We start from the raw sequence: 57,379 nt of genomic DNA on the forward strand, positions 1-57,379 counted from the left end.
CGGGATATTCTCGTTGGTCACCAGCGAGTTGTACAGCAAGGGCGAGGACTTGTCCAATTCCTTGGTGATGATGAACGGCTTGTGCATGCGCTTGCCGGTGGGCAGGCCCGAGGCCGCGTCCCGGGGCGAAACGATCTCATGGGATACGGCGATCACCATGATCTTGCCTTCGCGGCCCTTCTGGGTCACCGAGCCCTTGATCTCGCCTTGCTTTTGGCCCTTCAGTTTGAGGTATGCATTCAACGCCATGATAGTACTCCTTCTAAGGTTGAGAAGATTTCACGTATGCGGAAATATACATCCGATTCATACATCAATAATTTAATCCCCTGGCGTTTCCGCGTCTGTGAGGAGGCTCACACGGAGGGGTGGAGTGTGATAAATGATCCCTTAGGGTGGGATGGTGCGCATTGCTGTTTCGCTGAGGTGGGTCACGGGCGGTGCGGGGCTGCGGGGGGGCTCAGACATGGCTCGCCGATAGACCTGTATTATGGCCCGCGGGCCTCGCGACTCGTCCGCATATCGTCCTTTCGCGGTCCGGCACCGGGCATGCGGACTATCTATGCGAGCATCGATTCGCGTTGCCCGCGGGCCTGCCGCCATGATTCGCCGCCCCGCAGCCCCGCACCGCCCGTCCTCCGCCGCGGGCCAGCGTTCGCACCCGACACACTAATCAGGAACATTCCGCCCATCCGCGTTCGCTGCGCGCTAAAGACCCTCGCCTTATCGACCCACAAACCCGACACGCCGTTCGCCAACAGGAAAGGTCCGCCATGGCTTCGGAACGAAGCAAGGCTTTTCCTTAGGGGGCCCCTTCCTTGGGGGGGCCAGACGGGTGGGTCCGTAGGGGAAGCCGGGCGTATAACGAGCGGAGCAGTCCTGGAAATGCGATCGATAACATTGTCGAACGCCCGCGTTTTCGCTAGCGGATCAACCCCTGGATACGCGGGCAGCCGCATTTCCAGGACGCCTACGACACGGTCCTACGGGGAGCGAAGTGCGCGCCCGGATTCCCCTCCGGCCCCGCCCTTAAGACCACCAACAAAAAAGGCGCCCCCGAAGAGGGCGCCTTGCAATCAATTCCGAACTTTAGACTACTTGCCCTTCGGCATCTGCGAAACCATCTGAAGGTTCACGTCGATGCCTTCCACCTGGAAGTGGGGGCTCACCGCCATGGTGACGCGATAGAAGCCGGGGTTGTCCGCGATTTCGGCGACTGTCACGTTGGCGGCGCTCAACGGGCGCTGCGCGGCCACCGACGGGCTCGGGTTCTTCATCTCGGTGACCAGGTTCTTCAGCCAATTGTTCAGCTCGTCCTGCAGCACCTGGGCGTTCTTGGTCGCGCCGATGTTCTCGCGTTGGATCACCTTCAGGTAATGGGCCAAGCGCGAGCTGAGGAAGATGTACGGCAGCCGGGAGTTGATCCGGCTGTTGGCGGTCACGTTGGGATCATCGTAGAGCTGGGGCTTCTGCGACGAGTTGGCCGAGAAGAAGCAAGCGTAATTACGGTTCTTGTAGAAGGAAAGCGGGATGAAGCCCTGATTGGCGAATTCGAATTCGCGGGTTTCCGGGATGAGGATCTCTGTGGGGATCTTCATCTGGTTGCCCTTGCCCACATCGTAAAGATGGATGGGTAGGTCTTCCAGCTTACCGCCCGCTTCCGGCCCGCGGATGTTCACGCACCAGCCGTTGTCGGCGAAGGCGCGGGACAGATTGGCCGCCAAGGCGAACGTCGCATTGCCCCACAGGTACTTGTCATGCTGATCGCCGGTGACCTTTTCCTTGTAAACGAACTCCTTGACCGGGACGGTATCCGGGCCATAGGGGAGACGGAGCAGGAAGCGGGGCAGCACGAGGCCGACGTAGCGGGAGTCTTCCGATTCGCGGAAGGCCTTCCACTTCAGGTATTCGGCGCGTTCCATGTAATTGGAAAGGTCTTCGATGGCCGGCAATTCGCTCGCGTTCTTGCGATTGAAGAATTGCGCGCCGACCGAACCGATGAACGGGCAATGCGCCGAGGCCGAAATCTTGGACACGTTCTGCAACAGGGAAACGTCCTGCGGCTTGGACGTGAACTCGTAATTGGAAACGATGGCGCCCACGGGCTCGCCGCCGGGGGTGTCGTATTCCTGGGTATAGATATGCTTGTAGAGCCCGGTCTGGATGGTCTCGGGGGAATCCTCGAAGTCTTCCAGCAAGGCCTGCTTGGACGCGTCCAGGATTTCGATCTTGATGTTCTTGCGGAAGTCGGTCCGATCGACCAGGAACTTCAGGCCCTTCCACGCCGACTCCAGCTTCTGGTACTCGGGATGGTGCAGGATGGCGTCCAGCTGGGCGGAGATCTTTTCGTCGATGGCGGCGATCTGATGATCGAGTACGGTCTTATCGATCTTCTCGACGGTGGTGCTGCTGTCGGAAATCGCCCCGATGAATACGCGCAGAGCGGCGGTAATGCGCTTGTTGGCTTCCACTTCGGCGATGTCCGCCTCTTCCCGGAATTGGAGCAGGTCGACGGGCTTATCGGGCGCCGCCTTGATGTCCATGTATTCCAGGATCTCGTTGACTAGGCTTTTCTTATCTTCGGCCATGTATCTCTCCTGTTACCCGTTGTCCTGGACTTTTATTCCGCGGCCTTGGCGCCGTTGTCGTCCATGGGGACGATCTTGTCGAGCTCGGCCACCAGGCTGTCCATGGCGGTCTTGTCCTGCATGATGCCTTCCAGCTTCTTGCGGAATTCCTTGTTATCCATCAGGTTGGACTTCAGGTCCTTGACCAGGTTGCGGGCGGCCAGGAGCTTGGAGAGCTGCGGCACCTGCTTCACGATCTCGAGAGGGCTGAAATCCTTGATGTTCTTGAATTTCAGATCCACCTTCAGATCGCCGCCGCCGGGATTGATCTTGTTCTCGACGCTCATGTTGAGGCCGAGATCCATGGACTCCATCACCTGGTTGAAGTTGTCCTTATTGATGTTGATCTTCTCTTTATCGACGATGCGGCCCGTATCCCCCTTTTGGGAGAAGTCGCCGAGCACGAGCATCTTGAAGGGGAGCTCGACCTTTTTTTGGGCGCCTCCCTTGTCGATATCCAGTTTGATGTTGACCCGCGCTGGGGGGATTTCGTTTTGGAAGCTGCCGGCCATGATCCAACTCCTGGTTTTTTGGGGCGTAGAGCGTAAACGGCTCGAAACAAGAAACTTACTTGAGATCGGCGCTAATGGCTAGGACGGGGTCCAATTTAGATATTTGGGCGTGAACCTCAACGGCCTTTTCCCAGTAGATATGTTTCATCCCCTCGTCGGCGGCGGCCATCAGGGCCAGGAACACCTTCTGGGACAAATGGTAGGTAGAGACGCATAATTCGGGGTCCCATTCGGCCAGGGAATGCGCCGCGATGGACGATTTCAGGTCCTCCAGGAGCGAGCGCGCGACGTGAGGCTTGTTGCCCTTATAGAGCAATTCCGCCATTATCAACTTGCGATCGAAGTTGTTCTTTTCGCTGGAATCATTGGCCAGGCCGGTCCGGAGCACATGCAGGGCCGCCTCCAGCTTGCCTTCGCCCAGCAGGATGGAAGCCTGTTTCTGCTCTTCGCCCACGTCGCCCTTTTTCTTGATGGGGGCCGGTCCAGCGCCGCCGCCGCCGCCCAAAAGGGAAAGCACGTCCGACTGGATCCATTCCTGGGTCATGGGGTCGGCGAAGGGGGTACCGTCTTCGAAGGACAGGTTCGGGAGGGTCGGTAGGCGCGACAGGAGCAGGGCCAGCTCGGTACGGATGGCTTTGGAGCAGGCGGAGTACTCGGGCCCCAAGCCGGCCATGGCCGTGCAGATGAACCGCTGCAGGTCGAACCAGAATCCCATCCCGTCCCCGGAAAAGGCGTCCTCGCCGCCCTTGGCCAAGTCGGCCCAGGCTTGGGCATCGAACATGCCACGATAAGCCTCCAGGACATGCGGATATGGGGCGGGGAAGTGGGTGCGCCCGCCGGTATTGGGAATCGCCTCCTGCCAGGGGGCCCATTTCAGCATGCGGATGATCCGATAGGCGAATGCATCCGTTTTGGAATTCTCCAGCAGCCAGTAGGCGCCATTCTGGATCGACATGTAGGCATCATCCGTGGACGCGATAGGCCCTTGGGCCGGCCCTGACTGGGCCGCCGCGGCGGAGGAGTCGGCAGTCGAGGCGGTTTCGACCGGTTTGGGCTTATGCTTCTCCGCCATCTCTTTCACCAGCTTGATGAAGCCGCCGAAGGAAGGGGGATTCTCCGTGAACTTCTGATCGCAAAAGGCGAGCAGCTCGCCGAGCTTGTCGCTGGCGGTTTGCAGGGTTTCGTAAGTGGCGCCACCGTTCAGGGCGGCGAGCAGATTGACGTTGCGTTCCCCGTTCAGCCACTTGAGGGCGTTGGCCCGCGCGGTGGGGCGCTTGGGATGGATATCGTCCCAATGTTCCATGACCAGGCGGCAATAGCCCGTCACCGCTTCGCCGAAGCTGTCCAGGCCATCATTCATGGCCGTGGCCAGCGCCAGGTAGCCCAGCGCGCGCATGTCCTTGGATTTCTTGGTGAGGAAGCGTTTGGAGGCTTCCTCCATGATCGCGTAATTGTTTTCCGTGCTCTTATCGGCTTCGTTGCGCGCGGCTTCGAAGTCGGGATCGTAGCTTCCGTCCTCGCCGCAGAACGAGGCGTCGGAGATGGGGGCGAGCAGTTCGTCGAGCAGTGCCATGTGGCTTGGGCCTCTCGGTTAGGAATCGGAATGAAAAATGCAAAATGCGGGACGAGAACGCGGATGCGCGCGAAGATCGCGACCGCGTCATTCCATGCTCACCCTGCCATCCCCCCCGATCAGGCTCGGCGCCAGATCGAATTTGTAGAAGTCCGGCGTAGTGAACGGATTCTCGCGATCCGGGATATTGCCTTCCATGGTCACGTCCACGTCGTACTTGCCGGCGACGTTGAAGCGCCATTTGGCTGTGAGCCCGCCCGGACGGGGAGCGAAGGCGCGCGCGCCGTCGAGTAAGCGGTTGAAACCCCAGGCCCCGTCCACCCGGCGGCCCTCCGAGCCCCCGTTCACGTTGTCGACCAGGATCTCGGCGCCCTTGTAACTGTTCTCGTTAGGCCAACGGAAGGTGAAACGCGCCTGCCCTTCGCCGGGTTTCACGGCGATCTTATCCTCGCCCAGCCGGAAGGTGACCTTGGCGGTATTGCGCGATTCGGCCAGGGTGACGTTCAGGTTGTAAATGCGCAGGCCCGCGTCCGAATAAAGCCGGCGCTGGACCGAGTAGGCTTTGCTGATGCCTTCCAGCGCTCCCGGCGCGAAGCCTATGCGGATCCCGTTCCAATGCCTGGGGCTGATGGTTTCCTCTTCCACCTTCACGAAGGGCGCGAGCTTGCCGGAATAGAATTGGGTGAAGGGGCCCTTGTCCGGGGCGAAGAAGGCTTTCAGGTCCTCGAGATTGGCTTCGTTGCCGCCGGATTTGACCAGGGGATAGCGCCCCTTGAGGTTGGCTTCGTAGAAGGAAACCACCTTGGACTTGTAGGCGGCTTCGAGTTGGCTGCCCGCGGCATTGGCCAGATAGCCGGCCACGTCGCGCACCGGATTTTCCAAAAGGGGCGTCAGCCAGGTTTGGCTTTCGTAGCGCGCGGTGATGCCCTTGGCTGCGTTCCAACAGTTGTTCATGGGGCTTTCGGCCTTGCCGGCGAAGAGGGCCTGGGCCGCGTCCATCACCTCGCCGCCGTTGTCCCCGGCCTGCGCGAGCTTACCCAACACTTCCGAAAGCCCGCGGGCCGCCGTGAAATAGTCTTGCAGCAATCCGCCGCCCGAGGGGCCCCCGTTCAGCTCTTCCACGAACTTGAATTGCTCCTTCAGCCGTCGCTTGTCCGCATCGCGCGCTTCCAAAGCCATGGACAGGAGTTGGCCGGCCTTCCCCAGTTTCTTTTCCACCGCCCCGGTGCCGGCCGGGGGAGGGGCAAGAAGATTGGTCTCTACCAGCAAGCGGGAAAGCACGGCGGGCAGTCCCTGGGTGGCGGAAGCGAATCCGCTCAACTTGCCGGAAGCCTGGCCCGGTTCGCCGGGCAGGCGTACCGACAGGCTTTGCAAGAGGTGCATCCACTCGGCGGCGTACTCCTGGTAATACTTGTCCACCAAGGCGCGGTACAACTGCTTCTGATCCTGCATCTCGGGCGGCAAGGCGGCCACCGCGCCTTCGCCCAGCACCCAATCGCGTTGATGGGGCTCGGCCGCTCCCTGGGCCAAGCGGTCCATGGCGTCATCGTCGAAGGCGGCCTTGGTGTAGAACGCGCGCACCTTGGCATTGCTCTTCAGGGCCGCATCGGGCGGAACGCCCATCTCGGTCAATCCCAGATCGCGCGCGGGATCCTCGGATGCGACGATGGATGCGTAGAGCCCTTCGATGCTGGGGGTGCCCAACAAGCTTTGCCGCGCGGTTTGCACCAGGGGCGCGTCGCTCTTGGCCAAAGGCGGGGTTTGCTGGCGCATGAACCTGTCGGCATATTGCGCGGCATGATCTTCCAGGCCCGACTCCAGGTTGCCGGGAAGGTTTTCCGCGCCGAATTTGTTGGCGGCTTCCTGGGCCCACAGCGGGGACAACAGCTCGGACAATTCCGCGGCTTTAATCTCCTTCAAATGGGATTGGCCTTCGGTGGTGAGCAAAAGATAGAGCTTCAGGTTTTCCCGCAGATGCGCATGCTGGGAGGGGTTATCGTATTTCGATCCCATTTCCAGGGAAGCTCCCAGCGCCCGCAGCCCGTCGAGGGCGATCATCCGGTTGAGTTCGATGGTATGCGCCGTGGACGCGAGTTCGAGGGCCTCCGAAGAATGGCGGAAGCCCGGCGGCAAATGCCCGCCGCCATCGGCCCTTATCTCCTTAATCTTCGCCAGCAGGGCCCCGAGCACATCGTACTCGGCCCGGAAATCCGTTTGCGACCGCCATTGCAACCGTCCGGCCTCGGAGACGCTTTTGGCGACGCTGGACAGGTAGGCGCGGCTGCCGAAGAATCCGATCAATCCATAAACGAGGATGGCCAGGCCCGCGACGGCCATGATGGAAGAAGCGATGAGGGATTGCCGCGAAAGGCTTCCCAGGCGGTAGCCGGGGATCTGCGCCAGCGACTTGTCGTTCTTGAGCACCCCGCCGAAGAGGAGGAAGGTGAACATGGACCGGGGCCGGCTCAAGGAATCGGGCGACTTGGAGGCGGCGGGCCCGCGCAGCTTGGCCTTATGATCCAGGAAATGGGCGGCTTCGCCGCCGGCATCCGCGAAGGGATCGTTGGCTTTCGCGAAATCGGAGGCTTGGCTGGGCATCACGCTGGTGAGGAAGAAGCCGCGGAAGGCGGCGCGTTCGCGCCGCATGGTGTCCTTGAACAACTGTTCGACGAAGACGGCGATGCGCTCCTGGGCCGCGCCGAACTCGTTGGGGAAAAGGAAGATTTGCTTGCGCCGCGAAGGATCGGGCGCCTGCGAAAGGCGCTGGGGCGTGCGCGCCTGCAACGATTCCCAGATCTTCTTGTATTCGCGCTCGAAGCGTTGGCGCGCCGGCGCCAGGTTGCCGCGCAAGGCGAAGGTGGCGCCGAAAACCTGGTGGTTCTCGGGCTCCTGCATGTTCTCGAAATACTCCCGGAAGCCCGGGATGATGTCGGTATGCGTGAAAACCAGGTAGATGGGGAGTTCCAGGCGTAGCGTGCCCATGGCCAAGGCGATCCGCTCGCGGTAACGCGCGGCGAGTTCCCCGACCCCGGGCCCGCCGTCCAGCAATTCCCGCAGGCTCACCACCAATAGCAAGCCGTCGAGCGCGGTGCGTTTGCCTTCCTTGGAAAGCTGCGCCAGCCAATATTGGAATTCGTCGTCGCCCTCTTCGCCGGTGGCGTAGCGATTCGGGGCCTCCAGGAAAATGCCCTGGTTGCTGAACCACCACTGCGAGAAATGCTGGGTCTGCTTGGCGAGTTCCGCCGACGAAGGGAAGCGCCGCGGGAAATGGATGCCCGCATGCTCCAGCAGGCTGGTCTTACCCGAGCCCGGGCCGCCGAGCACGAGATAGAACCGGAAGACGTCGAGCGGATCCTGGCCCATCTTGGCCTTGCCCTTACCCGATTGCTTCAGGATGTCGAGGGCGGAACGGGTCTCGGCCTTGAGCGGTTCCAGCCAGGTTTTGGCCGCGGCCTCGGCTTCGAAGGGATTTGCGGTCGTCTGCTCTTGCCCCTTGAGTGCTTTCTTAAGCCGTAGGATGGCGAGGATCAGGGCCGTCAGCCCCGCCAGCAGCAACGGGAGCGCCGTCCACATCAGGCGCAGGCCGATGCCCTTGGCCCCGAAGACCGGCAGCAGGAAGAACAGGATCAAGGCGATCAGGAATCCCGCGACCAGGATCCAGAAGGCGGCGGACTTGAAGATCTTCATGGCGCGGGGACCTTGCTTTGCAGCCGCTCAATCGTCTCGCGGGCCGGATCGAGCGCCCCGTCGCTGGCGAACATGAGCACTCCGTACAACAACGCGGATACGACCAGGAAGATCGAAGTGGCGATGACCAGTCCCCGCCCGCTCCGTTCTTGTCCCTTCACACCGGGATGGACGTAGGCCGAAGGGGAAACGGCCTTGGGCGGTTCGCCCTTGATGCCTTCGATCCGCTTCAGCAGGTTGCGGACCACGTTGGGCAAGACCTCCGGTCCCGAAAGGCGGTAACGTCCCTGGAACCCCAGGGCCAGGCAGAGGTAGTACACCTCGATGATCTCGAGGTTGCGCTGCATATCGGGCAGCAAGGCTTCCAGGCGCTTGAAGAAATTCTCGCCCGCCAGGCTGTCGTTGAAATAGGTCACCGCCAGAGGATCGGCGATCCAGGTCTCCCGGCAATTATTCTCGGTATTGACGATGGTTTCGTCGATGAAGGCGGCCAAGGCGTAGCGGGCCTGCTCCGCCGCTTCGGGGGCTTTACGGTAGGTCAGGGCGGAGCGTTCGAAATCCTTGAAGTACGAGTTCAGCAAACGCCGCATCTGCTCGGGCTGGCCCAGGTTGGCCGTCTCCCGGATCTTGACGCCGAGAAGGAGAACGTCGGTCGCCAGGATGGCCAGGCTCGGGGCTTCCTTGTCCCCGCCCGCCGACCCGAACAAGGTTTGGCCCGCGCTGGCCCCGCCTTGGCCGAACAAGGTTTGCACGGCGCCATCGGCCCAATCCATGCCGCCCCCCTGGCCGTACGCCGTGCGCATGGCGGGCTGGAGGGGTTGTTGCAGGACGCGTTTCTGTCCGGGTTGCATCATTGATTCCCTGCGGTCGATGAGGATTCAGGCGACGCTGAAGCTGCGCGGGCCGCTCCGCTTAGGCCGTAACCCGGTCGTGTTTCATTCCGTCGTCGCTATCAATTCCAGCTTGGTCGAAGGCAGATCCGAAGGCATATGGATCGCCAGCGCTTTCGTCTGCATGACTTGATCCCAGAGTTCCCCGCCTTGCTGCAAGCGGAAATACTTGAATCCGGCCTTGGCGGGAATCGAGGACGGGGCCGCGGCTTCCGGCACCAGCGGGACGCCGGGAAGGGCGGCATTGACCATCATTTCCAAACGGCCCACGGGCGCGAGCTTGGCCTTACGCTGAACGGTGGTGATGATTTCCACCTCCGAGGCCTGGGCCGATACTCCCAGGTAGAATTGCTTGAGGGTGTTGAAGTCCGCATCGCGCATGTTCGCGGAATATTGGATCGGGCTCGTCTTCGTGAGCGGGAAAACGCGGTAGCCCGTAGGCACGGTCACGCCCAACAGGGTTTCGAGTAATTGGAAAAGCGGGCGGAAACAGGCCTGCAAATCGCCATGCACGTATTTCGGCATGTCCGTCGCCTTGGCATCCTGGCCGAAGCTCACCAAGCTCCCCGCGAAGGAAATCAGGCGGCGGAACAAGGCTTCGGGATGGGCGAAGGGATGGTTATGGAAATGGATGATCTCGGGCAGGGAACCGTTGATGGCAGCCAGCAGGAGGTAATTGGTGAGCGCCTCGGCGTTGAATTGGGCGATGCCCGTGCTCTTTTGCGCGCGCTGCCCCATCAGGTAATTGCTCTTCTGGATACAGCTTTCCATCAGCCTCTTCAGCTGGCCGGTAAGCCCATGGGCCGCCGCGATGCGCACCGCGGTGGGAAAGAACAGATCGCTGGGCAGAACGCGTCCTTGCGCATCCCGCACCAGTTCGGCGATCTTCAAGGTCTGGAAACCGGTGGCCGATTCCCCGTCGAAAAGGAGACGCAGGTTCAGCCGTCCGAAAACGAGTTCCTTCGGATTTCCCCCGGAATTGCCGTCCGGGATTTCCCGGGGTTGCCCTTGGAAGCGGGCGGGCTTTCCCTCGGCGCCGAAGGCGAGATTGGCGTTGCCGGCAGCGTAAGCGGGCACGGCCAGATGTACGCCCAGGTTTTCCCGGGAGGCGGGGAAGAAGGATTCGAATTGCCGCTGATCGGGCAAGGGATCGGTACGAGGGGCGGAAAAGTGGGTGCCGTCGGGGAAGATGCCGGAACAATCCTTCACCGAAAGGAATCCGTTGTCGAGGGAATCGCGTTCGATCTCGAGGGACGCCAGTCCGTAATAGAATGGCGAAAGGAATTGCAAGCGGGCGTGGATGGACCCATCCGCGAGGAGATCGGCTTGTTGCAAGTGTTGCGGGGAGAGGACCATGCCTTCCAGCCAGATGACCTTATCGCTCATGGAGATCCTTCGGCGGGGTGTGGGCTTGCATTTCCAGCCGGAAAATCTAGCATATAAATGCTTTTTCCGAATCCCGTTCCGCGAGGGGGAGAGCCCCTAACAAGTTAGGGGCTCTATATGAGGATGGTTCGCATGGGAAGATTCACGCTGCGCCTCTTGGGCCCCTGTATGCTGGCCGTTATGGCCGCCCATGCAACCGGGTTCCTGTCTTTGGAATCCAGCCCGAACGGCGCCGAAGTCTGGTACACCGGGCCCGACGATCCCGATAAGAAATATCTCGGGGATACGCCCTTGGAGAGGCGAGAGCTCCCGGTCGGCAAATACAACCTCTGGCTCATCCTATCCAGCCACGATACCTTGGCCGTCCCGGACGTCTACATCGCCGAAGGGCAAACCACCCAGATGACGCGGGAGATCCCCACGCATTACGGGTACCTCGAAGTGAATACCGATCCCGACAGCGCGGACATCTGGCTGGACGGGGTTCGCATCGGGCCTTCGCCTTACGTCAATAACCTGGTGCTACCCGGGAAGTACGATCTCAAGGCCATCCCCCGGGAGGCCCATATGAAAACGTCGATCCGGTCCATCGCCGTCGGCAAAGGCGATTCCATCCGGCTCTCGATCCAGGCTCCCTACCGGGACAAATCCTATTTGCAGGAAAACCTTTCGCTGCCGCCCTGGCGGGTACAGGCCGAAGCCGGAATCGAGTTCCGTTCCTGGACCGGAAATTACCCGGACGATGGTACGCGCGTGGCGTTTTCGACGGACTCCATCGCCGACCTACCCACCCAGTGGGACTTCCCCGTGAACGCGCGTTTGGGCCTGCCTCATGATCTGGAAGTGCATATCCTCCTGCCTTTCGCGGCCAGCGACAACCCGCGGTTGGATCGGGACACCATCGCGAATTTCAAGAACAACATGCGGCTCGGCCTGAAGTATACCTACCGGCCTTTGAACCTGGGGCTAGACGCCTCGTACGGATTCGGCTTCAAGAATAATAAGGAAGCATTGGATCATGATTACCTGGCCCTCACCGCCATCGGCGAAGGCTCAAAGGGCAAGATCTACGGGCAGGCCCAGGCCGGGATCGAATTCCACTTCGCCTCCAAGCAGGACAACAAATTCGATCCGGGGGACGTCATCCTGGCGCATGCCCAGGTGGGCTACCTTCTCGATCCTTTCACCCCTTACCTCGGCTTGGCGGCGAGGTATCATTTCGACGATACCGAAGGAGGGAAATCCTTAAAAGACGCCGGCTACCAACTGGTTCCCGAGCCCGGATTCATTCTGGATTTCGCGGATAAGGTCTCGCTCCAATTCGGAGTGCCCTTCACCCTCGTAGGGAAGAACGCCCAGTCTTATTGGGGCCTTCATCTTTCCTTAAGCGCAGGACTCCAAATCTATTAGAGTCCCCTTCCCAAGCCGCCGGATTCCGGTGGATGCAAATGAAAAGGGCGGGCCTTGCGGCCCGCCCTTCGATTTTCCATTAGTCCCGGATTAAAGGGCCTTGGTCTCTTCCTTCACTTCTTCATCTTTCACGTCGAAGCGGGGCTTCTTCTTGAGCTGATTGCGACGGCCATGCTGGATGTCCGAATCCTCGCGGGTGAAGAGCGCGTCTTCAGCCGACGGATTGGGGGCCAACGCATCGACATGGGCTTCCTTCGCCGCCGGGATCTCGTGATCCACGGTGGAAGGCAAGGGGCGACGGGGGGCCAAAACGGAAGGGGCCGGAGCGGCATTCACGACCGGGGCCGATTCGCCCTGGGCCGAAGAATTCGGAACGCTCGGCGCTGCCGAAGCTTCGCGTTCGCCACCGAAGCCTTCGCGGCCCCGTTCGCGTCCACCTTCGCGGGAAGGCGCGCCTTCACGGCCATTGAAACGATCGCCGCGATCATGACGTTCCGGCCGTCCGCCGCGCTCGCGGTCGCGCCCGCCGAAACGGTCGCCGCGGTCGCCGCGATCATTGCGGGGTCCGCGATCCGTGCGCTCGCCGCCTTCGCGACGGGCTTCGCCTTCGGGGCGATCGCCGCGCGGTGCGCGATCGCGGGGGTTGATTTCACGGGGTTCGCGGCTGCGGTCGCCTTCCATCGCGGGGCGGGGACCACGGTTTTGAGGAGCGCCGTTTACCGCATTGCGGGGAGGGACGCTGGCCCGGGCTTCTTCGGCTTCGTCAACCTTGACGGGCTTGAGCTTGAGTTGCGGAGACATCTTCTTGACGACGGGTTGTTCAAGGAGGTAGGTAAGGGTGCGGACTTTAGAGAGGACGTAGATGCAGAGACCGATGCTGACGGCTGATAGGCCTGCCAGGGTCAAAAACTGTACAGTTTCCATGGATGATGTATTCTTTCTTCTTTCATAAAGAGGATGACCAGGTGCGGTTGATCGAAATCAATCCGTAAGCACGGATGGAATCTTGTTCTATCCGCCTCACCTGAGTTTTATTATACCCTTTCCTAACGGTGGAGGAACTGTCCTCGACCCGGACGGGGTGGTACTTTTACTGGGTTTTAGGGCTTTTCTGCACGGACGCGGCGCCCGTGGAGAGGGTGTGTTCCAGTTCTTCGGCTTTATTTAAAACCAAAAGCAACCTGCTTGCCTGCCTGCTTAAGCTGTTCACGCGGCCGATCAGGGACAAGACCAAGGCCAGGAATATCAAGAACCCCAAACTCAATAATAGGTTCAGAAGTACCACGGAAAGAAGGTAACAAAAGGAAACCTCGGATTCAATCGAAAGTATACTGCACGTCTTGACACCTAATTATTTGTGCAGTATCTTCTATTTGAAATCCTGATTGGGAGGTCCGCGTGGAAACCGAAGTGAAAAAGGATCGAAAAGCCTTAACGCCGCGTCAGCGTGAGGTTTTCGAATTCATCAAGGAGCGGATCGGCCAAAGCAACCGTCCTCCCACCTTGCGGGAAATCGGGCAACGCTTCGAGATTTCTTCCACCAACGGGGTGCGTAGCATTCTGGCGGCCTTGGTCAAAAAGGGTTTCATCGCCCGGTCCCCCAAGCTTTCCCGCGGCATCGATCTCCCCCAAGGCCTACGGGAGCCGAGGATTCCGGGCGACTTCGCCAGCGACGAAGCCAAGGTTTTCGAAGTGCCCATCGTCGGGCGGGTAGCCGCCGGCGCTCCGATCCTCGCCGTAGAGAATTTGGAAGGGACGGTGGTAGTCGATCGGGATTTCCTCATGCGCCAACAGAACGTATTCGCTTTGCGCGTCCATGGGGACAGCATGAAGGATGCGGGAATCCATCACGGCGATCTCGTTTTCGCCCGCCAACAGAACAGCGCCGAGCGCGGCCAAATCGTGGTCGCCCTGATCGGCGAGGAAACCACGGTGAAATATTATTTCCCGGAGTCCGGCCGCGTACGGCTGGAGCCTGCTAACGAAGCCTTCGGGCCCATCATCGTGGATAATTCCATGCCCGACTTCTCCATTCTGGGCAGAATCATCGGCGTCATGCGTCGATATCATTAAGAGCAAGTCAGCCCGGGACCCTGGTTTCCAAGGGAAATTCCCGGTACATTTAGAGGCAATGCAACGTCTTTCCCTCTCCTTGGCTTTCGCCCTGGCGCTTGTCGCCTGCTCATCCACCAAGGTGGATGAGGGTTTCTACGGTCCCAAGCACCGCCAATATTCCATCGCCGTGGACAAACAAGGCCGCAAGGATGGCGCCGAGACCTGGTGGTATCCCGACGGGAAGATGAAATATTCGGGGTTTAATCGGGAAGGATTCCGTGAAGGCAAATTCACGGCATGGTACCCGCAGGGCGAAATCTGGTACGAGGGATTTGAATATCGCGGTAAGCCCGAAAGTACCCTGACCTATTGGTATCCCAATGGGAAAATCAAAAGCCAGGCCTTGTTCCGGGACGGCATCCAACTCGAACGCAAGGACTATGACGAGGATGGGCGACCCCTGGGGGGCCCGGCCGGACTGGCCAAAGCCGAACCCGAGCCTGCGGGGGATGAGGTGCAAGCGTCCGGCGACAATCTCCGGAAGACCTCGCTACGGATGTGGGCCATGCGCGTGCGGCAAACCGTGGAAGGATACTGGGTATTACCGAAGCAATTCGAAAAGGAACGGCCTTATCGCGCGGTGGCCAAGATCAAGGTCGGGCGGGACGGGAAGATCCTCGGGGTGGCTTGGAGCGAAAAAAGCCCTTCCAGCGCGTTCAACACCCTGGCCCAACTTACCTTCAAGCGCATCAAGCGCCTGCCGGCATTCCCGCCTCAGATCCGGGATGAATCCCTCGAAGTGCAGTACGAGTTCATCTCTTTGGGAAAGCCCTCGCCGCGGAAACGCCTGGAGGCCCGCGATGATGGCGGCGACGCACCGCAACCCGGAGGCGATGCGCGGTCGCCCGCGGACCGCGTTTCACCCTGACGAGGGTTCCGTATCCGCGGAACGCGTCCCACCGTGATGAGGGCCCTCGGCGCGAAGGTCCCCCGCCAAAGCGGTGATGGCTTTCTCGATCTCCTTCCTCACGCCCGGATCAACTTCTTCCGGTAGCAAGGCTTTCAAGGGTTCCGCCATGGACGTATCACCCAGGTTACGGGCGGCGGCGGCCAGGTTGCGCAGCAAGGAGCGGCGGCCCGCGCGGGTAAGCGGGGATCCCCGGAAGCGGGATTGAAAGCCTCCGCCTTTGCGCAGAAGCGCGGACCAGGCCGGACCGTCGGCGGGGAATGTTTCCGGGAGGGAAGCCTCCGGCGGCGCCAAGTGCTTGCGGTTCCAGGGGCAAACTTCCTGGCAAACGTCGCAGCCGAATATCCAGCCACCGAAATCACGGCTTAACCCATCCGGCAATTCGCCCTTGTCCTCGATGGTCCAATAGGAAATGCACTTGTTGGCATCCAGCTTGCCCGGCGCCACGAAGGCACCCGTCGGGCAGGCCTCCAGGCAACGGGTACAGCCGCCGCAGAAGTCCTCGACCGGGGCCGATGCCGGCAAGCCGACGTCCACGAAGAAGCCCGCGAGATGGAAGGCCGACCCGGCCTGGCGATTGAGGGTGCAGCAATTCTTGGCGCGCCAGCCCAAGCCGGCTTCGGACGCCAGATCCCGCTCGAAGACCGGGGCCGTGTCGATGAAGCCGTAGAAGCGCGTCCCGGACGTGGCGGGTTCGGCGCGCAGATGGGCCTCGGCGGCCGCGAGGATGGCGCGCGCGACCTGATGATAATCGGGACCTTGCGCGTAGGCGGCCACGCGATAGCCCTTCGCTTGCGGGGAGAGGGGCCGGGCATAGGGGATGGCGAAGACCACCGCGGATTCGGCCCAGGCATGGAAGGCTTTGGGATCGGCGCGTTCCGCGAGACGGGTCGCCATGTAACCCATGCCGGCATGGCGTCCTTCTTGGACCCAGGCGCGCAGGAGATCGGATTGCGGCGTGGGGCGCGCCGGCGCGATGCCCCACTCAAGTACGCGCGGCTCGGATGCGAAAAAACGGCGCAAGGAGGCCATGCAGGCTGCTTCGGCGCCGGATCCTCCAGGGGCGGGCGCGACCGCGCCGGTCATGTCTTGCGCTTCTTCTGCCGCGCCGCTGGATACAGGACGTTATTGAGGATGAGGCGGTAGCCGGGCGAGTTCTTGTGCAGGGAAAGGTCGGTGGGCGGATCGCCCACCGCATGGGAATAATCCTCCGGGTCGTGGCCGCCGTAGTAGGTGAACTGTCCCTGGCCGATGTTCCCATGCAGGTAACGCACGGCATCCTGCCCATCGGCCTTGGCCAGCACGGTAACGGATTTCTTGACCAGGGCGGATGGATAGGAGGTCGTCAGCCCGAAGAATCCCTTCACCAGATCGGTGTGGTTCTGGCAGAGCATGGCGGGCACGGGATCGTACTTGGGCGAGAAATCGAACAGGACGAAATCGTTGGCGGGCCGGCGCTTCAGGCTGCCGCGGTTGACTTGGTTGTAGTCCAGATCGCCATGGGAAGGGGACATGGGATCGGTGTCGAAATCGAATCCGGTGAAGGCCAGGGACAGGTTGTAATCCAATTCCTTATTCAGATTGGGGCTGGGGGGCGTGCCGTCGAAGACCGCGTCGGCCGCGTCCGTCTTGGCGGCGGCCAGGGCCATATCCAAGGTGCTGGTGGCCAGGCACATGGCGAACAGGAATCCCCCCTTCTCCACGTAATTGCGGATGGCCAGCGCCACCGCCTTCTTGAGCATGACGTTGTTCTTAAAGCCGAGCTCGACGGCCAGCTTTTCATTGGCCGCCACCTGGTTCACGTACCACGGCGCCGTTCCGAAGGAGGCGTAGAACTTGGAGTACTGCCCGGTGAAGTCCTCGTGATGCAGATGCAGCCAATCGTATTGCGAGAGTTTGCCTTCGATGATCTCGCGGTCGTAGATCTTGGTATATGGGATCTCTGCGTAGGCCATGGCCAAGGTCACCGCGTCGTCCCAAGGTTGCTTGGTGAGCGGGGTATAGACGGCGATGCGCGGGGCCTTCTCCAGCTGCACCTTGTCCATGTTCCCCGCTTCGATCTCGGCGTAGATCCGATCGAGATCCCCGTCCGGAACGGATTCGAAAAGCACGCCGCGCTTGGCCGCCTCGCGTTTGAGGGAGCCCACGTCTTCCAGCATAAAGCTTCCGCCCCGGTAGTTGAGCAACCATTCCACCGGATGTCCCGCGGCCACCGACAGGTAGGCGATGCCGTAGGCCTTCAAGTGATCGGTTTGGGTCAGGTCCATGGGGATGAGGAGATGATCGGCATTGGCGCCGACGGCGAAGGCGAGCGCCAGAAAGGCGGCGCGGCGAATCCGATGGGCCGCGCGGCGGAGAGCAGCGCCGGATAGGACGGGCCGGAATACCATGGACCGTAAATGCATGGGGCTTAAGATACTCGATTCGCGGGCGCAATGTTCCGCCCGGACGGAACCGAAATCATGCGAACACCTCTTCGCCGTCGACCACCGAAAGCAGGACGTCGCGGGCTTCCGACACCAATTCTTCGTACAAGTCCGCCTCCGGGCGGGGGCGCATGGCCACGGCGATCAGATCCGCTTTGCAGCCCGGGGCCAACCTCCCCAGGTCCTCGACGCGGCCTAAGGCCCGGGAGCCGTTCAAGGTCGCCATCGCCAGGATGTCGCGGCCGGGAACGTCCGGGTTCCCGCGCCGGAATTCGGCCATTTCGTCGAACAAGCTCAAGCCTTCGTTGGAAGCCAGGCTGTCGGTCCCTAGGCACAAGTTGATCCCGGCCGCCCGGTAGGCCGCGTAGGGGAAGCCGCCGTGGCCGAAAAAGGCCCGGCTCCGCGGGCAATGTACCACCGAGGTTACCGTATCCGCCAAGATACCGATGTCCGCGGCGTCGGCCTGGTTGCAGTGGGCGAAAAGCGATCCCCGGGGGATGAGCCCTCGGCGGCCGAGGAAACCGATGGGGCTTTCGCCGGGGGCGGGCTTCCAGGCGGGATAGATGCGGCGGCAGAATTCGAAGAGCGCCCCGCGCCCTTCGCGGAACATGGCGGATTCTTCGGCGCTCTCGGCGACGTGCAAGGTAAAGGGGCCGCGGCGGGTGGCTTGCTCCGCCGCGAGCAAAAGTTCGGGGGAGCAGGAGTAGGGCGCATGGCAGGTGATGCCCGGGCGAAAGCGCTCGCTGGGCGCGGGCGCGGCGGCCAGCCGCGATTCGGCCTCGGCCAAGCGGGCGGCTGCCAGGGAGGGATCGAGGCCGATCACTTCGAGATAGGCATAGGCGCGTAAGGGAAGGGCGGCCAGTTCGGAGAGGGCCGCGCCGGTATTGCCGACGTCCACGATGGTGGTGGTTCCGTGTTTCAGGCATTCCAGCGCCCCCAGGCGGACGGCCTGGGCATAAGCTTCTGGGCCTGCGCCATCCAGGGACTTGCGCAAGCGCGAGACCCACATGGGAAAGGCCTCGCCGCGGGGCAGCATGCCGCGGGCCATTCCCAGCTCCAGATGGCAATGGGCATTGATGAGGCCCGGCAGGATCACGGCGTCGGGGATGTCGCGGATGGTATCGCGCCGCAGGTCCATGTCGTCCAAGGCCCCGACCTGGACGATGCGATCGCCTTGCACGCGCACGCAACCTCCTTCGAGGGGAGGCCCATCCATGGTGACCACATAGCGAGCGCGGTAGATCAAGCTTCGATTCCCGTCGGAATTATAGTATCCTAAGCACCGGCGACGGGATGGATCCCGCGGCGGCAGCGTTGCCGTCGGGCTTTAAGCGATGGCGAAACCCCTGTTATTGGTGGAAGCCCTGGCGGCCCGGAACGATTCGGGCCTCGGGGCCATGACGCGCCTGTTCGTCGACGGCCTGGGCGGGCTCGCGGACCGGGCCGATATCCTCGTTCTCCTCCCTAAAGGCGGAAGCTATCGACCCGGCCCGCACTGCCGCACCCTGGAGGTGGATCCCCGGCCCTGGCGGATATGGGCCGAAACCGTCTTTCCCCTTCTGCTTCTGCGCTACCGACCGGCCGCGGTCCTCTGCCTGGGGCAAACCCTTCCGCGTTTCCGGCCCAAGGCGCGCTACGCTCTCGCCATACCCGATGCCGGCCCGCTGGAAGATCTCGGCTGGCCGACTTCCTCCCATGACGCCTACAACCGTCGCTGGTTGCGGAGCCGCGCTCCGCATGCGGAGCGCCTCCTGGCGATTTCCGCCTTCACCCGGAACCGCCTGCAAGCGCTGCTCGGATATCCGGAGGATCGAATCGATGTGGTACTACCTATCCGCCCGCCGGATCTCGCCGGGGAGCGGAGCGGTCGAATCGGCGCATCGGCCCCCGGGGGACATCATCCTTCCGGGGAATACTTCCTTTCCCTCGGGAACGTGGAGCCCCGCAAGAATTATCCGGGACTCATCGCCGCATACGCGGCTTTGCTTACGCGCCGGCCGGAAGCGCCACCGCTCTTCATCGCCGGGCATCCCGCTTGGGGCCAGGCCGAAGCCGAGGCTGCCGTATCGGCCCATGGCCTCCAGGGACGCGTCCATTTCACGGGGTATCTGTCGGAAGCGGATCGCTCGGCGCATCTCGCCGAGTGCACCGCCTACGTGTCGAGTTCATTGTACGAAGGCTGGGGCCTGCCCTTGTTCGAAGCCTTGGGTTTCGGCAAGCCTGCTATCTATCATGGGGAAAGCGCGCAAGACGAATTCGCGCGCGGGCTCGCCCTGGCCGTGGACTGCCGCGATCCTCAGGCGCTCTCCCGCGCCATGGAAACCGTTTGGAAGGACGCGGCGGAACGGGAACGATTGCGCGCGGCGTTGGCGGCGGGCTTCCCGCGTATGCTGGAATACGATCTGGAAGGGGCCCTGCGTTCGACTTTGCTACCGCTGCTGGATCCCTAGCGCTATTTCGCGGTAATGGGAACGGCCATCCGCAAGGTTCGATGCGGACCCACCACGGAACTGTCCGAATGGAGCGGGCCCTGGCAGGCATCCGCCACGGCGGCGGGATCCAGGTCCACCCAACTGAACCGGATCATCACCGTGTCGCCCTTGGATTTTTCCCAATCCGCGGAATTCAGGAAGCGGCATTGGGGGAGGGAATCGATGCGTACTTCCTTGATGCCGGACGCGGTAGAATCACGGAAGGTGACGTTCCCGATCGAGAGCGCTCCGGTTGAATCCGGGAAGCCCCGGATGGAATCGAATCCCATCTTCCCCGGTATAGGCAGGGCGGAATCGGTAACCTGGCCCAGCGGGTTGGCGAGACGGATCAGGGCTTCTCCGGAAAAGACGTGGGCTACGGTGGTGTCGCGGCCGCCGCTGTCCAGGGCGCATTCGTCCGAGGCCGGGAATCGCACCTGCGTTTCCGGCCGGTACGCCGGCGTTACCCCCGCAGGGGCATCCGCCAGGCCCAGCCGGAGGAAGCGGGAGCATACGTAACCGGCATGATACCCCAGGAAGGCGATGGGCGAGGCCGAATCCCTCAGTACGAAACGGCTGCCGATGGGCAGGAAACGGACCGAATCGATGGCGATGCCTTCGGCCAGCGTGCCCGGGCGATCGGATCCGGGATCCACCGAGCAGGCGGCCAGCACGATTGCGGACAGGTAAAGCGCGCGCCGGATCATTTCCGCCCTCCTAAGTCCCCGCAGGCCGCGTATTCTTCCAAGCTCTCCCCTTCGCGAAGCGTCAGGCAGCCTTGCGCGGCCAAGAGGAATATGGCCCTGCCGAGATCGGCGCCGGTCCGGATCCCGAACCCATCCAAGGTTTCGGCCAAAAAAGGCCCGAAGTCGGCGGCCGTGGCGGTACGGAAGGCATCGCACGCTTCCATCGCGCGCAAGTCGCGGTAGCCCTTGCCCTGGAAGGCGATCCGCTGAAGCAAACGTTGGATGTATTCCAGGCCCGCTGGAGAAAAGGTTTCCGCCCCGTCCCGGAACATGGCCAGATGGGCCTCGCGCAAACGTTCATCGCCCATGCACGTTTTCCTCCGCGCGGGCGGGAAGCCCAAGGAAAGCCAAGGGGTCGAGGGCCATGCCGCCCGACTCGATACGAAGCTCTACGGCCGCGGAATCGCCGCCGATCCATCCCAAGGTGTCGCCCGGCTCCAGCATCGCGCCCGGACGCACGGACGTTCCCATGCGCGCGAAGCCGCGGTAGTAGCTGAAAAGGTTCCGGCCATGATGCAGTTTCAGCCATCCGGCGGTATCGCCCTCGGCGGGAACCGCGACTATCCTTCCCGGCAAAACAGGTAGCACGCCGGTTCCGTTCGCGGCCGAGAAGAGGGCTTCCGGCGAAGCGCCGGCGGGAAAACCGGGGTCGAACGAGGGGGTGGGCAGATTCTTCACCCGCATCGAACGGAAGCTGGCGATAGGCGGATGCGGGTGGATATCGTCGAGGCATCGCCCATTGACGCAGAACGCCGCTCCGCCCCGGGAAGGATCCTTTTCCAGGACCATCGGCTTCGCCTCTCCCCGCAATTCCAAACGCTCCAATTCCCAACGCGGTTCCGACGAAGCGAGATCCTGGCTGCGCGCGAAGCCCGCGGCGAAGCCCGTTCCCGCCCGCGCTTGCCATTGCGCTTCGGCCTTCCCTAGGATTTCGCGCACCTGCCCCGCCGGCTCCGGACCCAGGGGGAAGCCCGTTCCCAGGCATTGGGATGGCGCAACGGGGCAAACCGCATTCACATGGGAGGAATCATGCGCCCAATCCAGGTCGACGGGGGAAGGGGCGGAAGCCGGTGTACGTTGGCGCATCCGGGTCGATATCCACTCTCCCGGGTGCCGGAAGGTTTTCCAAAAAGGGAGGCGCGCGACGGAATCGAACTTGAGGTAGACCACCAGGGCGAGCAGGCCCAGCATTATGATCCGGAGGGTAGGCCGCCGTTTGGGAAGCCGCGCGACGTATTTCGAACGTCGCGCCGGCCGGAAATCCCGGTGGGAAAGCTTCACGCTTATTGCAAAATCAGATGCAAGGCCTTGTTCTTGCCTTCGTTTACGACCTGATCGACGGAAGACTTCTGGCCGCCTTTATTCATCTCGATGCGATGGGTGCCCGAGGGCAACTCCAGCTTGGCGGGAGTCTTCTTGCCGGAATTCTTCCCGTCGATGATGATATCCGCGCGGGCCGGGCTGCTGGAAAGGAAGATCACGCCGATGGGTCCGTCGCCCGGAGCGGGAGAGGAGGCCGCGGCCTTGGGCTTCGGCTCGTCTTCCGGCTCACGCGCCGGAGCCTGCTTGGCGACGGGCAGATCTTCGGGTTCATCGTACTTGGGAGCGGGTTTCGGTTCCGGCTTACGCTCTTCGGGCTCGGGCGCGGCGGCCTTGGGGGCCGGAGCCTTGGCCACCGGCTCATCATTGCCGCCTTCCTTATCCAAAGCCACTTGCAGATCATGTTCCGTGCTGTTCTTCGGAAGCGTGGTCTCGAAGCGTTTGTATCCGGCCATGCGCACGATGATCTTGTTGGAATTGTTGCTGAGGCTAACGTCCAGGGGGGTCACGCCCTTCTTGGAGAAATTCACCAGCACTTCGGCGCCTTCGGGCTCGCTCGTGATATGCAGCATCCCCGCCTTGGGGGCGCTCGGTTCTTCGGACGGCGCGGGGGCCGGAGCGGGCCGCTCCACGCGCGGCCGCGTCTTGGCGACATGAGTCGCAGGGGCCTTGTGGGGGGCGGGTCTCGGCGTTTCGACCAGGGCCTTCGCGGGAGCCGGCTTAGCCGGAACCGCGGCCGGAGGTGTCGCCGGGGCCGATGCGGGAGGAGTAGTGGCGGTCGGATGGGCGGGCGTCGGTTGCGCCGCGGGTCCGGTAGCTTGGGGATTGGCGGGAGTAGAAGGCGCTGTCTGCGCCGGGGAGGCCGGCCCAGGCTGGGCGGCAGGTGCGGTCGCGGAAGGGGAGGCGGGAGCGGCCGGTCCCGTAGGCGTCGCGGGAGTTTCGATGGCCGATGGGATTTCGGGCGGCGGGCTTTTCTTCGAGAAGAAGAAGAACGCTCCGATGGCGACTCCAACCAGGAGTACGAAGATGATCAACTTGGCCGGGAAACGCGCCTCCTCGACCAGGTTGTTCTGCCGCGCCGGCGGGAGATCCCCGTAGCTGGAATATTTTTCTTCCCTGGGCGGTTCGGGGGCTCGTTGCTCCTCGGCATAGGCGGGAATGGACTCCTCATCCTGACCTCCGAATTCGCGGCCGCCTACGCGCCGGCCCGGCTGCTTGCGGGCATTGGGGCTGCGCATGCGCTCTTGGGAGGGCTTACGCTGGCGCGGATCCGGCATGTCCGCATCGGAATCGTAGGAGTGGCCCTGCGCAGGCGATGCCGGCGTGTTGGCATCGGTCGCGGGCGGCTGGGCGGAAGCCTGGGGTTGGGACAGGTTTCCGAATTGGCCGACGGGCAATTGCACGGTGGGGAAATCGAAATTCGCCTGGGGTTGGCCGAAGCCTTGCGCTGAGGTGGGATTCTGATAGCCCTGCGATCCGTTCCCCAATCCCAGACCATTCGCGTTGTAGTTGTAGGCGGGAGCGGGTTGGGGGAAAATCGGCGCCGGGGACTCGGGCAATTGGGTGGGCGCGAATCCACCCTGCGGCGGATTGAAGGTCGGATACCCGTTTTCGGCGGGAGGCGTAGGGGCCTGGAAGGAAGGCGCCGGCGTGTTGGCGTTCAACCCCAATTGATATTGCGGAAGCTCGTTGTTGTCCAGCTTGGAGCCCAGGCGCTGCCCCATTTCGGCCTTGAACTCGTCGAACTCGGTTTTGGGGATCGGCGGCGCTTCCGCCGGTTGATTGGAAATCTTCTGCAGTTCCTCGATCCGGTAGCTGGACGTTTGGCGCAGGATCTCTTTGGAGTCGGCGATCATCTCCGCTTCGGAACGGTAGATGCGCATGATGTTATCCAGGCCAGCGCGCTTCAGGATATCCTGCACCTTCGGGTGCTCGGTGAGGATGGCGATGCGGCCCGAGACCTCCAGCATGTGGCGATTGGAGGCGATGAATGCGTTGATGGTATCGCTATAGAGATACTCGAGGTTCCCTAGATCGATCACGACATTGCGCATGTCGTTCTCGATGAGGAAGCGAACGGTGTTCTTCAGTTTCGCCGAATCGAATACCTCTCCATCGGCCAGGCGTGCGGACACCACATCGAAAATTCCAACGGAGCGGATATCGAACTTGATAATTACCTCCCGGCAACCCCGGTCTTATCGGGCGTGCTCGCCCATTCCCTGGTTTGGGATTGTCTCGAAAAAAGCTCCTCGGAAAAGTACAAAAAAAGAGTAGGAAGGGTGGGGCGATCGTGAGTTTTATGGCTATTTGGCTTGTTTTAAAGGGTCGTTAGGCTGGTTTCAGGGAAGGCCCGAATCCGAGGGGGCAGAGGCGGCTTTCCCCGCCTCGTGAAGGCTATAATCGCCCAGACGAGGAGAGTCCATGCATGCGCGATGAAGGCGATTTCCCGACCGTTCGATTCAGGAAATGCTCTAGCTGCGGAAAGGTCTACACCGGTTCCTTGACCGGCGCTGACGCATGCCCGATTTGCCATACCTCCTTTCGCACCGAAGATCCGTCGGAAGCAGCGGTATTCCGCACCTGCATCCGGGGCCATGTACACTTCATCATCCAAGGACCCCTCCGTAAGCTTGGGCAATTGGAGGATCTGCGCGGGCAAATCGATGGAGCCCTGGCGGATAACGCCGATTCCATCGCCTTCGCTTTCGAGAGCGCCTCTTTCCTGAACAGCAGCCTGATCAACCTCCTTGTCAAGACCATGCAAACCTTGTCCATCGTGGGGAAGCCGACCTTCATCGTCACCCGGGATGCGGACACCTTGGAAAGCCTGCAAATGATGGACTTGGATCGGGTTATGCGCATCCTTCCCGATCGGGAAAGCTACCTGGCCGCATTGGCTTAAGCCTTCCTGGCCTTACCTATCTAGGTCGCGCCTGCGATAGGGATTTTAATTCTCGTTATTGTCCAGGATCTCGCCGTTCTGGGCGGGGACCGGCTTTGCGGGCGGGGCGGGCTTATCCGAAGCCTTTGCCGGGACCGGCGCTGCGGTAGGCGATTCCTTCGCAGGGGCGGGTGCGCTAGGCGCTGCCGTGGGCGCGGCCGGGTTTTTCGGGGCCGGGATGCCTCCCGAAGGCTCCTCGATTTCCCCTTCTTCCGGCGGCAGGGTGGAACCGTTCGGCTGATCCGCTCCTACAGCGGTCGCCCGCCGGGGACGATAACCGCGGCCGTCGAGCTTGGGGAACGCGGGGGTCAACTGCAACGAGATCCGGTGCGTGGAGAGAAGGTCCGGATGGGGGGTAAAGCTGTAATCGATGCCGAGGATGTGCTTCCACGTGTAGCCGATCCCGAAGGTGGCCGTGGTGGCGACCGAATGGGGCGCGAGTTCGGTGAGACCCATCCTAACGGCCATGCCGAAGTCGAAGAGGAATTCGAGCCCCACATGGGTGGCGGCGAGCAGGGCCGCGGGATCGGTCCGTAAGTTCCCGCCGTTCAGATCGAGTTGGGACTTGCCATGATCGGAAAAGAGACCTTCGGATTGGATAGAGGCCTCCAGCGTTCCGTAGAAGTAAGGCGCCGGGAATCGTCCGGAGCCGCCTATGTACAGATCGGGGGTTTCGTACTCGGTGTAACCCGATTCCCAATGCGCGCTGGAGGGTACCAGACCCTTGACCAGCGCCGCCAGGCGGAAACGGTCGTCCCAGGTGTATTGGGCCATGCCGTCGGCGCGGAGGCCCACGCCGTCCTGATCCAGGTGTCGGTAAAGCAGATCAAGTCCGAATCCGATGTCGAGATCCCCCAGGCGCCGGGCGAAGGATCCCGTCACCACGTAATCGGCGACGGAGAACAGGCCTTGCGGCTCGGATGCCAGGGGATCGGTCCCTTCCGGGCGCAGCTCGATATCGCTTACGCCGAACCTGGAAAGGCCGAGCCCCAGGGTGGCGTTGGCCTCGAAGGGCAGGATGAAGGCGAAGTCGTCGAACTGGGCGCGGCCGAACTTTTCCGCATGCGCCGTGGAGAAGGTGAAATCCTCCACATCGTTCATGGCCGCCGGAGCGTTGACGACCGCGTCGGCATCGCGTTGGAAGGCGGGGAAGGTGACCGCCATCCCGGATTGACGGGCCCCGAAGCCTTCGTCCGCCGTGAGGTTCACCCCGGAAGATAGCTCCGGGCCGTTCCCATCCGCCGCCAAGGCATTCGAGCCCGGCGCCAGCATCATGGGTAGCCAGGCCAGCAACAGGAGCGGGTTTCCTCGCGACATAGGAGCCATATTATAGCAAGAAGGCTGGTGGCGGCCCCCGTCCTCCAGGGACTTCTTATATTTCCCGGCATGGCCCCTGGAAGCATTCCCGTCTTCCCTTTACGCAATCCCTGTTTTCCCGGACACAAGATCCCGCTGCGGATTTTCGAGGATCGGTACATCAGGATGCTGAAGGATCTTGAGGACAAACCCCAATTCGTAATCTCGATGATCAGTTCCGGCGAGGAAGTGGGAGGGACGGCGACGCCCTATCGGGTGGGAACCCTCGTCGATTTCGATGCAGTCGATCGGCAAGGGGATTACACCTACATCCGCCCCAAAGGCCGCAAGCGCGTTTACCTGGAATCCTTCGATCGCGATAGCCAGCCTTACCTGACGGCCCAATGCCGCGAGTACTCGGACGAACCCGTCGAAGCGGCGGCGGGTACGGATCGGCTTCCGGAGCTGGAAGCCAGCATCCTCAAGATGGTGACCGTGCTCGGTCCCGAGGAAAGCCGGGGCATACGCGACGTTCTGGACGGAGTGCGCACCGATCTCGATCGGGAAAATTATTCGCTCTTCCTCTGCGGCTGCCTGCACCTGCCCCCGATTTACCTGCAACGCCTTTTGGAATTGCGCTCCTTGCCCTTCCGCATGGAGAACGCCCTCAACCTGCTTTCCCAGCGGGGCGAATGAACGTCGTCTTCGATTGGGCCGGGACCTTGGCCGACGATCAGGAGCTTACCTGGCGTATCACCGATCAGGTCATCCGCGAGGCGGGCTTCCCTTCCGTACCCTTCGAGACCTATCGACGGGAATTCACCTTGCCCGCGGCGGGCTTTTACGCGACGTATTGCCCGGGAACGCCCTGGGAGCGCATCGAGTCGGCCTTCGTGGCGGCGTGCCGCCAGCGCTATCCAAGGGAGGTAGCCTTGCACGCGGGAGTGCGCGAGGGCGTCGCCTGCATGGCATGCCGGCATAAGCTTTTCTTACTGTCCACCTTGGACCAGGCCATGCTGGAAGACGCTTTGGATCGCCTGGGGCTGCGGCGCTTCTTCGCGGGCGTGCGGGGTTCGGCGGAAGACAAGACGCGCGCTTTGCCGGAGCTGTTGCGGGAGCAAGGACTCGCCCAGGATGAGACTATCATGATCGGGGATACGCCGCACGATCTGCGCGCGGCCGCGGCGGCGGGCGTGGCCGGCATCGCGGTAGCATACGGATACGCTTCTGCGGAAGCCCTGGCCGCGGAGAGGCCGGAAGTAAGCTTAGGCAGTTTCGCCGAGGTCTTAAGGTTTCTCGACAAGGGCGCCTGCGCCGAGAGCCGCCATTTTCCGGTGGCCACCGTGGGCGGCCTCATCCGCGATGCGGAGGGCAATGTGCTCCTGGTGCGCACGCGTAAATGGGCGGGGAAATACGGCATCCCCGGCGGGAAGATCGACTACGGCGAAACCATGGAAGCCGCTTTCGCGCGCGAGGCGCGCGAGGAAACCGGGCTGGCGGTGCGGGATATGGAGTTCGCCATGGTACAGGATTGCGTGGAGCATCCGGAATTCTACCGGCCCAGGCATTTTATCCTGGTGAATTACATGGCGCGCGTGGACGGCGTAAAGCCGCCGGTGCGCCTGAACCACGAATCGGACGCGTACCTCTGGGCAGGCCCGGCGGAAGCGCTGGGCATGGATCTCAACGGCCCGACCCGCGTCTTGATTGAGAAAGCGTTCGAGAAAGCGTCCGGGAAAGCCTGCTAGATGGCATCGGACAAGGCGGGGAAGGCCAAATGGGAATAATGCGGATCGAGGATCTCAAGGTTCGTTGCATCGTGGGCGTGTATACCCATGAGCGCAAGGTGGAACAGGATTTATTCGTGGACGTCCGGCTGGAGCTCGATTTCGAAGCGGCCGCCCGCACCGATCAAATCGGGCATACCTTGGATTATACAAGCTTGGCGGGGATGCTCGAGGAATGGATGCAACGGGAAAAGTTCCAGTTGATCGAAACGCTGGCCGAACGCGCCTGCGTGCTGATCACGGAGGCCTTCCCGGAGGTGCGCCAGTGCCGCGTGACCATCAAGAAGCCGGGAGCGCTGGTCGCCGCGCGTTACGCTTCGGTGACGGCTGAAAAGGCGGGGGGCCAGTGAAGCCGCGGCGCATGGCTATGCGCAAAGCGGGCAAGACCGCCTTGGTAACCGGGTCGGCCAAGCGATTGGGTCGGGTCATCGCGTTGCGCTTGGCGGCCGAAGGATACTTCACCTGGGTGCATTACCTCTCCTCGCGCGACGAAGCCGCGGAAGTCCTGGAAACCATCCGCTCGGCCGGAGGGGATGGCGCCCTTGTGAAAGGCGACGTGGCCTCGTCCAAGCAAGTGGCGGCGATGGCGGAGCGGCTGCGCAATGATTCCGGCCGGCTGGACCTGTTGGTGAACAACGTCGGCGTGTATCGGACAGGGGATCTCGCGAGCTTTCCGGTGCAGGACTTCGCCGCTACCTTACGGACCAATCTGGTAGGCGCCTTCGATCTGATCCAAGGGACGCTGGATCTGTTCCCCGAAACGGGAGGGAGCGTCGTGAACATCGGCTACGCGGGCGTGGGCAGCTTGGCGGGATCGACCCATAACACCGCTTACCTCATCTCCAAAACGGGAATGCTGGTGCTGACCAAATCATTGGCCCAAGCCTTGGGGCCGCGGGGAATTCGGGTGAACATGGTCTCGCCGGGAATCCTCGACAATAGCGTCGAGCTGCCGCGGAGGACGCGCGACTACGTTCCGCTGGATCGCCTGGGCCGTTGCGATGACGTCGCCGAGGCCGTGGCTTTCCTGGCATCGGGAAAGGCTTCGTATATCACCGGGGTGAATCTGGACGTCGCGGGGGGCTATATGTTGGGGCTGAAAGAGATCGAGGACTTCAAGCGCTCTTGATCGCGGACGGGTCCGGCAGGCGGACTGCCGGGTTCGCGGACGGCCAGCGCCTCACTTCAGGAGCGCCTTCACCTTCTCCAGCAGGATATCCACCCGGAACGGCTTCGCCAAGTAGTCGACTTCGGAATTCTGATCCAGGGTAGCCGGCACATGCTTACCCGGGTAGCCGCTTATGAAGAGCACGGGCATGGCCGGGCGTAAGGCGGAAAGCCGGGTCGCGAGCTCTTGGCCGTTCATGATCGGCATCATGATATCGGTTACGAGCAGGTGGATGTCGCCGACGAAACCCTCGCTGATCGCCAAGGCCTCTTCGCCATGGCCCGCTTCCAGAACGCGATACGATTGCATCCCCAAGATGCTCGCGATGAGGCGGCGCACCGACTCTTCGTCCTCCACCAGCAAGATGGTCCTACCCGTTGAGTTTTGCATTAACCTTAAAGGTTAATAAAACCTTTGATAGAGGGAAACGATTGTAACGATCCGGTCATGCTTCGTTGAGGCTATCCAGGACATGGCGGACCTTGCGTTGGAACTGGGCCACGGTGAAGGGTTTTGGGAGCCAGTCGGTCTGATCTTCGCATACGTCAGGCCAGATATCGGCGCGGCTGTATCCGGATACGAACAGCACCCTGATCCGGGGCCGTAATGCGCAGAGGCGGTCGGCCAGATCCTTACCGTTCATGTTCGGCATCATAACGTCCGTGACCAGCAGGTGGATCTCGCCGGCGAAACCTAGGCTTTGGGTCAAGGCGGATTCCCCGTCCTCGGCGACCAGGACGCGATAGCCCAGCTTGGCGAGGGTGCGCGCCATGAATTCGCGCACGGAGCGCTCGTCTTCGACCAGGAGAATGGTCTCCCGCGGGCGGGCGCCCCCGTTCTTTCCCGGTTTGGCGACGGGAACGGCTTTGCGGCGGACTTGGGTATCGGGTTTGGGTACGCGGGAGGGTTCGAACATTTCCGCCTCCGGTTCAGGCCTCCAACTTGAAGAGCCTTTTGAGATCATTGAATTGGGCGTGGTGCAAGACCCCGCTATGCTGCAGCAGGCCCACGAGCACTCCTGGAGCCAATCCCTGGGCGGCCGCGAACCGCTTGATGCCATCGCGGGCCGGCGGTATGACCGAAGTGAAACGCAAGAGACCGTCCTTGGGCAGTAAATGCTGCATGGCGAATTGATCGGCGGCTTCCTCCTTGGCGCGGCTGTAGCCGGCCGTCTCCAGGAATACGTCGCGTTTCCCGTGCAGGAGGATGTGGCCGGCTTCGTGGAAGAAGGTGAGCCAGAATTGGTCGTCGGTGGTGTAGCGTAGGCTCATTTGCAACAGCGCCTTGGCCGGGGAAAGCCAACGGGTGGCGCCGTTGATGCTTAGGCGCGGCGGCTCGGGCAGGAACGCCAGGGCCACGCCGGAATCAGCGCAGATCCGCGTCAACTCGGGGACCCAAAGCGCGGGCGGCTTCACGGTGAGGCGGCGGATGGCGGCCAGGTTGCGCGTGAAACGGCCGGCATCGAAAGGGGCGCAGGTGATGCCGCGGGCCTTGATTTCGCCGACCCGCAGCCAGCCGGCCAGCAACCCCGGGTCGTTCTGATAGGCCGGCGAACGCCGGAAGGTCACCCGGGGGCCGCACCAAATGCGCTTCCAGACTTCCGGCGAGGCGACCCCGAAGAAATCCAGTACCGCCTGCAATTGCCTTACCTTATCGGCGTGCCCTTTGATCCAGCCGAGCTTTACCATCTCGCGCACCGGCAAGCTATCCAACCAGCCCGCCTTCGATCGCAACCTTTCGCGCTCTTGCCGCTTGGCCAGGAATTCGCGGAAGTGGTAATCGCGGTTGGCCCAGAAGGCCGCCGGGACGCCGAGCACGCGTTCGAGCTGCAGGGCGGTCTCCGGAGTGAGGGCGGCCTTGCCCTTGATGATCTCGTTGATGGTCTTCTTGGGCCGTCCCATGCGTTCGGCCAACTCGGCCTGGGACATGCACAGGGCCTCGAGGGTTTCCTTCAAGGTCTCTCCCGGCGGGGAGACGACGTCGGGCGAATATTGGTTATGGCTTGGGTTTGGCATCGGTACCGCGAAGTGCGACGATAATGATCGAATCTATCTTATTCCAATCCCAACCACCATTGCCGGGATAGGGCGCCTCCGGCCGGAAGACGAGCCGGCAAGGCGCTCCCAAATCGAGGGCCATGTCCCCGCCTCCCTCGGGGGCGGAAATGCCGATATGGGGGAAAGAGCGGATATCCGCCAGCACATCGGCGTTGAAAAGCTCGTCCAGCCGTTGGCGGAGCACGCGGGCGCGGTTGGCCCCCAGGCGCTTTACCAAAAGCTCTTGGTTATTGCATTCGTTCTTGAGCGCTTCGGTCGCGAAAACAATTCTCATTTGTATCGTTAACCCCTAGGGTTAATAAAACTAATAAGGCCGATCGCCATCCGGGCGCGGCTTTCCGATATCGGAGAGTGGGCCGGGCCCTCAACCGGAAGCTCCCTAATCCGCGCGCGGTCCGCGCCCGCGGGCAAGGTCCCAAAGCGGGCGCATCGGTTCCGCCGGAACCCATATCCGGTCTTGACTTCTTTCCGCGCCCCGGGCTTACGCGACTTCCCTTGCGCGGAATGCGCGTCCATTGCATCCGGCCCTTAAAAAGTTTTGATTGTTGTATGCCGCCACCGTCGGGAAACCAGACATTCCCGCGCGCGGGCCGCGACCGGCAGGCGAGGGAATATCAAAACGAAGAGGAACGATATCGTCAATACCCTGGAAACCATCCTCCTGGTCGACGACGAGGCTTATATACGGGAGCTGGTAGGGGCCATCTTATCCGTCGAGGGCTACCAAGTGCTGGAAGCCGCCGATGGGGAAGAAGCCCTGAAGGTGGGAAGCGCTTACGAGGATAAGATCCATCTTCTCCTGACCGACGTGGTGATGAGCCCGATGGGAGGAGGGGAACTGGTGAAGCGCATCGTGCCCCTCCGTCCGGATATGAAGGTCCTGTATATTTCCGGCTATCCCGATGACCCCGCGGTCCGTTCCGGATTGGATAGCAGCATGGTCGCCTTCCTGGCCAAGCCATTCTCGCCCAAGGTCCTGGTGCGTACCATCCGTTCCATCTTGGACGGGGTTCCGGCGGAAGCCCAAGTCCCACCGCGGTAGGAATGCTATCTTCGCGGGACGCCCGATAGGCGCGGCCGGCAGCCGCGCGACGGGCCCCGGGAGATGGCGATGGCGCGGAAGCCCGAATCGGTTTGGGGTTACATCGAGGGTTATTATGGACGGCTGTTCGGGTGGGGCGAACGCGAAGCCTTGATCGGGCATTTGGCCGGGAGCCGCGCCGGCCGCGCCTCCGCCGCGTACCTCTATGCCCCTAAGGAAGATCCGCTCCACCGTAGGGATTGGCGCGTTCCTTATCCGGCCGCCTGGCGCACCCGGTTCGGGGCCTTGGTCCGTTCCGGACTCCGCCGCGGGGTGGACGTTATCCCCGGCATGGCTCCCGGCCTTTCTTTCGACTACCGATCCGAAGCGGATTATCGCGCCTTGCTGGGGAAGCTGCGGGCCTTTCAGCGCCTAGGCTGCCGCACCTTGGCCTTGCTGATGGACGATATCCCCGCGGCATTGCCCGCGAAGGCGAAAGGGCATTTCCGTTCCCTGGGCGAAGCACATGGCTTGCTCTTGCGCCGCCTTCAGGCCGATTTGCGCGCCGCTGACGCGCGGACGGGATTATGGTTCTGCCCTACGGTTTATACCGATCAATTCGCCTCGGGACCCATCGAAAAAGATCCGTATCTCGAGGACTTGGCGCAGACCATGCCGCCGGAGATCGCCTTGATGTGGACGGGGCCTCGCATCATCGCTCCCCGGTTGGATCGATCCGCCCTCGCCTGGCTCTCCCACCGCTTCGGAGGCAACCTGGTCTTGTGGGACAATCTCTATGCGGACGATTATTGCCCCAACAAGATCTTCCTCGGGCCATATGTCGGGCGCACGCGGGAAGCCTGGACCCTGACGCGGGGGATATTGCTCAACCCGACCGGGCTTCCGGCAACCGATCGGTTCCTGTTGGATCTGCTGGCGGCCCATGCCCGCGGCGAGGCCGCTGTTAAGGCTTGGAAGGCATGCCTGGCGCGCCATGACGTGCCGCGGGAGTTCCTGGCAGTGGCCCCATTCCTGGCTTCCCCTTTCTTCCAATCCGTTCGCGAGGATCTGACTCCCCTCCGGATAGCCGCCATGCGCAAGGCCTTGAAGTACCTGATCTGGGATTGGAAGGGCGTGCTGCATCAGGAATGGTATCCCTATTTGTTCATGCTGGACGCGGATCTGAAGGCGTGGGACGGCGGCTTAAAGGAAAAGGAATGGGTCCGGAAACGGTATAGCCCCTTGCTGGCGGGAATACTGGCCGGAAAGTGAGCGGCCACGGGTCATTTGCTACCTTTGCCGCATCACCCCTTGCGGAGAAATCCATGTCCAGAAAGAACATCTCTACCGGTTCCAAGTGGGAACCCATCATCGGATATTCGCGCGCGGTGCGCGTGGGAAACCAGGTTTTCGTATCGGGCACGACCGGTACGGACGCGAACGGGCAGGTGACGGGGGATACCTTCGCGCAGTCCAAGCAGGCCTTGGCCAATATCGCGGCGGCCCTCGCCCAAGCGGGCGTCTCGCTCGAGAACGTCGTGCGCACGCGCATTTTCATGACCGATATCACGCAATGGGAAGCCGCCGGCAAGGCCCACGGCGAAGTTTTCGGTTCGATCCGTCCCGCCACCACCATGGTGCAGGTCGCCAAGCTGATCGATCCCGCCATGCTGGTCGAGATCGAGGCGGACGCCGTCGTGGCATGATCAAGGCCCGCGGCCTCTCCAAGACCTTCCGCGTTCATAAGAAAGAGGCGGGCCTTAAGGGTTCGCTGCGGGCGCTCTTCGCGCGCGAATGGACCACCATCCACGCGCTGAAGGGCGCGGATCTGGACGTGGGGGCGGGGGAGATCGTGGGGCTGGTAGGCGCCAACGGGGCGGGGAAGACCACCTTGGTGAAGGCCCTGTCCGGGATCCTCTATCCGAGCGGAGGGACCGCGGAAGTGTTGGGCCACGTGCCGTGGCAAAGGAAGAACGAATTCCGCCGGCAGATCGCCCTGATCATGGGGCAGAAGGCGCAGCTCTGGTGGGACTTGCCCGCGGGCGACGGCTTCATGCTCTTGCGGGAAATCTACCAAGTACCTAAGGATCGCTTCCGGGCCAACCTGGACGCCCTCGTCGAGGCTTTGCAAATCGGGGACAAGCTGGGCATCCAAATCCGCCGGCTGTCCCTGGGCGAACGCATGAAGATGGAATTGATCGCCGCGCTCTTGCATCAGCCCAAGGTGGTGTTCCTGGACGAGCCGACCATCGGACTGGACCTGGCCGCGCAAAGGGCCATCCGTAATTTCATCCTGGAGTACCGGCGGCGGGAGAATCCCGCGATGATCCTCACCTCCCATTACATGGAGGATATCGAGCGGCTTTGCGAACGCATCGTGTTGATGCGCGACGGCGAACTCGTGTACGACGGGCCGCGGGTGAAACTGGTCTCCGCTTACGCGGGCCACAAGGTCCTGACCGCGCATCTGCGGGTGGGCGAAACGCCGGCGGACGGGCCTCCGCGGCCGGAGGCGGGCCGGGCCCCGGGGGAAATCCTGGAGTGGAACGCGACCCTGCTCAAGGTCAAGGTGGATAAGGCCGATGCGGCCGCCGCGGCATCCCATCTCTTGCAAGCCTATCCCGTGGCCGATCTGAGCATCGAGGAAGAAGATATCGGGACGGTGATCGAAGCCATGCTGGGGAAAAAGGGCGCGGCCGCATGATCGCCTGGCGCTTTTACCTGAACAACCTGCAGCGGCTGGTTTCCTATCGCGCGGAATTCTGGATCGGATTCGTGGGAACCCTGATCAGCCAGATCGGAGTGGCCTATTTCCTATGGAGGGCCATTTTCCATGCGCGCGGCGTGGAGACCCTGCGCGGGTATACCTTCGGGGGAATGATGTTGTACTACCTACTGGTTCCGTTGGTGGAACGGGTGGGGCATGTCCAGGATATGGCGGGTTTTTCCGGGGAAATCTATGACGGGGGCTTGAGCCGCTATCTACTCTATCCGGTTTCCTATTTCCGCATCAAGTATGCGGCCAACCTGGCCCAGGCCACGGTTTACCTGTGCCAATTGGTGCTCATCTTACTGGGATACGGTATCGCCTTCGGACTGCCGGCGGGATTTTCCGCGGTTTCTATCCTGCAGGGGATTATCGCTTTGGGGGCTTCGGCGACCTTATGCTTTTTCCTGTCGGCGACGGTGGAAATGGTGGCCTTCTGGGCCGATAACGTGTGGAGCTTGTGGATCCTGGTGCGGATGACCATATCCTTGCTCGGCGGCGGCATGATCCCCCTGACATTCTTCCCGGTTTGGGCGCGCGCGGCGTTGGCATGGCTTCCCTTCGGGAGCCTGATCGATTTTCCCATCCGTTGCCTGCTGGGAAAGACCGGTTGGGGAGAATGGATGGCGGGCCTGCTTTCCGCTTTCGCTTGGACCGGGATATTCGGCGCGGCGACGGCGGTGTTGTGGCGGCGCGGCCTGAAATCGTACGCGGGCGTAGGGATCTGATGCGCCGCTACTTGCGCCTTTACGGGCATTTCGTCCGCTTCTCCTTGTCCAAGGCCATGGAGTTCCGCTTCGATTTCTTTTTCCGCGTGCTGATGGACTTGGCGTATTACGGCATCCAAATCGCGTTCTACAACGTGGTCTTTCTGCAGACCTCGGCCTTGGGCGGTTGGAACCGGGAACAGGCATTGGTCTTCCTGGGGGGCTATCTGGTGGTGGACGGCATCGCCATGACTTTCTTTTCCAACAACCTGTGGTGGCTTCCCTCGGCGGTGAATCATGGGGATCTGGATTATTACCTGGTGCGGCCGGTCTCATCCCTGTTCTTCCTCACCTTGCGCGACTTCGCGGCCAATTCCTTGATCAATTTGCTCTTCGCATTGGGCATCCTGGCTTGGGCCGTCACGCGACTGCCCCAGTTCCCGGGCCTCGGTTCCTGCGCGCTTTTCCTGGTGATGATCGCCGCGGGGGCGGTCCTGAACGGGTTACTCCATTTATTGGTCATTATCCCGGTTTTCTGGATGCATTCCGCCGGCTCCTTGCACGGCATTTTCTACAGCTTCTCCCGGTTCATGGAACGCCCGGACGGGATCTTCACCGGCTGGACCCGGCGTTTGCTGGTTACCGTGTTCCCGTTTTGCCTGATGGCGTCTTTCCCGGCGCGGGTGTTCCTGGAGGGGCCGGGATGGGGCATCCTGCTGCATTTCGCCGCGGTGTTGGCGGCCATGTTCGCCTTCGTCGCCTGGTTTTGGGGGAAAGGGTTGCGGGCGTATTCGTCCGCATCGAGCTGAGATGAGTTACGCCTCCTTGGCCCAAGCCGTCGCCGATCTGGAGAGGACCGGTCGCCTGCGCCGCATCGAAGGCGAGGCCGATCCGTACCTGGAGATGGCCGAGATCCAGCGCCGCGTCTATGCCGCCGGCGGGCCCGCCCTGCTTTTCACCCGCGTGAAAGGAACGGCTTTCCCGTGCGTGTCGAACTTGTACGGCACGCGCGAGCGCGTCCGATACCTGTTCCGGGATACCTTGGATTCCGCCCGGGCCCTGCTCGCCCTCAAGGCCGACCCGATGGCATGGGCGCGGTCGCCCGTCCGCTATCTTCGCGCTCTATCCGCCGCCGCGCATGCGCTGCCGATGCGGACCGCATCGCTTCCGGTCGCGGCCCATGAAACCAGCCTGGACCGGCTGCCGCAAATCGTTTCCTGGCCCAAGGACGGCGGGCCGTACGTCACCTTGCCGCAAGTCTTCACCGAAGATCCGGATCGGCCGGGCCTGAGGCATTCCAACCTGGGGATGTACCGCGTCCAACTGGCGGGGGCTCCTTTCCGGCCCGGGCGGGAAGCCGGCCTCCACTATCAGATCCACCGCGGCATCGGGATCCATCACCACGCTGCCATCGCGCGCGGGGAAAAACTCAAGGTAAGCGTGTTCGTGGGCGGGCCGCCGGCCCACGCCCTGGCCGCGGTGATGCCCCTGCCCGAGGATACGCCCGAAGCCTATTTCGCCGGGCTCATGGCCGGCCGCCGCTTCCGTTACGGGTATCGTGGAGGTTACCTGCTCTCCGCCGACGCCGATTTTTGCATCACCGGGACCGTCGATGCCGCGCGCGCCCTGTCCGAAGGGCCTTTCGGGGATCATCTCGGCTACTACAGCCTGGCGCATCCCTTCCCGGTCCTGGAAGTGGAGAAGGTTTGGCACCGCGAAGGGGCAATTTGGCCCTTCACCGTGGTAGGCCGTCCGCCCCAGGAGGACTCTCACTTCGCGGAAATCATCCACGAGCTTGCCGGCCCCGTCCTGCCTGCGGTCCTGCCCGGCGTGAAGGCGGTGCATGCCGTAGAGGCCGCCGGCGTGCATCCCCTGCTGCTGGCCCTGGGCGCCGAGCGCTACGTGCCATACGCACCCCGCAAGCCGCGCGAGCTGCTCACACTGGCCAATGCCCTTTTGGGATTCGGCCAATTGTCCCTGGCGAAATACCTGCTCATCGCCGCTAGCGAGGATGCGCCCGGAATGGATATCCGCGACGTGGGGGCTTTTCTGAAGCACGTTCTGGAACGGGCCGATTGGCGGACCGATCTGCATTTCCAGACCTGCACCACCATGGATACCTTGGACTACAGCGGCACGGCCTTGAACGAGGGATCGAAGGTGGTAATCGCCGCGGCTGGTCCGGCGCGGCGCGCCTTGGCGGCAACGGTTCCCGCCGACGCGGAACAATCCCTGCCGGATGGATTCCCGCGGGCCGGATGCCCGCTGCCGGGAGTCCTGGTCCTGTCCGCCCCTCCATATCGCGATGCGCAGGAGGCCCGCCGCGATGTCACGCGCTTGCTCGCCGTTTGGGAAGGCCGCTACCCGCCCGGCGGGGAGCATGCATTGACGGGTTTTCCTTTGGCCGTGCTCGTCGATGACGCGGCTTTCGCTTCCGCCAACCTGGGTAACTTCCTGTGGACGTCCTTCACGCGTTCCGATCCCGCCCGCGACCTGCATGGCGTGGGAGCCTTTACCGAGGACAAGCATTGGGGCTGCCGCGGAACCTTGATCCTGGACGCGCGCATCAAGCCGCACCATGCCCCGGTCCTGGAACCGGATCCGGAGGTGGTTCGCCGCGTGGAAGAGCGCGCGGCCCGCGGCGGGGATCTGCACGGCTTGTTTTGAGCTTTCCAATTGCCGTCGCCCTCCCCAAGACTTAAGTTTGGTCCCATGTCGCATAGCGCGTTGGAATCCCCGTCCGCCTCTATCGATCCCAAGATCGAACCTTCGTGGAAAAGCCGCTTGGGAGAGGAATTCCGTAAGCCTTATTTCGCGGCCCTCAAAGCCTTCCTCAAGGAAGAAAAAGCCAACGGGGAAATCGTCTATCCCCCCGGTCCGTTCATCTTCAATGCCTTCAACAAGACCCCCTTCGATAAGGTGAAAGTGGTCGTCCTCGGGCAGGATCCTTATCATGGCCCCGGCCAGGCACATGGCCTCAGCTTTTCGGTCCAACGCGGCGTGAAGCCGCCGCCCAGCCTGGTCAACATCTTCAAGGAACTGAGGGCGGATACCCACGCGGTGCCGGGGGGCTTCGAGATGCCGGACCATGGCTGCCTGGAAGCCTGGGCGGAACGGGGCGTGCTGCTCCTCAACGCTTGCCTCACGGTGCGCGCGGGACAGCCGGCCTCGCATCACGGCAAGGGCTGGGAGATCTTCACCGGCGCCGCGGTGCAGGCCCTCAACGATGCCAAGCAGGGTCTGGTCTTCCTGCTGTGGGGCAAGCCCGCGCAGGAAAAAGGATCCATCATCGATCCTTCCCGGCATCATGTCTTGAAGGCGGCGCACCCTTCGCCCTTTTCCGCCGATCGCGGCTTCTTCGGATGCCGCCACTTCTCCAAGGCAAACGCCTTCCTGGAAAAGGAAGGCCGCGATCCCATCGATTGGCGCCTCTGACACTACATTTATGCCCCTCATGAAGGATCCGCTGTTATCCGAATACGATTTCGCGGTGATCGGCGCCGGCCCGGCCGGGCTGCTGGCGGCGATCAACCTGGCGGGCGCCAACGTGGGTCGTTCCAAGCCCTATTCGATCGCGCTGCTCGATAAACGCGATCCATGGCGCGAACCCGTCGCGTGCGGCGAAGGCGTCTCGGCCCAGGGCCTGCGGGATCTGGTCCCCAAGCTGGAGCCGGCCTGGATCCGCGAGCCCATCGACGGGGTCGTTTTCGTTTCGCCCAATGGCACGCGAGTGACTTTCCAGCGCGAAGGAAGCGGCCTGCTCATCGATCGCGCCCTGATGCACAAGAACCTCGCCGAGGAGGCCCGACGCCGCGGCGCCCACTGCAATTTCCGGGCGCGCGCCACGGCGGTATCGCGGCTAGAGAACGGCCGCCGCCGGATCAAGATCGAAGGGGAAGACAATCAGGAGATCAAGGCGCGCGTGGTCATCGATGCCAGTGGACCCGGAGCTGGATTCGGGGCGGGGGAAAAGATCACCCAAGGCGACTTCGACGTCGAACCTTCCCTCTTCGCGCTGTTGAGCGGCATCGAGTATCCCGTGAACTATATCCAGATGTTCTTCGGGAAGAATTACGCGCCCGGCGGCTACGCTTGGCTCTTTCCCCGGGACAAGCACATCGCCAACGTAGGCTTGGTGGTCGGCAAGAAGTTCGCGCGGGAGGCCCCCGCGCGGAAGGCCCTCCAGGACTTCCTGGCCAGGACCTATCCCAAGGCCAAGGTAGAGCTTTATCATGGCGGAGCCATCCCCTGCGGTTATACCGCCGATCCCCTCGCCGTGGATAATCTCTTCAAGGCCGGGGATGCGGCTAACATGGTGAATCCCATCAGCCGCGCGGGCATTCTCGAAGCCATGAAGGGCGGCCAACTGGCGGCCCAGGCGGCCCTTCAGGTTATCGAGTTGGGCGACGAAACGGAGAAGGCGTCCCACTACCGGGCCTATAAGGACGGATGGGATGAGGCCTACGGTAACGCCAACATCCGCATCCACAAGGCCAAGGCCGCATTCATGGGTATCTCCGACGCTACCTTCGATAAGGCGGCGGGAAGCCTGGCGAAGATCCCGGCGGAAAAGGTGACCATGAGCCGCATTTTCTTGACCACCTTGTGGTCGACGCCGTCCCTCATCTGGAAGATGCGCAGCCTGATCTAAAAGACCGCGGTCGATGGCTTGCCAAGGGCGGCCTGGGCGGGCCAGTTCACCGGATTTTCCTTCCAGACCTTGTCCGAATTGAAGGACTTGAAGAAGCTGTCCCATAGGATTTGGTACAGATCCGCATTGTGTTCCTGATCGATGACGACCACCGGGTCGCCGGAACGATCCGGGAAAGCGGGGGCCTGGGATAATTGGATGGCCGAGAGCCATTTTTTCGCGAAGAAGATGAACTCCAAATCGTAGGCATCGCCATGCTTCCACTTCTCCAAGGTGGTTTGCGTGTAGACGAGGTTGATTTTGTAGTCATTCGGGAATTGGCAGACGAAACGGATTTCCCGGCCACCAGTAAACATAGTGCCCTTGATGTAGCCCGGGTTCCGGAACCCGGCGAAATCGAGGGTATCCGGACGCAAGCTGTCATGCAGGGGAATCCGCGATTCCAACTTCATGAGGGTCCAATCCCCCGGCGGCACCTGCACGGGCGGCAAGACCGCGGATGAATCCTGGCCGGTGAAATCGATGTTCTGGCCCAAGGAATCGGGCACCTTCCAGATGCGGCCATCTTCATTCGCCGAGGTAACGTAGTTGACCTCCACCACGTTGAACCGGAAATGCAGGATGCGGATGGTATCCGATCCGCCAACGGACGCCGATGCCAGTTTCGGCAGGGCGGGAGGATCGTCGGCATAATCGATGGTGAAGGTCGCGTTGACCTGCTGGGTCTTTCCGGGATTCCCCACTTCGGTAAAGCATCCCGTCAACGCCGTGAAGGCGCATAGGGCGGCGAAGTAAGCCGCGCAGAAGGCCGCGCGCAAGAATATGCCCTTCCCTTTCTTCACCTTCAGGCTCCGCGATTCAAGGGGAAGAGTTGGATGTTGACCTGGACCACGCGCTCGCCTTGGCCGTCCTCCACGGCGAAATTACGCAGCTCCTTGCGCATCAATTGGATTTGCTTCTTAAGCCGGGGGAAATCCCCTTCCCGTATCGCGAAGCTGACCGCCGAGATATCCCGTTGCTCCGGGTCCACCGCGTCCACCGCCTTCATGGCCAAACCCATCATCTGGAGATGGTAGTTCCTCACGAAGAGCGGGAGGACTTCGTCGTCGGTGGTGATGGAATCGTCGACGGCGCGGAAGCCATTGGCGGTGCGCTTGATCAATCCGGCTTCCAGCAGGAGCTTCAGCGACTCCTGCGCTTCGCGCGGTTCGATCTTCGGCTGCAATTGCCCCGCGATCCATTCCGGGCTGTTCCGGAATTTCCCCAGCGCCAGCATTTCCCGGATGGCGCTATGGTACCAGGTATTGAAGATCCGGAATTGGCTGGCTTCCAGCTTCTTCAATCCGTTCGGCTTTCCGGACTTCAGCAGCCTTTGGTAGTAGACGTCCTTCTCATCCAAGGTCTTGGATTGGTTGAAGAAAACCAGGTTCTCGAAATACTCGGCGCGGTCCTTGGGCAGCTTGAGCGCCAGGGTCAGCTTCAAAAGGCTTTTCTTGCTCAGGTTCCTTTTACCGTCCAGAACGTAACGCAATAAGGTATGGCTGGAAAACCCGGCTTCCTTGGCGAAGGCCCGCACCGAGAAGCGGGGATCGCTTTCCTTCCGGGCGGCATGCGTATCCGAAAGGTATTGGCGGTAATTCGTATAGTTGATGACATCGGGCGGCGGGAGGGCCGGCTTCCGGGGCGGGGTATCCATTACCGGAAAAGATACCCGTAGGTGAGGCTATTCCAGGCGGGATTTTACGGGAGGCCGGAAACAATTGTGCCCAGCCCCGGATTTCCGGCGATGTTCTTAGACATTTTGAGGAGGTTGAGCGCTTGGCGGCGGTTTACCGGTCCGAGGCTACGGCCCGCTAGGTCGACGACGCGGGGATCGGGGGATAGGGCCGAAACGGGGCGGCTGGGTAACGCCAAGGTTACGGTTCCCCACGTCAGGGTCGCTCCGGCCCCGCTCTTCGCGTCGCTGATTTCCGCTTGGAGCTTTTCCGGATCGGTGAAGGCGAGGGCCGCGTAGGCGGGCGTAAAGGATTGGCCGGCCCCCAAGGTATTGCCTTCGCACTTATCGAACTTGTTGTTCCTCACCGTAATGGCGGTGAAGGTGGGATCGAAGCCGGTGTCGATGGGGGTTTTCTGCCCGATGAAGGCATTGCCCTCCGCCAGTATGTTGGACCGATGGCAGGCGCGGATGCAGTAGGCTTGGCCCGGGTCGGCGCTGGTGAAAAGGCAATTGGCGACGTGGAGCTGGGCGAAACGCACGCGGGGCATGCGCTCGGCGACGCCGTCCGCCCACCACGTCTTATAAAAGGTGATCAGGAGATGGGCCGAGTCTTCCGCAGCATTCTTATCCGAGTGGCCGATGAGGTTGCAAAAGCGGTGGGATTTGCCGGAAGTTCCCGAGGCATACGATTTGGAAGTATAAGAGAACTTGGTCCAACTCACGGTGATATAGTCGCATGCATGGGTGATATCCAGATTGCCGTCTTCGCCGTCGGAAATGTCCAGATGATCCAGCCAAATGTTCTTGGCTTCGCTTTCCAGATGCACCGCATCCAGCCCGTCGACGTCGTAGGCCCCGGGGCCCTGGATTTTCAGGTTGCGGAGGATGATGTTGCCGACGCTTTTATGGATGTCGAAGCCGCCGTTCACGGTCGCTCCCGGAAGGCCCAGGATGGATTTATCCGAAGCCACGACCACGCGGTCCCCGTCCGATTGGCCGCTGGTGCCCGCGTTCCCCATGACGCCGTTTACCCAGATGATGTACTTGCCTTCCATCTTCGCGTACTTCTGGAGATCGGCCATGGTGCTCACGGTTACCTCGGTGCCGCCCGCGCCCCCCTTGGTCCCGCCGTTGAGGGATGCCCATCCCCCGGGTTGGTCCGTTACGGATGCCGACCAAAGCCAAGTCGCCAGGGAAAAATGGAGCAAGCAAGCCTTTATTATCCCGTGCATACTTCGTCCTTCCGATTCACGGCGGCGAAACCGGGTTCGCATCCGTGGGATGGAAAGTAGGCAGGGAATATCCTTCAGGACCCCGGGAAATCAGGCTCCGTGGGCACCTTTGTGTCCAGGGACCGGGATGGAAGATGGGGGATAGGCCCTATGGCCGCGGCCCGTTAGGCGAAGTCGCGGCATCCGTCGGGGGCGGGCAAACGTTGTCGTATTTCTCGAAGTCGATCCATTCGGTCGGCTCCCCTTCGCTATTGGGCAATAGCACCTTCGCGGCATCGGCCGGGCCCTCGCTGCCGGCCGCGTAGTTGGGGAAGGCGCTGCCCGCCGGGGTAGAGCCCCAATTTTTGAGAAGCGGATCCAGGAATTTCCAGGACAGCTCGGTCTCGTCGGAACGCACGAACAAGGTGGGATCGCCCAGCACCGCGTCCAGGAGCAGGCGTTCGTAGGCGTCCGCGCTGGTGTCGAAGTGATCGCTGTAACAGAAATTCATGGAAGTGTCCGACAGTTCGAAGCTCTGGCCGGGATTCTTGGTCGTCAACTCCAGCAGGATGGCTTCCTGGGGCTGGATCTTGAACACGATGCGGTTGCTGGCGAGCGAAACGCCCGGCTTGTTGAACAGGATGCGCGGGAGCTTCTTGAAAGTGACCACCACTTCGGTGCCCTTACGGCCTAGGCGTTTGCCCGAGCGCAGGTAAAAGGGCACGCCGGCCCAGCGGAAGTTGTCGATGTTCATCCGCATCGCGACGAAGGTCTCCGTACTGGATTCCGGCTTGATGCCCTTGCCTTCGCGATAAGCGATGACCGGTTTCTCCTTGATGACGCCCTCCCCGTATTGGCCGCGTACCGCCACGGGCGGTCGGGCCGCCAGGTCCAGCGGACGCAAGGAGCGGAGCACCTTCACCTTCTCGTCGCGGATGGAGTCGGCGGAAAGGCCTACCGGCGGCTCCATGGTCACCAGGCAGAGGATCTGCATCAGATGGTTCTGGATCATGTCCCGCAAAAGGCCCGCTTGATCGAAATACTCGGCGCGATCCTCGGCCCCGAGGAATTCGGAATGGCTGATCTGGACGTGCTCGATGTAGTTGTGGTTCCAGATGGCCTCGAACACCGAATTGGCGAAGCGGAACACCAGCAGGTTCTGGACCGACTCTTTGCCCAGGTAATGATCGATTCGGTAGATCTGCTTCTCGGCGAAGCACGACAGCAGGTTTTCGTTGAGCTCGGTGGCGCTCCCGATGTCCTTGCCATAGGGCTTCTCGACCACCAGGCGCGACCAATTCCCGCCCCGGGGGGGATGGACCATGCCGCCTTGCTTCAGCGCCAAGGCCACCTCGGCATAACCCTGCGGAGGAATGGCCAGGTAGAAGAGGTAGTTGGGCGGGATGCCGGTTTCCTTGCAGACGCGGTCGCAGGTTTCCTTCAGTTTTTGGATCCCGGCCGCGTCGTAATGGGTTTGCAGGTAGAGGAAATGCTTCTCGAAATCGGCGGGGTACTTCGCCATGGAAAGCAGTTCCTTGGTTTCCATGGGTTTGCGGCCCACCGCGATGATCTGGAACTTGGCCGGCATCATCTTCTTGAACATCAGGTTCCCGAGGGCGGGGAAGAGCTTGCGCTTGGCGAGGTCCCCCGAACCGCCGAAAATGACGATGAGGCATTCGTCCGCGCCGCCCTTGTTGTTGAAGAAGTTGGACGAGCTCCTGGTCTTTTCATCGAATGTCAATGTCATGGCGGCGAATCCCCGTTCGTGGTGCTGCAAAATTATAATTTTCCGCCCGGTTTACCGTAACAGGAACGCGCTCGCGCATGGATTTAGCCTCATTCAGGACCGTCCTCGAAACCGCCTGGAGACGGCGCCGCGCGTTGATGGATCGAACCGATGCCTTCCGGGTCCTGAACGGCGCGGCCTCGGCGGCCCCGGGCCTGATCGTGGATCATTTCGCGGGCTGGTTGGTGGCCTACGCCTACGCAAAGGATCCTTTTTTATTGCGTCCGGGTTTCGCCGAGGTCTTGGCGGAAACCACCGGCGCGCGGGGACTCTCCCTCATCGATCGCGGGAACAAAGGCGAGGCCGGCCGCGACGATGGGCGCATGCTGCTCGGGGAAGCGCCGGAGTCCGCCGAGGTGCGCGAGGGAAAGCTGCGGTTCCGCGTCTATCCGCGGCATCCGCGCAACGTGGGGCTTTTCCTGGATACCCGCGAATTGCGGGAGTCATTGGCGGAGGCGTGTACGGGCCTGGACGTCCTCAATCTGTTCGCCTATTCCTGCTCGCTCGGGATGGCCGCCGCCGCCGGTGGCGCGGCGGCGGTCGCCAACGTGGACGTATCCGCCCGATACCTGGGATGGGGCAAGGACAATCTGGCCCTGAACGGCCTCCCTGCCGACCGCATGCGTTTCGTGAAAATGGACAGCGGCAAGTACCTGGAATGGGCCGCCAAGAAAGGCATGGCCTTCGACGCCATCATCCTGGATCCGCCCAGCTTCGCCCGGAACCAAGAAGGGACCTTCGCCTTCGCGAAGGATTACTTCCGCTTGGCTGGGGCCTGCGCGCGGTTGTTGCGGCCGGGCGGGACGCTATACGCCATGACGAATTACGGGGGCATCGCGCCCGCGCGCTTCCGCGCGCGCTTGGACGAGGTCCTACGCGCCGAAGGCCGTACGCCCTTGTCCCTCGAGCGTATCTCCTTGCCCGATGACTTCGACGCCGCCCGCCCCCCTTCGGAAGTCGATGAGCGCGCGGTTCCGCTGGGCATGGGCGCGGCGGTAGAAGGCACCATGCTCGGATTCGCCGCCCGAACGCGCTGATTTCCCCACTTTAAGTTTGCGATCTTTCAGGTTCGACACTGTCGCAACCGCGATCGCAAATGATTAGTTATTTTCCCGCGAGAAGCAGGAGCCTGAATGTCCTTCCAGGTCGCACTTAATTCGCGCAATGTGCTGGTGCCCTTGGGCCTCGAGGATCGCCAAGGCGATCGCCTCCATCATGCGCTGTCCCGCCTGGACACCGCCACGGCGCTGGTAATCCAGGTTTCCGCCGCGGGCTCTTTCGGGCAAGAATTCATCCCGCTGCGCATCCGCCGAGGCGACACCGAATCTTACGCGGGCGAAGCCTGGGAATTGCGCGTGCAAAAGGCCTCGGGGGATCTGCATGCATATTACCTTGGCATACCCGATAGCCTGTTCGCCGTGACGGAAAGCGCGGAACCGCCGCGATCGCTTTCGGTGCAGGTGGTCGGCACTTCGCCGCTTACCGGCCGCGAGGATTTCACCGGCGGCGTGGACGTGATCTTGCAGGCCCAGGTTGAACCGCCCCTAATCCCCGGCTTCCTGGCGCTGGCGGAACGCTTCTATCCCACTTTGCTGCCCCATAATTTCATCGGCCAGCGCGCCTTGGCCGAATTCGAATTCGGCGGGAAGCGTAGCCTCATCCTGATGGCGGGCCTGGAGGCGGATCCCGCCGACCGCATCCCCGTCAGCCTAGGCAAGCATTGGGACGCCAAGAATTGGGTCCAGGCTGTGGTGGAAAACCTGACGCCCATGGGCGCGGGTCCGGCTTGGTTCTCGATCCAGGGCGGATGCTTCTACGGCCGCAACCATCGCATCTCGCATTGGTTCGGAGGCGGGATCGGCCTGGATGAAAAAGGTTTCCGGCAAGCGGCGGGGGAGCGCATCCGCGGCATGGGGCCGAGCGGGAACGGGGCCTGGGTATTCTGGTTGGAACCGAACGGGGAACCGGAAGGCCATCTCGCGACCCTGCGGAATCCCGCTGCCGCCGCGAGCCGTCCCATCGCCATCCGCCACCCCATGCTGCATCGGGTGTTGTCCGCTCCTTCCCATGTCCCGGCCGCCGCGCGCGGCGAGCTATCCGGTGGATTGCCCTTGGCATCCGCCATATCCGCGCTGTCCGGGGTGGCCGCGATTCTGGCCTCCCATCAAGACACCTTGCAACGGGCCCAGGCCGAGCCGGCCCATGCGCTTTGGTCCGGGCGGGCCAACCCGGCCGTGGCGGCCGCTCTCGACCTGGAGGAAGGCGCGGCAGGTTCCCTGCCGCCGGCTCCCGCCGCGCAAGACCGCCTCGCCGAGGGCATCCGCGCCTTATACCGCGAGCACGGCGAAACCTTGCGGAGCCTGGAGGCCCACTTCGACGAGACGTTCGGATACTCCGCTTGGGACGCCGTGGGGAATTCCCTGCGCGAGGCGTTGGCCGGTTCCCTGGCCGAGGCCCAGTCCCGCGCCCCGGCGTAAGGGATTTCCGGTCAATGAGCTTTATCGTCCTGGCCAATAGCACCCGCGTCATCCTGCCCTTGCAGACCCGCCTCGAAGGACCCGCGGCCACGCCTGCCCTGGCAGGCTTGTTGGTTTCCCAGGCCAAGGCTTCGGGCCATTGCCAGCAATCTTTCATTGAGCTCGGGGCCCCGGGCCTGCCGCGGCCTTTCCGGGGGGAACGCTGGAGCTACGAATGGCGCGGGGACGGGGCGGAGAACCTGCTCGCCTTATGGTTGGGCTTCCCCAACGTGTTCTTTTCCGGCGGCATCGATCCGAATCTGCGCGTAGCCATCGAGGCCTTGGGCCGCCCCCAGGCCGGTCCGGGAATGCTGCGCTCCATGGCGCGCATCTCCATCACCGTGAAGGACGGCGGGCTCGTTCCAGGGGCGCCGAGGACGGAGGGTGAGCCGGTCTGGATTCCCGAGGGACGTAAAAGCTATCCGGAGGCAGGCGGCGAATAAGGTTGAGCCGCGAAGAGGGAGAAGCGAAAAAGGGGAAGCGAAAAGGATAAGCCGGAACGCCCTCGCTACAGCTTCGATCTCAACTTCAACGCGAAACCGTTCCTGGGATTGATCGCCAGAATCTTGTCGACCGCGTCCTTGGCTTGGGCCTTCATCCCCATGGCCTGGAAGGTCACCGCCAATCCTCCCAAGGCGGACACCTTTTGCTTTTCGGAGACGCCTTCGGCGATCAGGGCTTTTCCGTACAGCAGGTTCGCCTCGGCGGTTCTGCCCAAGTCGTTCAGGTCGTCCGCGGCTTTGAGCCGCTCCCCGGCGGAAGCAGGCCAATCCCGGGCTTGCACCATGCTCATCAGGGAAGCCTCCCTCTCCGGAGTAACATGAGAGTTACCCTGGTAGGAAGACTTGGGCGGCTTAGGCGCGGACGGCGCGCTGGCCTCCGGAGCGGAGCCGGGACGAGCGGGCTCCACCGGCATGGGTGGCTCGGAATAACCCGTAGCCGGTCCGGTATTCGCCCCGGCCGGCGCGGCCTGGTTCTTTCCGGACTCCCCTCCCTCCGGATAAGGGGGCCGGTCCGCGGAGGGTTGCGGGGGGACCGCGGTCGGTTCGGGTTGGCTGGAAGCGCCCGGGCCCGTCGCCGTCGTCGGGCGGGCGTTGGCCGCGGGTCGAGGGGGAAGGGCGGGGACGGATTCATCGGATACCGCCACCGGGGTTCCCGAGGGCTTGGCTTTTTCGGCGGCATTGCCGCGGAGGAAAATGAACAAGGCCGCCAGGCCAGCGAGGATGGCCACGCCGCCCGCGATGCCGAACAGGAGCCTGAGCTTGGCTTTGGCCGCCGCGGCGCTCCCGTCCGGATTGTAGATCCCGGTGCGGTTGTCGCCCGCGCCCTTGAAGCCATAGGTGGTGAAGCCGCCCGAACCGATCGAGCCGGCGGCTTCCATGGGATCCTTCTCCAGGGAAGACAGGCTTACGGACATGGGTTTGTTCTGCGGCGGGGGCTCGTTCCGGAACGGGGATTTGGAACCGGAACGGGGTGTTACGGGTTTACCGAATAGGGTCCCCGGTTGCTCCAGATCGGCGAGGCCGCCGGGGGGCGCGAAAGGCGCGCTTTCGCGGCGCGGGGGTTCGGATCTCGCTACGGGCTGGCCGGAGGGTACGGCCGGGGCTCCGAATAAGGTGTCGCCGCCCGGCTTGCGCGGATCCGGGAAGAATCCGTCGGCGTTTTTACCAGATCCCGGGCTCTCGGCGCCGAATGGTTGTTGTCCGCCGGCCGACGGCATCGCCGGTGCGGTTTCGGAAGGAAAAAAATCGAAAAAGGAATCGCTATCGGCGGGCTTGGCGGGCGTGCCGAACAAGGTGGGCTCCTTGGCGGCGACGGGTTCGGCAGGCATCGGAGGGGCCACCGGGGCGGAAGCGGCGGCCGGAGCGGGGCGATCCCCCATGCGATCCTGTAGCCGTTGCATGACTGCTTGTAGTTCCCACATCGCATCGGCGAAAGCCCCCGCGTCCTGGAAGCGCTCTTCGGGCTTGGGATGCAAGGCTTTACCCAGGAATAAGGCCAGATCGCGGTCGATACCGCGCGCATCGTTGAGGGTTTGGGCGGGATTGGAGGAGGGGTGTTCGCCTTTGACCAGGCGATACAGGAGGCCCGCGATGGCGAAAAGATCGCTGCTGGGATAGCTGAGGAAGCCCGCTCCTCGGCCCGCCATCTCGGGGGCCCGATAGCCCCGGTACTCGGGGCGAAGGGGAAGGGGATCGGGGGTCATTTCAGTGTTACCCAAGGCGCGCGGGTCGGGATCGCAAAGCTTGGCGACGACCGGGCCCGCGATCACGTTCCCGGGATGGATGTTCAAGTGGCGCGTACGCTCATGCAAGGCCCCCAGACCTTGGGAGACTTGCCACAGCAGCTCCAGTCCGCGGGCGAAATGCCCGGGCTCGCCCCGGTGCTTACGGGCCCAATCCTCGAAGGATTCGCCCTCGACGAAGGATCTGGCCACGAAAACCTGTCCCATTTCCTCCTGGACGTCGAGGCAGGCGGCCAGGTTGTCATGGCCTATCTCGGTCATGATCACGGCCTTGAGGAAGAAGTCCGGGGCCGCCATCAGCTTGGCGGAGACCTCGGGACGGTAGATCTTGACCGCCAGCCGGCCGGCGTTGCTATTGGCCAGGTAGGTGACGGAGGCCGGGCCTTCGCCGGCCATGCCATCGACCACGTACTTGTTCGCGATGACCTCGCCGTGGGAATATTGGGGATGTGCGGGCATGGTGCAAAGTATACAATTTCGGCTTCCGGCTTCCCCGTTCGCGGCCGCGCGCGCCGAGGCGCATTGTTATATTTGGAGGGTACGAGTGGCCGCCCCGCGAGGGCCGGGGGGCCGAATCCCAAGGTGCGAATGCCGCCGATTTCCACAGCCGATAGGTTGCGTAGCTATGCTTTCCGGCATGCGTTCATCCGTACGGCCCTGTGCGCATTAATTCTGGCGGGGGCCGCCCACGCGCGCCACGAGAAGGAGTTGAGCGAGGACTCCCTGCAAGCCCTCGTTACGCGCGAGCCCGACAATCCCGTGCATTGGATGAAGCTCGGTACCTTGGCCGCGCGCGGCAACCAAATCGATTTGGCCAAGGGTTATTTCGACGAAGCCATCAAGCTTTCGGGCAACCAGGGCAAGACCATCCTGGAAGTCGGGGACGTATGGCTTTCCCAGGGCCGCGTCAAGGCCAGCCTGCCTTACTTGATGCCCAACCTGGGGCATCTCGATCCCGCCCGGCTCGATCAGTTGCAGAACGGCCTGGATAAGGAAAGGCTGTACTCCGCGCAATTGCTGGTCTTGCGCAATCTGGGTTCACGCACGCAGTCTTTCCAACCGGTGAATCGGCACTTGGCCATGCTGGCCTTTTACCTCGGCGATTACCCGCTTTGCCAGTCCACCTTGTCCCGCTTCGCCGATCAGCTGGATCTGGAAGCCGCCCGCAACCTGCTGCTGGTCGCCTTCTTCATGGGCGGCACTCCCGATCCCAAGGTCGTCGCCACCTTGCGCAAACGCTTTCCGGAAGTGGAAATCGGATATCTGGCCGCCCTGAACTCGGCCCAGCAAGCCAAATGGGGCGAAGTGCGTGAGTTCCTCAAGCACGAAGCGAATTCGCCTTCCTATCGCGATTATTTCCAGCTACTGCGCGCGATGGAAGCGGCCGCGGACGATCGCGCCGATGAAGCCGTGGAAGCCTACCAGAAGTCCCTGGAACTGGCCACCTGGGATCGCCTCAAGGTGGTCATCAACGCGGAGATGTACCGCTTGTATTCCACCACCGGCAACAAGTTCAAGGCGGATCAGACCTGGGATCAGCTCAAGGAGGACTACCAGGAGGCCGATCCGGAACTGCAGGAATTCATGGCCCGGCAATTAGGCGCGCGCGGATACGAGAAGCAGGCCAAATATTTTTACCGGGTCGCCCTGCGCCGGCGGCCGGGATCGGCGGCGGCCCTGGCGGCCTTATGGGAAGACTTGATGGGCAACGAGGATTACCAGACCATTTCCGACAATCTGAAAGCGATGCTAGACAGGGATCCGCTTTCCTGCGAAGGCAATTCCCTGGCCATGGATTTCCAGATGCGCCAGAAAAACGATAAGGATCTGCTTCCCTATGGCCGGAACGCGACGGTTTACTGTTATGACGCGCTGGATCCTTACCTGGTGCTGGGGAACGCCTTGGTCAATCTGAGCCGGCCCGACGAGGCCCGCAGCTACTTCTCGACCTACATCCGCAAGGGCGGCGACGTGAACAAGGTCCCCATAAGCCTGCGCTAGCAGGCCGCCTGTGCTAGCAGGCCGCCTGTGCTAGCGTTCCCATCCGAATCGCGGTAGGCCGCCGTCAGACTTCGGCGTCGTCATCCAGGGCGGTCGCGCCCGACCGGAATTCTTCCAGCAAAGCATTCGCCTCGCCGACCTGGGCATCATCCACCATTACGTCCACGCCGTCGGTAAGGTCGATGGAGGGGAAGAGTCCGTTCGCGTCGTCGGTACGCACTTGCGCCTCGATGCCCCCCTCCTTCAACAGGTTGCAGATGATGATGGCTTGGGTTGAGCTCGAGGCTTTGTATACCGGGACCAGACTCATGGTTCTCCCTCCGCGTACAGATGAACCGTACCTCGGTAATATAAATCCACGGAGAGATGGAGAGCCGGATCCTCGCTGCGGAATGCCGGCAAGAATTCGCCGGGCTCGGCCTGGCGCCGCACCAAAGGCAGGAATTCCGCGTATGGCACTTGCCCGCCTTTGAAATCCTGGATTTGCCACGAGGGCCAGGTGAAGGCGGAAGGCAGGCGTTGCGACAGTTTGACCAAAAACATCTGCCCTTCGCCGAGCAGCATCTGCGACAGGTCCTTGGCGTAATCCACTTGCGATGCGTCGGGAACCTTGCCGATCGCCTTGCGAATCTCGGCCAGGGATGGCGATCCCTGTTCATCGAGCCACGCCTGCAATCGCAGCGGCTTGCGGCCGTCCACCCGCACCAGCCAATGCGTATCATCGCCGGGACTGAAGCATACCGGCTTCCCGCTTTGCTTGGCTCCCCCGGACTTGGGGCGCTTCGCTACGGAAGAGCCTTGGGATGATCCCGGCATGTCCTTGCATGCCACGTGCAGCCATTCCGACGAGGTATCGAGGTAGGCAAATAGCCCCGGCGAAAAGCGAAGGGGGCCGGCGACCGGGACGCGGGCGATGGGCGGTTCCGCGCGGAAGACGAGAAAATAACGCCCGCGTTCCACCCCGGAACCCAGCCAGCCACGCTCGCCTCCGTAGCCTTTCAGCAACCATTCCTGCTGCAGGCCCGGGAACCGCTTAACCACTTGCGAATCCAACGCGCCCGACGTTTCATGCCAGGCGGCGCCATTGCCGTACTCCTGGGTCAGGGCCGCGAAGCTATCGGAAGGGATCTCATCCGGTTGATCGTAACGGACCCCGGCCAAGCCTTCCGGATTCCAATCGAGCCGGAGCGCGAAGGAATCGCCATGGGCCAGGCGATAGAACCCGATCGGTTTGCCGTCCTTGCGTTCGGCCAACTTCCAGGATTGCTTGAGATCGGCGGTGTCGGGGAAATGGACCGCTTGGGATGGCCGCGCCAGGAATAAAGACAGGGCTATGGCCAAGGAGGCCATGGGGCGGAAGGCAATGGTGCGCCGCGCCCCCGACATGGCTACTCCGGCCGATCCGTCCCGGGATCCGCTTCCCCGGCTTCGGGATTCTCCCCGCCTTCGGGCCCTTCGCCTTCAGCCGCGGAACCGTTCAGCTGGGAGCCATCCTCGGACTCGGCCGTGAGGGCCGCGATGTCCACCGAGCCGGCGGCCTCGGCTTTCGCCTTTTCGGCCGACTCCAATGCGTCCGGATCCAAATCCTCGCTCTCAACCACCGCAACGTCGGTCACCAAATCGCCGTCGTTGAGGCGGATGACGCGTACGCCCTGGGTATCGCGGCCGATCATGTTGATGTCGGCGATCCCCAAGCGGATGACGTTGCCGTCCTTGGTAATGACCAGGATTTCTTGTCCTTCGCGCACCGATTCGATGCACACCGCCGGGCCGTTCTTGTCGGTGATCTTGATGTTCCGTACGCCCTTGCCGCCGCGGCCGGTGACGCGGTATTCATCGGGATCGGTGCGCTTGCCATAGCCGGTCTCGGTGATGGTCAGGACGGTCCCGCCCTTCTCGGCGATGATCATGCCGATCACCTTGTCGCCCTCATCGAGGGTGATGCCTTTGACGCCGCGGGAGCCGCGGCCGGTCTGGCGGAACTTGCCCATCGGGAAGCGGATGGCTTGACCCAACGCGGTCCCGATCATTACGTCGTCGGCTTCGGAAGCCATCACCACCTGGGTCAAGGTATCGCCTTCGTCTAGGGTCAGGGCGTTGATGCCGGCCTGGCGGGGACGGGAGAAGGATTCCAGGGAGAACTTGTTGATGACGCCCTTTTCGGTGACCAGCACCAGGGAGCGCGGATCTTCGAAGTCCCTTACGGGCACGAAGGCGCTGACCTTTTCGCCTTCTTGCAGGTTGAGGAAGTTGACCAGGGCCTTGCCCTTGGAGGCGCGCGCCGCTTCGGGCAATTCGTAGACCTTGAGCCAATGGCAGCGTCCCATATTCGTGAACACGAGGATGTAGCTATGGGCCCAGGCGATGAAAAGATGCTCGACGAAATCCTCTTCCTTGAGGCCGGTGGCCGAGATGCCCTTGCCTCCGCGCCCTTGCGTCTTGTAGGCGTCCGTGCCGATGCGCTTGATGTAGCCGGTATGCGACACGGTCACGATCATCGGTTCGTTGGGGATCAGGTCCAGGTAGGTGATATCGTCGGCGGCGTCCTCGATCACGGTGCGGCGCCCGTCGCCGTATTTCTCGGCGATCTCGGTCAGTTCCTTTTCGATGATGGCCATGCGCCGATGCTTGTTCGCCAGGATGTCCTTCAGGTCCGCGATGACGATGGTAAGTTCATTGTATTCGGACTCGATCTTGTCGCGTTCCAGCCCGGTCAGGCGCTGTAGGCGCATTTCCAGGATGGCGTCCGACTGGCGCTCGGATAGGCCGAAGCGTTCCATGAGGCCGGTCTTGGCCGTCGCGGCGTCCGCCGATCCCCGGATGAGGGCGATGACCTCGTCGATATGATCCAAGGCGATGCGCAGGCCTTCCAGGATATGGGCCCGTTCTTCGGCCTTGTTCAGCTCGAAGCGGGTGCGCCGCTCCACCACTTCGTGGCGATGTTCCAGGAAGTAATAGATGATCTCGCGCAGGTTGAGGGTGCGCGGGCGGTTGTTCACCAAGGCCAGGTTGTGGATCGAGAAAGTCTCTTGCAACTGCGTGTGCTTGTACAGCTGATTGAGGATGATGTCCGGGAAGGCGTCCTTCTTGAGCTCGATGATGATGCTCATCCCGTCCTTATCGGACTCGTCGCGCAAATCGGAAATACCTTCGATGATCTTGTCACGCACGAGATGGGCCATCTTCTCCAGCAGGTTGGCTTTGTTCACCTGATAGGGGATCTCGGTGACCACGATGCGGTTGCGGTTGTTCACCACTTCGACGTGGGTATTGGACCGCACCAGCAGCTTGCCCTTGCCGGTCACGTAGGCCGCGCGGATGCCGTTGCGGCCGTGGATGGTGGCTCCCGTGGGGAAATCCGGCCCGCTCACGATGTCGCAAAGCCCCTCGACGGTAATGTCGGGATTCTTGATCATGGCCACGCAGGCGTTGATGATTTCGCGCAGGTTATGGGGGGCCATATTGGTGGCCATGCCCACCGCGATGCCCGTGCTCCCGTTGACCAAGAGGTTGGGGAAAGCCGATGGCAGGACGGAGGGCTCGGTCAAGGATGAATCGTAATTCGGGGTGAAGTTGACGGTATCCTTCTCCAGGTCCTGCAGCATCATTTCCGCGAAGCGTTTCATGCGCGCCTCGGTATAACGCATGGCCGCGGGCGGATCCCCGTCGACGGAACCGAAATTGCCCTGGCCATCCACCAGGGGATAGCGCATCGAGAATTCCTGCGCCATGCGCACGATGGACTCGTAGATGGCCGAGTCCCCATGCGGATGGTATTTGCCCATGACCTCGCCCACGATGGTGGCGGACTTCTTGTAAGGCCGCTCGGGAGCGAGGCTCAGGTTCTCCATGCCGTACAGGATGCGCCGATGCACGGGCTTGAGGCCGTCGCGCACGTCCGGCAGCGCGCGCGCGACGATCACGGACATGGAATACTTGAGGTAGGAGACCTTCATCTCTTCCTCGATGAAGGTATTCACGATCCTGTCGTTGCCTGGGGCCTGTACGGTCATGCCATCTCCTCAATCGTGTCGAAGCGGATCATAGGGCGTCCCAATCGGCTTTCAGCCCCGCTACGCGCAGGGCCTCGGCCTCATCGGATTGGCCGACTTGCAAAGGGGTGATCGATATGCGGCCCCGCGCGAGGGCCCAATCGTCGGTGCCCTCCCGGAATTCGGCGGCCGGCTTGTAGCCGACCAGGCGGAATTCGGTGAGCCCATGCTCGGAACGGGTGGCCTCGTAGCTGTCGCGGAACATCACCGTGCTCATGGTTGTGACCGATGCGCCTTGGATTTCGTGCGGCTCGCAAGGGGGGAAATTCACGTTCCAGAAGCAAGCCGGCTTGCCGCCGGCCAGCCGGTCGCCGCCGCTTTGGGCCCCGGCATGGCGCTTGGGCAGCATGGCCGGATGCCGAAGCAACCTGCGCAACCAATCCACGGCATGCGCCAGGCGCCCGGGCTCGTCCTTCCAGACGGAAACGGCGATGCTGGGGATGCCCCACATGGCGGCTTCCCGGGCAGCGGCGACGGTACCGGAGTAAACCGCGCTCATGCCGGCGTTCTCGCCCAGGTTGATGCCGGAGAGGACCAAATCGATTTCCCCGGGCTGGAAAAGATGCGCCACCGCGAACTTGATGCAGTCGCACGGGGTGCCCATGACCTCGTACTTGGGATAGGGGGAAGAGGCATCTGCGCGGAAGGCCAGGCGTTTCTCCAGACCGTGGGTGAAAGAGTGAGACATGCCGCTTTGATCCGTGGCAGGCGCCGTAACGCGTACCTCGTGCTCGCCATGGAGCGCGTCCGCCAGAAGGCTCAGGACGGGGCTGCGGATGCCGTCGTCATTGGTGACAAGGATCTTCATTCCGTTGGCTGAAAGAGCAGTTTTCCGACCTTAAAACGGAACGGAAATTTTCGTCCTCACAGTGAAGGAAAGGTACCAAAAACCGGGGTTTCTTCCAAGGTTAAAACCGCATCCGGAAGCCTTTGGGGAAGGGCCGCGCCGGGCCCGGGAACCGTGGCCCGCAGGGCGTTTATAGCCGTGGCCGGAATAGTTACCTTGGGGGCTTTAACGTCCCATCGGAAAAGGTCCCAGCCCATGAATTCCCCGTCCCAGCCGAAGGCCCCCGCCTCCGCATCGTTGCAGGCTCCCAAAGGCACGCGGGACTTCTATCCCGAGGACATGCGGCTGCAGAACCACCTTTTCGACGTGTGGCGGCGGGCCTGCCTCGATTTCGGGTTCGAAGAATACGAAGGGCCCACCTTCGAGCATCTCGAACTGTTTACCGAGAAATCCGGCCAGGAAATCGTGACGCAGTTGTACAACTTCAAGGACAAGGCGGAACGCGAAATCGCGCTCCGGCCCGAGATGACGCCCACCCTGGCCAGGATGGTGAACCAGAAGGGCAATAGCCTGAAGCTGCCGCTGAAATGGTTTTC

General features: G+C 62.3%; 52 protein-coding genes (1 of these 52 cut by a window edge). 23 read left to right on the forward strand and 29 right to left on the reverse strand.

The genetic code is table 11. The annotated features are described in order from the left end of the window. The 7 genes from hcp to tssK all read right to left on the reverse strand — a co-directional run. Positions 1-249 (reverse strand): type VI secretion system tube protein Hcp (gene hcp / locus JF616_05190; GenBank protein ID MBW8887137.1); only part of this gene is annotated, 249 nt, incomplete at its 3' end. A gap of 845 nt (positions 250-1,094) precedes the next feature. Next, positions 1,095-2,588, reverse strand: a complete 1,494-nt coding sequence (tssC, locus tag JF616_05195; GenBank protein MBW8887138.1) for a type VI secretion system contractile sheath large subunit — start codon at positions 2,586-2,588, stop codon at positions 1,095-1,097. 32 nt (positions 2,589-2,620) lie between these two features. Next, positions 2,621-3,139, reverse strand: a complete 519-nt coding sequence (tssB, locus tag JF616_05200; GenBank protein ID MBW8887139.1) for a type VI secretion system contractile sheath small subunit — start codon at positions 3,137-3,139, stop codon at positions 2,621-2,623. Positions 3,140-3,194: 55 nt separating this feature from the next. Next, positions 3,195-4,712 (reverse strand): type VI secretion system protein TssA, encoded by a 1,518-nt coding sequence (gene tssA / locus JF616_05205; protein ID MBW8887140.1) that lies wholly within the window; start codon positions 4,710-4,712, stop codon positions 3,195-3,197. A gap of 87 nt (positions 4,713-4,799) precedes the next feature. After that, positions 4,800-8,399 (reverse strand): type VI secretion system membrane subunit TssM, encoded by a 3,600-nt coding sequence (gene tssM / locus JF616_05210; protein MBW8887141.1) that lies wholly within the window; start codon positions 8,397-8,399, stop codon positions 4,800-4,802. After that, positions 8,396-9,253, reverse strand: a complete 858-nt coding sequence (gene icmH / locus JF616_05215; protein MBW8887142.1) for a type IVB secretion system protein IcmH/DotU — start codon at positions 9,251-9,253, stop codon at positions 8,396-8,398. Before icmH ends, tssM begins: the two co-directional genes overlap by 4 nt. Before the next feature lie 81 nt (positions 9,254-9,334). Next, complete coding sequence (tssK, locus tag JF616_05220) at positions 9,335-10,675, reverse strand: type VI secretion system baseplate subunit TssK (GenBank protein MBW8887143.1); 1,341 nt, start codon at positions 10,673-10,675, stop codon at positions 9,335-9,337. Positions 10,676-10,807: 132 nt separating this feature from the next. Here tssK and JF616_05225 point away from each other — a divergent pair, with 132 nt between their 5' ends. Next, positions 10,808-12,085, forward strand: a complete 1,278-nt coding sequence (locus JF616_05225) for a hypothetical protein (protein MBW8887144.1) — start codon at positions 10,808-10,810, stop codon at positions 12,083-12,085. Between the two features lie 90 nt (positions 12,086-12,175). On the opposite strand, the gene JF616_05230 is transcribed toward JF616_05225, so the two are convergent. After that, positions 12,176-13,009 carry a hypothetical protein gene (locus JF616_05230; GenBank protein ID MBW8887145.1) on the reverse strand — a complete coding sequence of 278 codons (834 nt, stop codon included), beginning with the start codon at positions 13,007-13,009 and terminating at the stop codon, positions 12,176-12,178. 486 nt (positions 13,010-13,495) lie between these two features. On the opposite strand from JF616_05230, the gene lexA reads away from it, so the two are divergent. After that, positions 13,496-14,158 (forward strand): transcriptional repressor LexA, encoded by a 663-nt coding sequence (gene lexA, locus JF616_05235; GenBank protein MBW8887146.1) that lies wholly within the window; start codon positions 13,496-13,498, stop codon positions 14,156-14,158. Between the two features lie 58 nt (positions 14,159-14,216). Further along, positions 14,217-15,068, forward strand: a complete 852-nt coding sequence (locus tag JF616_05240; protein MBW8887147.1) for a TonB C-terminal domain-containing protein — start codon at positions 14,217-14,219, stop codon at positions 15,066-15,068. Here JF616_05240 and queG read toward each other — a convergent pair. The 3 genes from queG to JF616_05255 form a co-directional block, all read right to left on the reverse strand. Further along, positions 15,060-16,193 (reverse strand): tRNA epoxyqueuosine(34) reductase QueG, encoded by a 1,134-nt coding sequence (queG, locus tag JF616_05245; GenBank protein ID MBW8887148.1) that lies wholly within the window; start codon positions 16,191-16,193, stop codon positions 15,060-15,062. The two genes, JF616_05240 and queG, sit on opposite strands and share 9 nt — an antisense overlap. Then, entirely contained in the window at positions 16,190-17,443 is a 1,254-nt protein-coding gene (locus JF616_05250; protein MBW8887149.1) for an asparagine synthetase B, read from the reverse strand. Before JF616_05250 ends, queG begins: the two co-directional genes overlap by 4 nt. Positions 17,444-17,567: 124 nt before the next feature. Beyond that, on the reverse strand, positions 17,568-18,779 hold the full coding sequence (locus tag JF616_05255; protein ID MBW8887150.1) for an amidohydrolase family protein: 1,212 nt from the start codon (positions 18,777-18,779) through the stop codon (positions 17,568-17,570). A gap of 88 nt (positions 18,780-18,867) precedes the next feature. Between JF616_05255 and JF616_05260 the strand changes: the two genes are divergently transcribed. Further along, positions 18,868-19,983, forward strand: a complete 1,116-nt coding sequence (locus JF616_05260; GenBank protein MBW8887151.1) for a glycosyltransferase family 4 protein — start codon at positions 18,868-18,870, stop codon at positions 19,981-19,983. 2 nt (positions 19,984-19,985) lie between these two features. Here the strand turns inward: JF616_05260 and JF616_05265 are convergent, their stop codons facing one another. The 4 genes from JF616_05265 to JF616_05280 all read right to left on the reverse strand — a co-directional run bounded on the left by JF616_05265 (position 19,986) and on the right by JF616_05280 (position 24,205). Further along, complete coding sequence (locus tag JF616_05265; protein ID MBW8887152.1) at positions 19,986-20,711, reverse strand: hypothetical protein; 726 nt, start codon at positions 20,709-20,711, stop codon at positions 19,986-19,988. Beyond that, complete coding sequence (locus tag JF616_05270; GenBank protein ID MBW8887153.1) at positions 20,708-21,058, reverse strand: hypothetical protein; 351 nt, start codon at positions 21,056-21,058, stop codon at positions 20,708-20,710. Before JF616_05270 ends, JF616_05265 begins: the two co-directional genes overlap by 4 nt. Next, positions 21,048-21,941: a hypothetical protein gene (locus tag JF616_05275; protein ID MBW8887154.1), complete on the reverse strand. Its 894-nt coding sequence runs from the start codon at positions 21,939-21,941 to the stop codon at positions 21,048-21,050. The genes JF616_05270 and JF616_05275 overlap by 11 nt, the downstream gene beginning before the upstream one ends. A 92-nt stretch (positions 21,942-22,033) precedes the next feature. Further along, entirely contained in the window at positions 22,034-24,205 is a 2,172-nt protein-coding gene (locus JF616_05280) for a PEGA domain-containing protein (GenBank protein ID MBW8887155.1), read from the reverse strand. Positions 24,206-24,498: 293 nt separating this feature from the next. Between JF616_05280 and JF616_05285 the strand changes: the two genes are divergently transcribed. Further along, positions 24,499-24,975 (forward strand): hypothetical protein, encoded by a 477-nt coding sequence (locus tag JF616_05285; GenBank protein ID MBW8887156.1) that lies wholly within the window; start codon positions 24,499-24,501, stop codon positions 24,973-24,975. Between the two features lie 45 nt (positions 24,976-25,020). Here the strand turns inward: JF616_05285 and JF616_05290 are convergent, their stop codons facing one another. After that, a complete protein-coding gene (locus JF616_05290; GenBank protein MBW8887157.1) occupies positions 25,021-26,331 on the reverse strand; it encodes a hypothetical protein in 1,311 nt (436 codons plus the stop codon). Positions 26,332-26,358: 27 nt separating this feature from the next. Here JF616_05290 and JF616_05295 point away from each other — a divergent pair, with 27 nt between their 5' ends. The 4 genes from JF616_05295 (at position 26,359) to JF616_05310 (ending at position 29,226) form a co-directional block, all read left to right on the forward strand. Then, positions 26,359-27,006, forward strand: coding sequence for an LON peptidase substrate-binding domain-containing protein (locus tag JF616_05295; GenBank protein MBW8887158.1), 648 nt, complete (start codon positions 26,359-26,361; stop codon positions 27,004-27,006). Between the two features lie 449 nt (positions 27,007-27,455). Beyond that, a complete protein-coding gene (locus JF616_05300; protein ID MBW8887159.1) occupies positions 27,456-28,058 on the forward strand; it encodes an NUDIX domain-containing protein in 603 nt (200 codons plus the stop codon). A 29-nt stretch (positions 28,059-28,087) separates the two neighbouring features. Further along, the gene (folB, locus tag JF616_05305; protein MBW8887160.1) at positions 28,088-28,447 is read left to right on the forward strand and encodes a dihydroneopterin aldolase; all 360 of its coding nucleotides are present in this window, start codon (positions 28,088-28,090) and stop codon (positions 28,445-28,447) included. Positions 28,448-28,458: 11 nt separating this feature from the next. After that, positions 28,459-29,226 carry an SDR family oxidoreductase gene (locus JF616_05310; protein ID MBW8887161.1) on the forward strand — a complete coding sequence of 256 codons (768 nt, stop codon included), beginning with the start codon at positions 28,459-28,461 and terminating at the stop codon, positions 29,224-29,226. Positions 29,227-29,277: 51 nt separating this feature from the next. On the opposite strand, the gene JF616_05315 is transcribed toward JF616_05310, so the two are convergent. From JF616_05315 to JF616_05330, 4 genes are read right to left on the reverse strand one after another with little or no spacing between them, the layout of a single operon-like run. Then, on the reverse strand, positions 29,278-29,655 hold the full coding sequence (locus JF616_05315; GenBank protein MBW8887162.1) for a response regulator: 378 nt from the start codon (positions 29,653-29,655) through the stop codon (positions 29,278-29,280). A 55-nt stretch (positions 29,656-29,710) separates the two neighbouring features. Then, positions 29,711-30,181 carry a response regulator gene (locus JF616_05320; GenBank protein MBW8887163.1) on the reverse strand — a complete coding sequence of 157 codons (471 nt, stop codon included), beginning with the start codon at positions 30,179-30,181 and terminating at the stop codon, positions 29,711-29,713. A gap of 13 nt (positions 30,182-30,194) precedes the next feature. After that, positions 30,195-31,280, reverse strand: a complete 1,086-nt coding sequence (locus tag JF616_05325) for a HigA family addiction module antidote protein (GenBank protein ID MBW8887164.1) — start codon at positions 31,278-31,280, stop codon at positions 30,195-30,197. After that, positions 31,261-31,596: a killer suppression protein gene (locus JF616_05330; GenBank protein ID MBW8887165.1), complete on the reverse strand. Its 336-nt coding sequence runs from the start codon at positions 31,594-31,596 to the stop codon at positions 31,261-31,263. The genes JF616_05325 and JF616_05330 overlap by 20 nt, the downstream gene beginning before the upstream one ends. A gap of 264 nt (positions 31,597-31,860) precedes the next feature. Here JF616_05330 and JF616_05335 point away from each other — a divergent pair, with 264 nt between their 5' ends. The 9 genes from JF616_05335 (at position 31,861) to JF616_05375 (ending at position 40,468) form a co-directional block, all read left to right on the forward strand. Then, positions 31,861-32,364, forward strand: a complete 504-nt coding sequence (locus JF616_05335) for a response regulator (GenBank protein ID MBW8887166.1) — start codon at positions 31,861-31,863, stop codon at positions 32,362-32,364. 69 nt (positions 32,365-32,433) lie between these two features. Further along, positions 32,434-33,615, forward strand: coding sequence for a beta-N-acetylglucosaminidase domain-containing protein (locus JF616_05340; GenBank protein MBW8887167.1), 1,182 nt, complete (start codon positions 32,434-32,436; stop codon positions 33,613-33,615). Between the two features lie 53 nt (positions 33,616-33,668). Beyond that, positions 33,669-34,049, forward strand: coding sequence for a RidA family protein (locus JF616_05345; GenBank protein MBW8887168.1), 381 nt, complete (start codon positions 33,669-33,671; stop codon positions 34,047-34,049). Next, entirely contained in the window at positions 34,046-35,047 is a 1,002-nt protein-coding gene (locus JF616_05350; protein MBW8887169.1) for an ATP-binding cassette domain-containing protein, read from the forward strand. The genes JF616_05345 and JF616_05350 overlap by 4 nt, the downstream gene beginning before the upstream one ends. After that, positions 35,044-35,838 (forward strand): ABC-2 family transporter protein, encoded by a 795-nt coding sequence (locus JF616_05355; GenBank protein ID MBW8887170.1) that lies wholly within the window; start codon positions 35,044-35,046, stop codon positions 35,836-35,838. Before JF616_05350 ends, JF616_05355 begins: the two co-directional genes overlap by 4 nt. Continuing rightward, entirely contained in the window at positions 35,838-36,626 is a 789-nt protein-coding gene (locus JF616_05360; GenBank protein ID MBW8887171.1) for an ABC-2 family transporter protein, read from the forward strand. The genes JF616_05355 and JF616_05360 overlap by 1 nt, the downstream gene beginning before the upstream one ends. 1 nt (position 36,627) lies before the next feature. Further along, positions 36,628-38,484, forward strand: a complete 1,857-nt coding sequence (locus JF616_05365) for a UbiD family decarboxylase (protein MBW8887172.1) — start codon at positions 36,628-36,630, stop codon at positions 38,482-38,484. A gap of 45 nt (positions 38,485-38,529) precedes the next feature. Further along, on the forward strand, positions 38,530-39,252 hold the full coding sequence (gene ung, locus JF616_05370; GenBank protein MBW8887173.1) for a uracil-DNA glycosylase: 723 nt from the start codon (positions 38,530-38,532) through the stop codon (positions 39,250-39,252). 10 nt (positions 39,253-39,262) lie between these two features. Continuing rightward, positions 39,263-40,468 (forward strand): NAD(P)/FAD-dependent oxidoreductase, encoded by a 1,206-nt coding sequence (locus tag JF616_05375; protein ID MBW8887174.1) that lies wholly within the window; start codon positions 39,263-39,265, stop codon positions 40,466-40,468. Here JF616_05375 and JF616_05380 read toward each other — a convergent pair. The 4 genes from JF616_05380 to zwf form a co-directional block, all read right to left on the reverse strand. Continuing rightward, positions 40,465-41,310 (reverse strand): hypothetical protein, encoded by an 846-nt coding sequence (locus JF616_05380; GenBank protein ID MBW8887175.1) that lies wholly within the window; start codon positions 41,308-41,310, stop codon positions 40,465-40,467. The two genes, JF616_05375 and JF616_05380, sit on opposite strands and share 4 nt — an antisense overlap. Positions 41,311-41,312: 2 nt before the next feature. Further along, positions 41,313-42,164, reverse strand: a complete 852-nt coding sequence (locus JF616_05385) for a TIGR02147 family protein (protein MBW8887176.1) — start codon at positions 42,162-42,164, stop codon at positions 41,313-41,315. A gap of 44 nt (positions 42,165-42,208) precedes the next feature. Further along, the gene (locus JF616_05390; GenBank protein MBW8887177.1) at positions 42,209-43,417 is read right to left on the reverse strand and encodes a pectate lyase; all 1,209 of its coding nucleotides are present in this window, start codon (positions 43,415-43,417) and stop codon (positions 42,209-42,211) included. A 148-nt stretch (positions 43,418-43,565) separates the two neighbouring features. Beyond that, on the reverse strand, positions 43,566-45,143 hold the full coding sequence (gene zwf / locus JF616_05395) for a glucose-6-phosphate dehydrogenase (GenBank protein MBW8887178.1): 1,578 nt from the start codon (positions 45,141-45,143) through the stop codon (positions 43,566-43,568). A 77-nt stretch (positions 45,144-45,220) separates the two neighbouring features. Between zwf and JF616_05400 the strand changes: the two genes are divergently transcribed. The 3 genes from JF616_05400 to JF616_05410 all read left to right on the forward strand — a co-directional run bounded on the left by JF616_05400 (position 45,221) and on the right by JF616_05410 (position 48,141). Continuing rightward, the gene (locus JF616_05400) at positions 45,221-46,219 is read left to right on the forward strand and encodes a class I SAM-dependent rRNA methyltransferase (GenBank protein ID MBW8887179.1); all 999 of its coding nucleotides are present in this window, start codon (positions 45,221-45,223) and stop codon (positions 46,217-46,219) included. 96 nt (positions 46,220-46,315) lie between these two features. Further along, positions 46,316-47,659 carry a hypothetical protein gene (locus JF616_05405; GenBank protein ID MBW8887180.1) on the forward strand — a complete coding sequence of 448 codons (1,344 nt, stop codon included), beginning with the start codon at positions 46,316-46,318 and terminating at the stop codon, positions 47,657-47,659. Positions 47,660-47,673: 14 nt separating this feature from the next. Beyond that, complete coding sequence (locus JF616_05410; protein ID MBW8887181.1) at positions 47,674-48,141, forward strand: hypothetical protein; 468 nt, start codon at positions 47,674-47,676, stop codon at positions 48,139-48,141. 65 nt (positions 48,142-48,206) lie between these two features. Here JF616_05410 and JF616_05415 read toward each other — a convergent pair whose 3' ends face one another. Beyond that, positions 48,207-50,402 carry a hypothetical protein gene (locus JF616_05415; protein ID MBW8887182.1) on the reverse strand — a complete coding sequence of 732 codons (2,196 nt, stop codon included), beginning with the start codon at positions 50,400-50,402 and terminating at the stop codon, positions 48,207-48,209. Positions 50,403-50,525: 123 nt separating this feature from the next. Between JF616_05415 and JF616_05420 the strand changes: the two genes are divergently transcribed. Next, positions 50,526-51,944 (forward strand): hypothetical protein, encoded by a 1,419-nt coding sequence (locus tag JF616_05420; GenBank protein ID MBW8887183.1) that lies wholly within the window; start codon positions 50,526-50,528, stop codon positions 51,942-51,944. A 64-nt stretch (positions 51,945-52,008) separates the two neighbouring features. Here JF616_05420 and JF616_05425 read toward each other — a convergent pair whose 3' ends face one another. The 4 genes from JF616_05425 to surE are packed head-to-tail and all read right to left on the reverse strand — an operon-like array spanning position 52,009 to position 56,804. Beyond that, positions 52,009-52,254: a DUF2007 domain-containing protein gene (locus JF616_05425; protein MBW8887184.1), complete on the reverse strand. Its 246-nt coding sequence runs from the start codon at positions 52,252-52,254 to the stop codon at positions 52,009-52,011. Next, positions 52,251-53,330, reverse strand: coding sequence for a hypothetical protein (locus JF616_05430; protein MBW8887185.1), 1,080 nt, complete (start codon positions 53,328-53,330; stop codon positions 52,251-52,253). Before JF616_05430 ends, JF616_05425 begins: the two co-directional genes overlap by 4 nt. Before the next feature lie 2 nt (positions 53,331-53,332). After that, the gene (gene gyrA, locus JF616_05435) at positions 53,333-55,957 is read right to left on the reverse strand and encodes a DNA gyrase subunit A (protein MBW8887186.1); all 2,625 of its coding nucleotides are present in this window, start codon (positions 55,955-55,957) and stop codon (positions 53,333-53,335) included. A 28-nt stretch (positions 55,958-55,985) separates the two neighbouring features. Then, positions 55,986-56,804: a 5'/3'-nucleotidase SurE gene (surE, locus tag JF616_05440; protein MBW8887187.1), complete on the reverse strand. Its 819-nt coding sequence runs from the start codon at positions 56,802-56,804 to the stop codon at positions 55,986-55,988. Positions 56,805-57,038: 234 nt separating this feature from the next. On the opposite strand from surE, the gene JF616_05445 reads away from it, so the two are divergent. After that, on the forward strand, positions 57,039-57,379 hold the 5' end (the start) of the coding sequence (locus JF616_05445; protein MBW8887188.1) for a histidine--tRNA ligase. It continues 973 nt past the right edge of the window; the window shows 341 of its 1,314 coding nt (coding positions 1-341); the start codon lies at positions 57,039-57,041; its stop codon lies beyond the right edge, outside the window.

The sequence above is a fragment of the Fibrobacterota bacterium genome (genome assembly GCA_019509785.1).
Taxonomy (GTDB): Bacteria; Fibrobacterota; Fibrobacteria; order UBA11236; family UBA11236; genus Chersky-265.

Bases quoted from the DNA above. Each gene is read 5' to 3' on its own strand.
- surE (MBW8887187.1), bottom strand. From the start codon at position 56,804: ATGAAGATCCTTGTCACCAATGACGACGGCATCCGCAGCCCCGTCCTG.
- JF616_05400 (MBW8887179.1), top strand. From the start codon at position 45,221: ATGGATTTAGCCTCATTCAGGACCGTCCTCGAAACCGCCTGGAGACGG.
- JF616_05345 (MBW8887168.1), top strand. From the start codon at position 33,669: ATGTCCAGAAAGAACATCTCTACCGGTTCCAAGTGGGAACCCATCATC.
- ung (MBW8887173.1), top strand. From the start codon at position 38,530: ATGTCGCATAGCGCGTTGGAATCCCCGTCCGCCTCTATCGATCCCAAG.
- JF616_05225 (MBW8887144.1), top strand. From the start codon at position 10,808: ATGGGAAGATTCACGCTGCGCCTCTTGGGCCCCTGTATGCTGGCCGTT.
- tssC (MBW8887138.1), bottom strand. From the start codon at position 2,588: ATGGCCGAAGATAAGAAAAGCCTAGTCAACGAGATCCTGGAATACATG.
- tssM (MBW8887141.1), bottom strand. From the start codon at position 8,399: ATGAAGATCTTCAAGTCCGCCGCCTTCTGGATCCTGGTCGCGGGATTC.
- JF616_05360 (MBW8887171.1), top strand. From the start codon at position 35,838: ATGCGCCGCTACTTGCGCCTTTACGGGCATTTCGTCCGCTTCTCCTTG.
- tssK (MBW8887143.1), bottom strand. From the start codon at position 10,675: ATGAGCGATAAGGTCATCTGGCTGGAAGGCATGGTCCTCTCCCCGCAA.
- icmH (MBW8887142.1), bottom strand. From the start codon at position 9,253: ATGATGCAACCCGGACAGAAACGCGTCCTGCAACAACCCCTCCAGCCC.
- folB (MBW8887160.1), top strand. From the start codon at position 28,088: ATGGGAATAATGCGGATCGAGGATCTCAAGGTTCGTTGCATCGTGGGC.
- JF616_05405 (MBW8887180.1), top strand. From the start codon at position 46,316: ATGTCCTTCCAGGTCGCACTTAATTCGCGCAATGTGCTGGTGCCCTTG.
- JF616_05285 (MBW8887156.1), top strand. From the start codon at position 24,499: ATGCGCGATGAAGGCGATTTCCCGACCGTTCGATTCAGGAAATGCTCT.
- JF616_05355 (MBW8887170.1), top strand. From the start codon at position 35,044: ATGATCGCCTGGCGCTTTTACCTGAACAACCTGCAGCGGCTGGTTTCC.
- JF616_05365 (MBW8887172.1), top strand. From the start codon at position 36,628: ATGAGTTACGCCTCCTTGGCCCAAGCCGTCGCCGATCTGGAGAGGACC.
- JF616_05315 (MBW8887162.1), bottom strand. From the start codon at position 29,655: ATGCAAAACTCAACGGGTAGGACCATCTTGCTGGTGGAGGACGAAGAG.
- JF616_05350 (MBW8887169.1), top strand. From the start codon at position 34,046: ATGATCAAGGCCCGCGGCCTCTCCAAGACCTTCCGCGTTCATAAGAAA.
- JF616_05310 (MBW8887161.1), top strand. From the start codon at position 28,459: ATGGCTATGCGCAAAGCGGGCAAGACCGCCTTGGTAACCGGGTCGGCC.
- queG (MBW8887148.1), bottom strand. From the start codon at position 16,193: ATGACCGGCGCGGTCGCGCCCGCCCCTGGAGGATCCGGCGCCGAAGCA.
- JF616_05385 (MBW8887176.1), bottom strand. From the start codon at position 42,164: ATGGATACCCCGCCCCGGAAGCCGGCCCTCCCGCCGCCCGATGTCATC.
- JF616_05330 (MBW8887165.1), bottom strand. From the start codon at position 31,596: ATGAGAATTGTTTTCGCGACCGAAGCGCTCAAGAACGAATGCAATAAC.
- JF616_05275 (MBW8887154.1), bottom strand. From the start codon at position 21,941: ATGCTGGGCCTGCTCGCCCTGGTGGTCTACCTCAAGTTCGATTCCGTC.
- JF616_05410 (MBW8887181.1), top strand. From the start codon at position 47,674: ATGAGCTTTATCGTCCTGGCCAATAGCACCCGCGTCATCCTGCCCTTG.
- JF616_05265 (MBW8887152.1), bottom strand. From the start codon at position 20,711: ATGATCCGGCGCGCGCTTTACCTGTCCGCAATCGTGCTGGCCGCCTGC.
- JF616_05260 (MBW8887151.1), top strand. From the start codon at position 18,868: ATGGCGAAACCCCTGTTATTGGTGGAAGCCCTGGCGGCCCGGAACGAT.
- JF616_05340 (MBW8887167.1), top strand. From the start codon at position 32,434: ATGGCGCGGAAGCCCGAATCGGTTTGGGGTTACATCGAGGGTTATTAT.
- tssB (MBW8887139.1), bottom strand. From the start codon at position 3,139: ATGGCCGGCAGCTTCCAAAACGAAATCCCCCCAGCGCGGGTCAACATC.
- JF616_05230 (MBW8887145.1), bottom strand. From the start codon at position 13,009: ATGGAAACTGTACAGTTTTTGACCCTGGCAGGCCTATCAGCCGTCAGC.
- tssA (MBW8887140.1), bottom strand. From the start codon at position 4,712: ATGGCACTGCTCGACGAACTGCTCGCCCCCATCTCCGACGCCTCGTTC.
- JF616_05300 (MBW8887159.1), top strand. From the start codon at position 27,456: ATGATCGGGGATACGCCGCACGATCTGCGCGCGGCCGCGGCGGCGGGC.
- gyrA (MBW8887186.1), bottom strand. From the start codon at position 55,957: ATGACCGTACAGGCCCCAGGCAACGACAGGATCGTGAATACCTTCATC.
- JF616_05240 (MBW8887147.1), top strand. From the start codon at position 14,217: ATGCAACGTCTTTCCCTCTCCTTGGCTTTCGCCCTGGCGCTTGTCGCC.
- JF616_05415 (MBW8887182.1), bottom strand. From the start codon at position 50,402: ATGCCCGCACATCCCCAATATTCCCACGGCGAGGTCATCGCGAACAAG.
- JF616_05425 (MBW8887184.1), bottom strand. From the start codon at position 52,254: ATGAGTCTGGTCCCGGTATACAAAGCCTCGAGCTCAACCCAAGCCATC.
- JF616_05270 (MBW8887153.1), bottom strand. From the start codon at position 21,058: ATGGGCGATGAACGTTTGCGCGAGGCCCATCTGGCCATGTTCCGGGAC.
- JF616_05325 (MBW8887164.1), bottom strand. From the start codon at position 31,280: ATGCCAAACCCAAGCCATAACCAATATTCGCCCGACGTCGTCTCCCCG.
- JF616_05430 (MBW8887185.1), bottom strand. From the start codon at position 53,330: ATGTCGGGGGCGCGGCGCACCATTGCCTTCCGCCCCATGGCCTCCTTG.
- JF616_05390 (MBW8887177.1), bottom strand. From the start codon at position 43,417: ATGCACGGGATAATAAAGGCTTGCTTGCTCCATTTTTCCCTGGCGACT.
- JF616_05320 (MBW8887163.1), bottom strand. From the start codon at position 30,181: ATGTTCGAACCCTCCCGCGTACCCAAACCCGATACCCAAGTCCGCCGC.
- JF616_05375 (MBW8887174.1), top strand. From the start codon at position 39,263: ATGCCCCTCATGAAGGATCCGCTGTTATCCGAATACGATTTCGCGGTG.
- JF616_05290 (MBW8887157.1), bottom strand. From the start codon at position 26,331: ATGTCGCGAGGAAACCCGCTCCTGTTGCTGGCCTGGCTACCCATGATG.
- zwf (MBW8887178.1), bottom strand. From the start codon at position 45,143: ATGACATTGACATTCGATGAAAAGACCAGGAGCTCGTCCAACTTCTTC.